Origin of the sequence: Serratia sp. PL17, from assembly GCF_017832355.1 — a bacterium.
Taxonomy (GTDB): Bacteria; Pseudomonadota; Gammaproteobacteria; order Enterobacterales; family Enterobacteriaceae; genus Serratia.
The window spans coordinates 456,857-514,527 of sequence record NZ_JAFIBY010000003.1 but is presented as its reverse complement, the minus strand read 5'-3'; the positions used below and the strand labels follow the sequence as shown (position 1 = coordinate 514,527).

Annotated in this window: 51 protein-coding genes (2 of these 51 running past the window's edge); 23 read left to right on the top strand and 28 right to left on the bottom strand. The window is 53.2% G+C overall.

Going from position 1 to position 57,671, the window contains the following annotated elements; translation table 11 throughout:
* The 5 genes from JOE25_RS14000 to JOE25_RS13980 all read right to left on the bottom strand — a co-directional run.
* Nucleotides 1-714, bottom strand: partial view of an extracellular solute-binding protein gene (locus JOE25_RS14000; protein ID WP_209636089.1) — the 5' portion only. The gene continues 1,095 nt to the left of window position 1, outside the view; the window shows 714 of its 1,809 coding nt (coding positions 1-714); the start codon lies at nucleotides 712-714; its stop codon lies off the left edge, out of view.
* 90 nt (nucleotides 715-804) lie between these two features.
* Nucleotides 805-2,391, bottom strand: a complete 1,587-nt coding sequence (locus JOE25_RS13995) for a cyclic di-GMP phosphodiesterase (RefSeq protein ID WP_209636088.1) — start codon at nucleotides 2,389-2,391, stop codon at nucleotides 805-807.
* 365 nt (nucleotides 2,392-2,756) lie between these two features.
* Nucleotides 2,757-3,332, bottom strand: coding sequence for a bifunctional murein DD-endopeptidase/murein LD-carboxypeptidase (gene mepS / locus JOE25_RS13990; protein ID WP_037426774.1), 576 nt, complete (start codon nucleotides 3,330-3,332; stop codon nucleotides 2,757-2,759).
* A 409-nt stretch (nucleotides 3,333-3,741) separates the two neighbouring features.
* Nucleotides 3,742-4,452 carry a phosphatase PAP2 family protein gene (locus JOE25_RS13985; protein WP_209636087.1) on the bottom strand — a complete coding sequence of 237 codons (711 nt, stop codon included), beginning with the start codon at nucleotides 4,450-4,452 and terminating at the stop codon, nucleotides 3,742-3,744.
* A 52-nt stretch (nucleotides 4,453-4,504) separates the two neighbouring features.
* Nucleotides 4,505-5,479 carry a GTP-binding protein gene (locus tag JOE25_RS13980; RefSeq protein WP_209636086.1) on the bottom strand — a complete coding sequence of 325 codons (975 nt, stop codon included), beginning with the start codon at nucleotides 5,477-5,479 and terminating at the stop codon, nucleotides 4,505-4,507.
* A 318-nt stretch (nucleotides 5,480-5,797) separates the two neighbouring features.
* On the opposite strand from JOE25_RS13980, the gene JOE25_RS13975 reads away from it, so the two are divergent.
* Entirely contained in the window at nucleotides 5,798-6,106 is a 309-nt protein-coding gene (locus JOE25_RS13975; protein WP_209636085.1) for a type 1 fimbrial protein, read from the top strand.
* Between the two features lie 100 nt (nucleotides 6,107-6,206).
* On the opposite strand, the gene JOE25_RS13970 is transcribed toward JOE25_RS13975, so the two are convergent.
* Entirely contained in the window at nucleotides 6,207-7,688 is a 1,482-nt protein-coding gene (locus tag JOE25_RS13970; RefSeq protein ID WP_209636084.1) for a fructuronate reductase, read from the bottom strand.
* Nucleotides 7,689-8,027: 339 nt separating this feature from the next.
* Here JOE25_RS13970 and uxuA point away from each other — a divergent pair, with 339 nt between their 5' ends.
* Nucleotides 8,028-9,218 carry a mannonate dehydratase gene (gene uxuA, locus JOE25_RS13965; protein ID WP_209636082.1) on the top strand — a complete coding sequence of 397 codons (1,191 nt, stop codon included), beginning with the start codon at nucleotides 8,028-8,030 and terminating at the stop codon, nucleotides 9,216-9,218.
* Between the two features lie 94 nt (nucleotides 9,219-9,312).
* Here the strand turns inward: uxuA and yeiP are convergent, their stop codons facing one another.
* Both yeiP and mtr read right to left on the bottom strand, forming a co-directional pair.
* Entirely contained in the window at nucleotides 9,313-9,885 is a 573-nt protein-coding gene (gene yeiP, locus JOE25_RS13960; protein ID WP_209636080.1) for an elongation factor P-like protein YeiP, read from the bottom strand.
* A 128-nt stretch (nucleotides 9,886-10,013) separates the two neighbouring features.
* The gene (gene mtr, locus JOE25_RS13955) at nucleotides 10,014-11,258 is read right to left on the bottom strand and encodes a tryptophan permease (protein ID WP_209636078.1); all 1,245 of its coding nucleotides are present in this window, start codon (nucleotides 11,256-11,258) and stop codon (nucleotides 10,014-10,016) included.
* A gap of 287 nt (nucleotides 11,259-11,545) precedes the next feature.
* Between mtr and JOE25_RS13950 the strand changes: the two genes are divergently transcribed.
* A complete protein-coding gene (locus JOE25_RS13950) occupies nucleotides 11,546-11,800 on the top strand; it encodes a YkgJ family cysteine cluster protein (protein ID WP_012145951.1) in 255 nt (84 codons plus the stop codon).
* Nucleotides 11,801-11,807: 7 nt separating this feature from the next.
* Here the strand turns inward: JOE25_RS13950 and JOE25_RS13945 are convergent, their stop codons facing one another.
* From JOE25_RS13945 to JOE25_RS13930, 4 genes are all read right to left on the bottom strand, one after another.
* A complete protein-coding gene (locus JOE25_RS13945; protein WP_209636076.1) occupies nucleotides 11,808-12,986 on the bottom strand; it encodes a sugar efflux transporter in 1,179 nt (392 codons plus the stop codon).
* Nucleotides 12,987-13,149: 163 nt separating this feature from the next.
* Nucleotides 13,150-15,630 (bottom strand): trimethylamine-N-oxide reductase TorA, encoded by a 2,481-nt coding sequence (gene torA, locus JOE25_RS13940; RefSeq protein ID WP_209636074.1) that lies wholly within the window; start codon nucleotides 15,628-15,630, stop codon nucleotides 13,150-13,152.
* Nucleotides 15,631-15,642: 12 nt separating this feature from the next.
* Nucleotides 15,643-16,803: a NapC/NirT family cytochrome c gene (locus tag JOE25_RS13935; RefSeq protein ID WP_209636071.1), complete on the bottom strand. Its 1,161-nt coding sequence runs from the start codon at nucleotides 16,801-16,803 to the stop codon at nucleotides 15,643-15,645.
* Between the two features lie 257 nt (nucleotides 16,804-17,060).
* The gene (locus JOE25_RS13930; protein WP_209636069.1) at nucleotides 17,061-17,483 is read right to left on the bottom strand and encodes an NUDIX domain-containing protein; all 423 of its coding nucleotides are present in this window, start codon (nucleotides 17,481-17,483) and stop codon (nucleotides 17,061-17,063) included.
* Nucleotides 17,484-17,730: 247 nt separating this feature from the next.
* Here JOE25_RS13930 and fruB point away from each other — a divergent pair, with 247 nt between their 5' ends.
* From fruB to fruA, 3 genes are read left to right on the top strand one after another with little or no spacing between them, the layout of a single operon-like run.
* Entirely contained in the window at nucleotides 17,731-18,864 is a 1,134-nt protein-coding gene (gene fruB / locus JOE25_RS13925) for a fused PTS fructose transporter subunit IIA/HPr protein (protein WP_209636067.1), read from the top strand.
* Nucleotides 18,861-19,802: a 1-phosphofructokinase gene (fruK, locus tag JOE25_RS13920; RefSeq protein ID WP_099063729.1), complete on the top strand. Its 942-nt coding sequence runs from the start codon at nucleotides 18,861-18,863 to the stop codon at nucleotides 19,800-19,802. The genes fruB and fruK overlap by 4 nt, the downstream gene beginning before the upstream one ends.
* 11 nt (nucleotides 19,803-19,813) lie before the next feature.
* Complete coding sequence (gene fruA, locus JOE25_RS13915) at nucleotides 19,814-21,505, top strand: PTS fructose transporter subunit IIBC (protein WP_209636064.1); 1,692 nt, start codon at nucleotides 19,814-19,816, stop codon at nucleotides 21,503-21,505.
* Between the two features lie 56 nt (nucleotides 21,506-21,561).
* Here the strand turns inward: fruA and nfo are convergent, their stop codons facing one another.
* Both nfo and JOE25_RS13905 read right to left on the bottom strand, forming a co-directional pair.
* The gene (nfo, locus tag JOE25_RS13910) at nucleotides 21,562-22,401 is read right to left on the bottom strand and encodes a deoxyribonuclease IV (RefSeq protein ID WP_209636062.1); all 840 of its coding nucleotides are present in this window, start codon (nucleotides 22,399-22,401) and stop codon (nucleotides 21,562-21,564) included.
* Nucleotides 22,402-22,503: 102 nt separating this feature from the next.
* Nucleotides 22,504-23,592, bottom strand: a complete 1,089-nt coding sequence (locus tag JOE25_RS13905) for a YeiH family protein (protein WP_209636060.1) — start codon at nucleotides 23,590-23,592, stop codon at nucleotides 22,504-22,506.
* A 249-nt stretch (nucleotides 23,593-23,841) separates the two neighbouring features.
* Between JOE25_RS13905 and yieE the strand changes: the two genes are divergently transcribed.
* Nucleotides 23,842-24,714, top strand: coding sequence for a DNA-binding transcriptional regulator YeiE (gene yieE / locus JOE25_RS13900; protein ID WP_209636058.1), 873 nt, complete (start codon nucleotides 23,842-23,844; stop codon nucleotides 24,712-24,714).
* Between the two features lie 200 nt (nucleotides 24,715-24,914).
* Entirely contained in the window at nucleotides 24,915-26,393 is a 1,479-nt protein-coding gene (locus JOE25_RS13895) for an amino acid permease (RefSeq protein WP_037425538.1), read from the top strand.
* Between the two features lie 95 nt (nucleotides 26,394-26,488).
* Here JOE25_RS13895 and JOE25_RS13890 read toward each other — a convergent pair whose 3' ends face one another.
* Nucleotides 26,489-27,586, bottom strand: coding sequence for a diguanylate cyclase (locus JOE25_RS13890; RefSeq protein ID WP_209636056.1), 1,098 nt, complete (start codon nucleotides 27,584-27,586; stop codon nucleotides 26,489-26,491).
* A gap of 356 nt (nucleotides 27,587-27,942) precedes the next feature.
* Between JOE25_RS13890 and JOE25_RS13885 the strand changes: the two genes are divergently transcribed.
* Nucleotides 27,943-29,025, top strand: coding sequence for an iron ABC transporter permease (locus JOE25_RS13885; RefSeq protein WP_209636052.1), 1,083 nt, complete (start codon nucleotides 27,943-27,945; stop codon nucleotides 29,023-29,025).
* The gene (locus JOE25_RS13880) at nucleotides 29,022-29,810 is read left to right on the top strand and encodes an ABC transporter ATP-binding protein (RefSeq protein WP_209636050.1); all 789 of its coding nucleotides are present in this window, start codon (nucleotides 29,022-29,024) and stop codon (nucleotides 29,808-29,810) included. The genes JOE25_RS13885 and JOE25_RS13880 overlap by 4 nt, the downstream gene beginning before the upstream one ends.
* 745 nt (nucleotides 29,811-30,555) lie before the next feature.
* On the opposite strand, the gene JOE25_RS13875 is transcribed toward JOE25_RS13880, so the two are convergent.
* From JOE25_RS13875 to puuR, 5 genes are all read right to left on the bottom strand, one after another.
* Nucleotides 30,556-31,503 (bottom strand): siderophore ABC transporter substrate-binding protein, encoded by a 948-nt coding sequence (locus JOE25_RS13875; RefSeq protein WP_209636048.1) that lies wholly within the window; start codon nucleotides 31,501-31,503, stop codon nucleotides 30,556-30,558.
* Between the two features lie 64 nt (nucleotides 31,504-31,567).
* Nucleotides 31,568-33,562: a ligand-gated channel protein gene (locus JOE25_RS13870; protein ID WP_209636046.1), complete on the bottom strand. Its 1,995-nt coding sequence runs from the start codon at nucleotides 33,560-33,562 to the stop codon at nucleotides 31,568-31,570.
* Nucleotides 33,563-33,817: 255 nt separating this feature from the next.
* Nucleotides 33,818-34,813 carry an ABC transporter permease gene (locus JOE25_RS13865; RefSeq protein WP_209636044.1) on the bottom strand — a complete coding sequence of 332 codons (996 nt, stop codon included), beginning with the start codon at nucleotides 34,811-34,813 and terminating at the stop codon, nucleotides 33,818-33,820.
* Entirely contained in the window at nucleotides 34,810-36,321 is a 1,512-nt protein-coding gene (locus tag JOE25_RS13860; RefSeq protein WP_209636042.1) for a sugar ABC transporter ATP-binding protein, read from the bottom strand. The genes JOE25_RS13865 and JOE25_RS13860 overlap by 4 nt, the downstream gene beginning before the upstream one ends.
* 206 nt (nucleotides 36,322-36,527) lie before the next feature.
* The gene (gene puuR / locus JOE25_RS13855; RefSeq protein ID WP_209636040.1) at nucleotides 36,528-37,085 is read right to left on the bottom strand and encodes an HTH-type transcriptional regulator PuuR; all 558 of its coding nucleotides are present in this window, start codon (nucleotides 37,083-37,085) and stop codon (nucleotides 36,528-36,530) included.
* Nucleotides 37,086-37,479: 394 nt separating this feature from the next.
* Between puuR and JOE25_RS13850 the strand changes: the two genes are divergently transcribed.
* From JOE25_RS13850 to JOE25_RS13845, 3 genes are all read left to right on the top strand, one after another.
* On the top strand, nucleotides 37,480-38,898 hold the full coding sequence (locus JOE25_RS13850; protein ID WP_209636038.1) for a glutamine synthetase family protein: 1,419 nt from the start codon (nucleotides 37,480-37,482) through the stop codon (nucleotides 38,896-38,898).
* Between the two features lie 326 nt (nucleotides 38,899-39,224).
* On the top strand, nucleotides 39,225-39,443 hold the full coding sequence (locus JOE25_RS26730; RefSeq protein ID WP_314587530.1) for a hypothetical protein: 219 nt from the start codon (nucleotides 39,225-39,227) through the stop codon (nucleotides 39,441-39,443).
* Nucleotides 39,433-40,800 carry an APC family permease gene (locus JOE25_RS13845; protein WP_209636036.1) on the top strand — a complete coding sequence of 456 codons (1,368 nt, stop codon included), beginning with the start codon at nucleotides 39,433-39,435 and terminating at the stop codon, nucleotides 40,798-40,800. Before JOE25_RS26730 ends, JOE25_RS13845 begins: the two co-directional genes overlap by 11 nt.
* 128 nt (nucleotides 40,801-40,928) lie before the next feature.
* Here JOE25_RS13845 and sbcB read toward each other — a convergent pair whose 3' ends face one another.
* From sbcB to JOE25_RS13830, 3 genes are all read right to left on the bottom strand, one after another.
* Nucleotides 40,929-42,356, bottom strand: coding sequence for an exodeoxyribonuclease I (sbcB, locus tag JOE25_RS13840; RefSeq protein ID WP_209636034.1), 1,428 nt, complete (start codon nucleotides 42,354-42,356; stop codon nucleotides 40,929-40,931).
* A 91-nt stretch (nucleotides 42,357-42,447) separates the two neighbouring features.
* The gene (locus JOE25_RS13835; protein WP_209636032.1) at nucleotides 42,448-42,636 is read right to left on the bottom strand and encodes a DNA polymerase III subunit theta; all 189 of its coding nucleotides are present in this window, start codon (nucleotides 42,634-42,636) and stop codon (nucleotides 42,448-42,450) included.
* A gap of 75 nt (nucleotides 42,637-42,711) precedes the next feature.
* The gene (locus JOE25_RS13830) at nucleotides 42,712-42,921 is read right to left on the bottom strand and encodes a hypothetical protein (RefSeq protein ID WP_209636030.1); all 210 of its coding nucleotides are present in this window, start codon (nucleotides 42,919-42,921) and stop codon (nucleotides 42,712-42,714) included.
* 257 nt (nucleotides 42,922-43,178) lie between these two features.
* On the opposite strand from JOE25_RS13830, the gene JOE25_RS13825 reads away from it, so the two are divergent.
* Nucleotides 43,179-44,288, top strand: a complete 1,110-nt coding sequence (locus JOE25_RS13825; RefSeq protein WP_130381403.1) for an SDR family oxidoreductase — start codon at nucleotides 43,179-43,181, stop codon at nucleotides 44,286-44,288.
* Between the two features lie 42 nt (nucleotides 44,289-44,330).
* Here JOE25_RS13825 and JOE25_RS13820 read toward each other — a convergent pair whose 3' ends face one another.
* Nucleotides 44,331-45,077: a helix-turn-helix transcriptional regulator gene (locus JOE25_RS13820; RefSeq protein ID WP_209636028.1), complete on the bottom strand. Its 747-nt coding sequence runs from the start codon at nucleotides 45,075-45,077 to the stop codon at nucleotides 44,331-44,333.
* 215 nt (nucleotides 45,078-45,292) lie between these two features.
* Between JOE25_RS13820 and JOE25_RS13815 the strand changes: the two genes are divergently transcribed.
* The 3 genes from JOE25_RS13815 to tmaR all read left to right on the top strand — a co-directional run bounded on the left by JOE25_RS13815 (nucleotide 45,293) and on the right by tmaR (nucleotide 47,706).
* Complete coding sequence (locus JOE25_RS13815) at nucleotides 45,293-46,060, top strand: N-acetylmuramoyl-L-alanine amidase (protein ID WP_209636026.1); 768 nt, start codon at nucleotides 45,293-45,295, stop codon at nucleotides 46,058-46,060.
* A gap of 99 nt (nucleotides 46,061-46,159) precedes the next feature.
* The gene (locus JOE25_RS13810) at nucleotides 46,160-47,227 is read left to right on the top strand and encodes an FUSC family protein (protein ID WP_209636024.1); all 1,068 of its coding nucleotides are present in this window, start codon (nucleotides 46,160-46,162) and stop codon (nucleotides 47,225-47,227) included.
* Nucleotides 47,228-47,388: 161 nt separating this feature from the next.
* Entirely contained in the window at nucleotides 47,389-47,706 is a 318-nt protein-coding gene (gene tmaR / locus JOE25_RS13805; RefSeq protein WP_209636023.1) for a PTS system regulator TmaR, read from the top strand.
* Nucleotides 47,707-47,768: 62 nt separating this feature from the next.
* On the opposite strand, the gene JOE25_RS13800 is transcribed toward tmaR, so the two are convergent.
* Together JOE25_RS13800 and JOE25_RS13795 are read right to left on the bottom strand one after the other, a co-directional pair.
* Nucleotides 47,769-48,557, bottom strand: a complete 789-nt coding sequence (locus tag JOE25_RS13800) for an ABC transporter substrate-binding protein (protein WP_209636021.1) — start codon at nucleotides 48,555-48,557, stop codon at nucleotides 47,769-47,771.
* Between the two features lie 36 nt (nucleotides 48,558-48,593).
* Nucleotides 48,594-49,763: a M20 aminoacylase family protein gene (locus tag JOE25_RS13795; RefSeq protein WP_209636018.1), complete on the bottom strand. Its 1,170-nt coding sequence runs from the start codon at nucleotides 49,761-49,763 to the stop codon at nucleotides 48,594-48,596.
* 140 nt (nucleotides 49,764-49,903) lie between these two features.
* Between JOE25_RS13795 and JOE25_RS13790 the strand changes: the two genes are divergently transcribed.
* Entirely contained in the window at nucleotides 49,904-50,857 is a 954-nt protein-coding gene (locus tag JOE25_RS13790; RefSeq protein WP_209636016.1) for a LysR substrate-binding domain-containing protein, read from the top strand.
* A gap of 110 nt (nucleotides 50,858-50,967) precedes the next feature.
* Here JOE25_RS13790 and JOE25_RS13785 read toward each other — a convergent pair whose 3' ends face one another.
* Nucleotides 50,968-51,942, bottom strand: coding sequence for an AraC family transcriptional regulator (locus tag JOE25_RS13785; RefSeq protein WP_209636014.1), 975 nt, complete (start codon nucleotides 51,940-51,942; stop codon nucleotides 50,968-50,970).
* A 133-nt stretch (nucleotides 51,943-52,075) separates the two neighbouring features.
* On the opposite strand from JOE25_RS13785, the gene JOE25_RS13780 reads away from it, so the two are divergent.
* The 4 genes from JOE25_RS13780 to JOE25_RS13765 all read left to right on the top strand — a co-directional run bounded on the left by JOE25_RS13780 (nucleotide 52,076) and on the right by JOE25_RS13765 (nucleotide 55,378).
* Complete coding sequence (locus tag JOE25_RS13780; RefSeq protein ID WP_245209873.1) at nucleotides 52,076-52,822, top strand: SDR family NAD(P)-dependent oxidoreductase; 747 nt, start codon at nucleotides 52,076-52,078, stop codon at nucleotides 52,820-52,822.
* Between the two features lie 246 nt (nucleotides 52,823-53,068).
* Nucleotides 53,069-53,773, top strand: a complete 705-nt coding sequence (locus tag JOE25_RS13775; protein WP_209636012.1) for a GNAT family protein — start codon at nucleotides 53,069-53,071, stop codon at nucleotides 53,771-53,773.
* A gap of 348 nt (nucleotides 53,774-54,121) precedes the next feature.
* Nucleotides 54,122-54,940, top strand: coding sequence for an AraC family transcriptional regulator (locus JOE25_RS13770; RefSeq protein ID WP_209636010.1), 819 nt, complete (start codon nucleotides 54,122-54,124; stop codon nucleotides 54,938-54,940).
* Between the two features lie 75 nt (nucleotides 54,941-55,015).
* The gene (locus JOE25_RS13765) at nucleotides 55,016-55,378 is read left to right on the top strand and encodes a cupin domain-containing protein (RefSeq protein WP_209636008.1); all 363 of its coding nucleotides are present in this window, start codon (nucleotides 55,016-55,018) and stop codon (nucleotides 55,376-55,378) included.
* Between the two features lie 322 nt (nucleotides 55,379-55,700).
* Here JOE25_RS13765 and JOE25_RS13760 read toward each other — a convergent pair whose 3' ends face one another.
* Nucleotides 55,701-56,399: an RluA family pseudouridine synthase gene (locus JOE25_RS13760; protein ID WP_209636006.1), complete on the bottom strand. Its 699-nt coding sequence runs from the start codon at nucleotides 56,397-56,399 to the stop codon at nucleotides 55,701-55,703.
* 580 nt (nucleotides 56,400-56,979) lie between these two features.
* On the opposite strand from JOE25_RS13760, the gene JOE25_RS13755 reads away from it, so the two are divergent.
* Nucleotides 56,980-57,671 carry the 5' portion of a restriction endonuclease gene (locus tag JOE25_RS13755; RefSeq protein WP_209636003.1) on the top strand. The gene runs 199 nt beyond the window's last position, so the window shows 692 of its 891 coding nt (coding positions 1-692); it begins with the start codon at nucleotides 56,980-56,982; its stop codon lies beyond the right edge, outside the window.

Genomic DNA, 57,671 nt, shown 5'->3' with positions numbered 1-57,671 from the left:
CAGATTGGCGGCCCAGTAATCGCGCACGCGTTGGTAGGTAATGTATTGGCCAAGCCGATAGCTGGCGATCTTATAGGGGCCGCTGCTGAGTGGCGGCGTGTTCAGCGGTTCATTCAGCTTATGATCTTTCCAAAAGCTTTGCGGCAAAATGGGGAGGCTGAACAGCCCGAGCAGTTTGTCTTTATCCGGCTGAGGGAATTCTATACGCACTGTCAGACGTGAGATCGCCTTGACCGTAATGCCTTTATACAGCACGCGAAATTGCGGTACGCCTTCGGTCATAAACTTATTAAACGTGAAAGCCACGTCGGCGGCGGTAATGGGGCTGCCGTCGTGGAAACGGGCGCGGGCATTAATATCCAGCTCTACCCAGCGCATATCCGCAGGGAAGCGAGCAGATTCGGCAATCAGCGGATAGTAACTGCCGATTTCATCGTCTGAGGTGGTGAACAGCGTGTCATACAGCGCGTCGGTCCGTTCGCCGGGAACGCCGCGTGGGGCATAGCGGTTAAAATTATCGTAGGTCCCGATGGCTGCCAGGCGCACATCGCCTCCCTTCGGTGCCGCCGGGTTGACGTAGTCATAATGGCTGAAGTCAGTGGCGTATTTCGGCTCACCGAGCTGGGCGAAAGCATAGCTTTCATTGAGGGGTTCAGCCTGCAGGCCAAGGCTCAGTGCCGAGAGCACCAGGGCAGCAAAAACGCGTATGGACATCTTAACGGTAAGCTCCTGCTGTAAAGTCAGTTAAACCTGCGGCCGGCAGGCCATTTTTTGCCACGCAGCAGGGTAAATACATGAGAGAACTCACGCCTTGAGTGCCTGATAGTCAAATACGGGATGGGCATTGCAATACGCCATGAAGTTATCGATGCTCAAGGGTTTGCTGTAATAATACCCCTGCATAAAGTTAACGTCGTGCTCCTGCAGGAAGTACACTTGTTCGGCTGTTTCAACCCCTTCCGCCACGGTTTGCATCTTCAATTTTTTGGCCAGTGAAATGACCGCGTCCAGAACGGGTGCCGTGACGGTATCCCGACCGATCGAGTTAACGAAGCCGCGATCGATTTTCAGGTAATCCATGCTAAATCGCTCCAGATAAATCAGTGCACTGTGGCCGGTACCAAAATCATCAATAGCGATTTCAATCCCCTGCTGGTGCAGCCAGTCGAACTCTGTCAACGCACTGTCTTCTTCCACCATACCGCGCTCGGTAATTTCAAAGACCAGCGTAAAATAGTTGCACGGTAATTGGGCCAGCAGTTCATACACATCGTGATGGAAAGAGGGCGCACTGAGATGTGAAGGGGAGATGTTCAACCCGAGTTTTGCCCCCTGCGGCAAAGCCGTTGCCAGTTTAGGGGCGTCTTCGGCAATCAGGCGGAACAGGTGGCGTGTCAGTGGCACTATCAGCCCTTCGCTTTCGGCATAGGGGATAAATAAATCTGGCGGTATACGCCCTTCGATGGGGTGTTGCCAGCGGATCAACGCTTCCAGGCCACCAATGGCGCCGGTTTTGGTATGAAAGACCGGTTGATACTCGATAAAGAACTCGTTGTACTTGATGCCACGCATCAGGGCGCGTTCTGGACTTTGGCGCAACAACAGCATGTAGTAGCACAGCACACCGATCATCACCGACAGGATCAGGCTACCCAGAAGGGTTAGCCTGATATCGTTGGGCGTCAGCTTTTGGTTATAAAACAGAATGGTCATCGGCGTGCCGGCGATGGATATACGGTCGGCCTGCTCGTTGGGCAGTTGGTTAACCGGCATCAGGTTTGGGCTAAAACTGGTGAGGGCGCGATCGCCGAGAATAATGGCAATGCTTGTCGCCCGATCGGCGGTGGGGCTGAACATTTGTTGGGGCATTAGCCCAATATCCAGCGTAGCCAGTATACCGGTATCTTCCTTGCCCGGTTGGCGTAACCACACGGCGACGGCGGGTTTTCCCGGCACTAATGGCGTACCCTGCTGTAGTTTGAGGTCCAGCGGCTGTTGTTGGTTTATTTCCGGATAGATGCTTTTCAGCGCCAGCGTCATGTTGCCGGTAGCGGAAGAACAGTAGGCAATGCCGTTTTTTACCAGCATAAAAGTACGTACGCCGGAATGGAAAGCTGCTTGGTAGGTAATATCCGGTTGGCTGGTTGCACAGGATTGTTCGGTTAACGGCAACAATTGCTGCATGATTTCCGTTAACTCATTAAAGATTTTGAGAGTGAATTCTTGCGTGCGTTGTTCCACCACACGTTGATATTGCGTACGCTGGTGGCTAATCAAAGAAAGCGTAATAGCCATAAACAGGATAAAAAACACCAGGGCTACAATGCCGCTTTTAGCCAGGCTACGTCTTCTGTGCGAGACATGGCGTGCAAATGCCCTTTTCAAGCCCATAAACCTGCCCCCTGAGCACGGCGTATCAAACTGTTTTTGTTATAAAGTGACTGCGTAATATATCCCAATGCTGGTCTTGCAGTCATTATTCATCGCACATCTCGCGAATGACAATCGGCCGATATGGCCCACTAACGCATTATTGGCATTATCTCCATTTGACGATAATAGGTGAGTTTTTCATCTGAGGTGCAGTTTCCCGAAAATAATATCGCGAAATAAATAAGGGGAGGGCAGCAGAAAGCCAATCGAATCGATCGCTGATAGCGCAATGATGTCTCGAGGTTAGGCGGGGCAAAAAAAACGCTGCCCGAAGGCAGCGTTCTATCGCTCGTTTGGTATTCAGGACAATCAGGTTGGTACCGTCAACTGCGGGTAAGCACTCGGCGGCCTTCACGATAACGTTTATCCCAGTAGTTATCGCTCAGTTTTGAAATCATCACGCCGTTACTGGTCGAGGCATGAACAAATTGATCGTTACCTAAATAGATGCCGACATGGCGTCCGGTAGAGCCGGCGCGGAACAGCACCAGATCGCCAGGACGCAGTTTGGTACGCAAGATCTTCTTGCCAACGTCTTCCTGTTCATAGGTTGAACGCGGTAAATCCATACCAAACTGTTCACGGAAGGTGCGTTGTACAAACGCTGAGCAATCGATGCCGCGCTTGGTTTCACCACCTAAACGGTAGCGAACGCCTTTCCAGTCTGCATACTGGTCCATAATTTTTGACTTAACGTCAACGTTACGGACCATTGCTTCGAATTCATCCTGAGAGGCTTGCAGTAAAAGACCATCTTTGTCATTAACTGCACGCATCTCAGTTTGTGCGTTATTCAAGTTCGAAGTGTGAGTCGTGCTACACGCGGAGAGCATTACCGCTGCGGCAATTGCAGGTACTACCCGCAAAAAATATCTCAGAAACGGTTGAGATTTGACCATTGTTGTTGTTTTCCCTTGAAGTCCTTAACGACGAAAGTCGCTACCTGAAAAATGCCAAACGGAACGAGACTAGTCTGCTGCTGTTTACTCGACAATCGCTTACCGTTCAAAACGTGCTGGAACGCACATTTTTAATCGATTTGACGCTGAGTTGAGTTAAACCAGGCACAAACGCATCCGAGATTACCGTAACGAATTGGGGATTGCGAGCCTTTTTCCGCCCTTTTTTATATGAATTTGTGATGTAACATAATGTAAATCTTCATATAAAAAACGCTAATCGTTCGTTGTGCTGGTTTTGCGTCAATTCAGGCGGCGAAAGCGTTAACGCGATGATGTGCAAATAAGCAGAAAACGGTGAGGGAATCATCAGGAGGCCGGTCGGCCTCCTGCGGGGTATCACGATTTGTTATGGCTGCGATGGGCGGTGCTTGCCAGGCAGCATATCGTTCAGGCGCTGAATCAATACATCACTGAACGGAGTCATCAGACACCAGCTGGCACCAACCAACACGACAGACAGTGAACCAACGGCGATATCCGTAAACCAGTGGGCGCCAATCATCACGCGTGGTAATGAAAATACCAGGGTGATCAACAGCGCGACGATAAATGCCCGGCAATTAAAGTAGCGCAGCATGAAGCATGAAAAAATCATCAGCATCATACCGTGATCGCCAGGGAAACTGTCACTGGAAGCGTCTTTGGTAGGAATGCCGGTCAGTTCACTGACGCGGTTGATATTCTCAAAGCTCAGCGACGGGCTAGGGTGCTTGACCGGCAGCAAATGCCCAAGCTGGTTCAACACCACGGCAGTCAACAGCATAACAACGCCGGTGATCAATAAACGGCGACGGCCTGCGGCATTTTGCTGCAGGTAAAAAAACAGATACAGCAACCCCATTGCGAGCAGTGACATTACGTCAAATGCACGGTTATTGGTAATGGCCACCAAATGCAAAAAGTTGGAGTCAGTGGCTAAATGACGATTGAAAAAGAAGAAAATGGAAGAGTCCACAGTAAACCAAACACCGTGGTTAGCCGGCAGGAACCAGGACAGAAACAGCGCAATGCCCAGTAAATTGAAAAAGATGATGAAGGGTAAATTGCGGCGAGTCATGGCATAACCTGTTGTAAGTCTATAAATAAAAAGGGTGCTAACGGTAAAGATCTCAACTTAAACGAATAGTAAACAGCTTGGCTTGTAATGTGTTCCAGTCGGCGTTCTCGTTGTGAATGAGTTCAATTCGGCTGTCCAGTGGTGCCACTGGGCGTGTTTCGATACTGAGATCTTGTCCCTGACGGTTGATCAATAATGTGCCTTCAGCAATGCGTACCACACCTTTGGCGCGTTCAACGGGGGCCAGGCGTATCCACTCCATAATGCCAACGGTATCGAATACGGTGTCGGCATCAAAGATCCAGCCGCAGCTGGTAAATCCCTGCCCCTGATTGAGTGCTCTGCGCCAGCGTGACGTTTCCGGCAACCGCAGTGCGGCCAGGCCTTGCGTTTTGGCATGGCTATGATGATGTTGTGCATCCGGTAATTCTGTGCGATTTGTGCGAGGCTGGTCGAGCAAGGTAACATCTGCTTGTCCCTGTACGATCGGATAAAGCGGGCGTTGCCGGGGATCCTGCGCCGCCCATTGTTGCAAGGCCAGCAGATCCTCGGGGTGATAAGTATCGCTTTTGCTCGCCAGAATAATGTCTGCGGCTGCCAGTTGATCGCGGAAGTTTTCATTTTCGCGGTAGCGCGGTTCACTGAGCTGACGTGCGTCCAGCAGACAGAGGGTGGCTTGCAGTTCAATCCAGCCGGCATAACTGTCTTGTGTCAGCAATGACAGAATCTGTTTCGGATGACCGAGGCCGGTCGGTTCGATCAGTAACCGGTCAGGTTTGCTTTGTTGCAGGAGCATGTTGAGTCCAACCTGCATTGGCAGCCCGTTAACGCAACACATGCACCCCCCCGGGATCTCCTTCAACACTGCGCCGCTGTCTGCCAGCAATGCGCCGTCGATACCGATTTCACCGAATTCATTTACCAGCACGGCCCAGCGTTCGTGTTCCGGTTTGTTTGCCAATAAATGACGTATGGTGGTGGTTTTACCACTGCCGAGGAAACCGGTGATCAGGTTAGTTTTGGTCATGTATTATTCCTGATGTTAATAATTTCGACTGATCAATAAATAAGCCACCTGTTTGGCTTGAGTACAAGAGGCTGCCCAGCTTGCTTCAGGTCACAAATTTAGCAGGTTAGAATGCGATATTTAACTGGCCAAATCGACGATAATTTGTCGGAAAATTCTTAGCAAAAACCATGTATTAGCCATGGATACTGATTGTTAGTAGCTTGTTTTTTCTTTGTTAATTGCCCGATTACCCGCCAAATAATTACCCTGACCTTGCGATTATTCTTAAGAAGATCCTCTATGTTTAAATTGGCTTAACAAAAAAATGAGGTTGCCATGAATGTCTTTCGGTTATTTTTGATCGTAGGAATATTGTTTTCATGGACGGCAGCAAGTCATGCAGGAACCACTGGCGGGGTTATTCGTTTTGTCGGTTCTATTGTGGAAAGCCCCTGCGCGGTGAATGTCACCGATTCAACGGCCAATACGCAATGTTACCGCAATGGGCAGTACTATCAAGGTCAACAGGCCCTGTCAAAATTTGATGATACACGCAAAGAGCTTCCACTGAATTTAGGCACAACCGAAATGCGGTGGGTGGATCAACAGAAAAAACTTGCAGTAATGACGGTAGTTTATCGTTAAGTCGTTCGGCCATGCCGGATGAACCGTCCGGCATGGCCATTTTCTCTGTACGTTAAAAAACGATTCCCAACCTTTATTGCACCATTGCCGGCCAGCGATATTACGCCAGCTGCGTCGACACCCAGTTTTTTACCGTTTCCCGTGCGCCACGATCGCGCAGTGACAGATAAGCGCGAGTCACCGCCGCGACAAAATCCTCATTACCTGGCAATTGTTCACCAAAAATACTTTTTAGCCCCAACAAGGCGATCACGCGTTGTTCATCGTCCGGCGTTGCGGCGACGACCTGCTGGAGCGTTGCCGACAGCGGATCGCGGATATCTATCGGTTGGCCGGCATCATCGACACCACCGACATAGCGCATCCAGGCTGCCACGCCTAACGCCAGACCTGCGTAGCTGCTGCCATGCTGCAGATGCCAGCGCACAGAGTCCAACATACGTTGCGGCAGTTTTTGCGTACCGTCCATGGCGATTTGCCAGGTACGATGCTGCAAGGCGGGGTTGCTGTAACGTTCAATTAACTGTGTCGCGTAGGCTGCCAGATCGATACCGCTGACGCTGAGGGTTGGCGCCTGTTCTGCCAGCATCAGGTGATGTGCGGCATGGCGATAAGCCTCATCGCCCATGCAGTCGTTTATATATTGATAGCCTCCCAGATAACCGAGATAGGCCAAAAAGGAGTGGCTGCCATTGAGCATGCGCAGCTTCATTTGTTCGAACGGCAATACGTCGTTCACCAACTGTGCGCCAGCCAGTTCCCACGCGGGGCGTCCCGCGACAAAATTGTCTTCCACCACCCATTGAATAAAAGGTTCACAGGCGATGGCACATTCATCGCGTACCCCGCCGAGTGCATCAGCCACTTCATTCAGCGTCTCTGGCGTAGCGGCTGGAACAATGCGGTCGACCATGGTGCTGGGGAAGCTGGCGTGTTGGGTAATCCAGTCGGCCAGAGCGCCGTCGCGCACTTGTGCTAATCCGACTATTGCATTGCGTAGTACATGGCCGTTTTCTGGAATATTGTCGCAAGAAAGCAGGGTAAAGGCGGGCAGACCACGTTCACGACGCAGGCGTAGCGCCTCTACCAAAATGCCAGGAACCGTTGTGGGCTGCTCGGGATGGGCGAGATCGGCGAGGATCGCTTGATGCTGAAGATCCAACTGCCCAGTGCCTGGTTCAATGCAGTAGCCTTTCTCGGTAATCGTCATCGAGACAATCGCCACCTGAGGCTCCGCCAGTTTTTCCAGGACGGCGCCTATGCCTTCCAGCTTGCGGTGAACGCTTTCATGCACAGCGCCGATGACGATTGCCTGATCGCCAGCCGCACCTTTCTCCAGCACGCTATACAGATGATCTTGCTGACGCAGCGTCTGGAATAACGCATCGCCGCCAAACAGACTGATCTCGCAGATCCCCCAATCGCCCCCCTGACGATTCAATACCCGATCGGTCAGCAGTGCCTGATGGGCGCGGTGAAAGGCACCAAACCCAATATGCACCATGCGGCTTTGTAATGCGCTGCGTGCGTAGTGCGGTTGCTGGACGGCATCGGGAAGCGGTGAGTTGGCGATCGTCTTCATGCAAAACTCCAAAGCTGAGTAAAAGATGCTGGCAGGTAACTTCTTAAAAGTTATCAGACCAGTTTTTTTTGCGCTAAGGGGCGTTTTTTTCACCCTTCCGCACGCGGGTTATCTGACGCAGTGTAAGGCTGTCAGCGTATCAATAACATGTATCAGTCGAGAATAAGCCAGATTCGTGAAGTGGATCAACCAATCGTCGTTTCGCTTTTGACAGACAGATGTGAAAGAGTAAGGTGAAAGATAACCGATATCTATTTCAATTTGGTATAACAAGATTGTCGACACTGTGCGATCTTTATCCCTTCTGCAAGATTGGGCGATTTTTTATAAGGATAAATAATGGAACAAACATGGCGTTGGTATGGGCCGAACGATCCTGTCTCTCTTGATGATGTCCGTCAGGCTGGCGCTACTGGTGTCGTCACTGCATTGCACCATATTCCGAATGGCGAGGTGTGGCCGATCGAGGAGATCAAGGCACGTCAGGCACTGCTGGCGGAAAAGGGGTTGGTGTGGTCTGTGGTGGAAAGCATTCCGGTGCATGAAGAGATCAAAACCCACAGCGGCAATTACCCGCAACATATCGCCCATTATCAGCAATCGCTGCGTAACCTGGCGGCCTGCGGCATCGATACCGTTTGCTACAACTTTATGCCGATCCTCGACTGGACACGCACAGATCTGGAATATGTGTTGCCTGACGGCTCGAAAGCGCTGCGTTTCGATCAAATCGCCTTCGCGGCTTTTGAACTGCACATTCTGCAACGCTCAGGCGCAGATCAGGATTATACGGCGGAAGAGCAGGCGCAGGCCGCCGAGCGCTTTGCCGCCATGAGCGCTGCGGAGATTGCCACATTGACCGGCAATATCATCGCCGGGCTGCCGGGGGCAGAAGAGGGCTATACGCTCGATCAGTTCCGCGCTCGTCTGGCGGAGTACGATGGGATCGACAAAGCGCAACTGCGCGAAAATATGGCGGTGTTTCTGCGTGCAATCGTTCCGGTGGCGGAAGAGGTCGGGGTCCGGCTGGCGGTGCATCCAGACGATCCGCCGCGGCCAATCCTTGGTCTACCGCGCATTGTCTCGACCATTGACGATATGCAGTGGTTCAAGCAGACCGTCGACAGCCTTTATAACGGCTTTACTATGTGTACTGGTTCCTATGGTGTGCGTGCGGACAATGATTTGGTGCGGATGATTAAGACCTTCGGCGATCGTATCCACTTCACTCACCTGCGCGCCACTTGTCGTGAGGAAAACCCGAAAAGCTTCCATGAAGGCGCGCATCTGCAAGGCGATGTCGACATGGTGGCGGTGATTGAGGCGATTCTGAGCGAAGAACAGCGGCGTCATAAGGCAGGCGATCGGCGACCAATCCCGATGCGTCCCGATCATGGGCATCAGATGCTGGATGATTTAAAGAAAAAAACCAATCCGGGTTACTCGGCGATTGGCCGTTTGAAGGGGCTTGCGGAACTGCGCGGTGTCGAACTGGCGCTCAAACGCCGCTTCTTCCCTGAGTTGCCGTAACGGGGAAAAGCTGCGCCGAAACCCGGAATAAGCGTTATCGGCGCGGCCAATTTTCGCCCGAGCACTGCCCGGACGGAAAGTGGCAAGCAATAGCTTATTCAGCCCGGCTCATGTAGCGACGTTCAGCAATATGAATGCGGATTTTGTCACCGGCGCTGAGGTACTCTGGCACCTGAATGGTCAGACCGGTCGCCATGGTGGCCGGTTTGTTTCGGGCACTGGCGGATGCGCCTTTGATGCCTGGAGCTGTCTCCACAATTTCCATATCCACGGTTTGTGGCAGTTCCAACGCTAACACTTGACCGTCCAACGTCAGTACCTGCATGCCTGGCAGACCGGCTTCAGGAATAAACAGCAGCTCGTCTTCGATCTGGTCTTTCTTGAAGATATACGGGGTGTAATCCTCGTCATCCATGAAGACGTACTCTTCGCCATCGATATAAGAGAAGTTCACCTTACGGCGGGACAGGCTAATGGTATCCAGGATATCGTCGCCCTTGAAACGTTCTTCAACCTTCAACCCGGTACGGACATCCGAGAAGCGCATTTTGTATAAAGTGCTGGCACCTCGTGCACTTGGGCTTTGGACATCAATGTCTCTCACCAGCAGCAGTTTGCCGTTGTAATTGATCGCCATGCCGCGCTTAATTTCGTTAGCCTTTGCCATATAAAATAACCTGCAATGAAGAGTATTTGGGAAGTTGCGACACGTTACTCGCGCTGTTGATTTCAGGCAAGTAGATCGAGCAAAAACAGTGAGAGAAAGGGGGATGGCGGGCGCCATCCCCTGTGGAGTTACTTGAATACCGGCAGCAGACCCAGCAATGCCAATATGTGCGCGACAGCGTTGATCAGCCCGAACAAAATGATGAACAGGATCATGCCATGACCGCCGGGTGCGCGATATTGCGCATCAGCAAAGCGGCGGCGGCTGGCGTGCGCCATCATTGCTGGCACGATGACCGCCCAAACGGTGGCAGCCAGCCCGGCGAAACCGATGGCGTACAGGAAGCCATTCGGGAACAACAGCGCGGCAATGGTCGGCGGCGCAAAGGTGACGAGCGCGGTTTTAGTGCGTCCAGCGGTGTCGTCGCTGAATTTGAAAAAGTCCGCCAGATAGTCAAACAGGCCCAGTGACACCCCGAGGAACGAACTGGCCAGCGCCATATAAGAGAAGGCACTCAGTAGCTGGCCGACGGTCTGGCTGCTGGACACGTTGCCCATTTGTTTGAGCAGGCTGCCGATGTTGCCGCCTTCGGCAATCACCTGTCGGAAGGCGTCACGAGCGATATTGCCCTGAATCACATACTGCCACAGGATATAGATCGCCAGTGCCAACAGCGTGCCGTACACCAAGCTGCGCACCACGGCACCGCTGTCTTTATGATAATACTTCACCAATCCCGGCACATTGCCGTGATAGCCGAACGAGGTCAGCAGATAAGGCAGCGCCGCCAGGGCATATGGCAAATAGCTGGCCTGGTCATCTCCACGGTTGAACAGCACCGCCGGTTGTACATGAGTGAACATATCGCCGACCGACATCACAAAGGTGATCACCATACCGCCGATCAAAATGGTGCTCAGGCGATCTACCGCACGCGTGGAAAGCCAAACAATAAAGGCCACTATGATGGCAAACACCAGTCCTGCCGTGGTTTGCCCGACGCCAATGATACCTTCCAGCGTGTGAGCGATGATTGAACCGCCGGCAGAAATATAGGCGTAGGTCAGGATATACAGGACAAAGGCAATGGAAAGGCCGTTAATGGCGTTCCAGCTTTTGCCCAGCAGGTCTTTAACAATGGTATTGAAGCTGGCGCCGCTTGGGTAATGCAGGGCGGCCTCAAGGATCATCAGGCCGGAAATCAGCATACAGGCCCAGGTATAAATCAGCAGCGCGACAGAGCCGCTAAACCACACGCCAGAAGTCACAATAGGGATGGAGAACATGCCGGCGCCGACGGCGGTGCCTGCAATGATCATCGCGCCGCCAAGGACTGAAGGGCGGGAAAGCTTCTGGATGGTGTCCGCGGACATTATTGATTGCTCCTGAATGGCTGAGTTGGCCGTGAGTTCTTTTGTACTAGCTTAATGGTACATGTGTGGCTGACGCATGTAAAGCCGTGAATGTGCTTGTTTCATGCATTAATTTGCCTTAATGGGGCTGTTTAGGGCGTATTTGGGGCCTGGATGAGGGCAGTCAATTAACGGCTAAAAGAGGGGGGTGTAAAGATTGATGGGCAAACCCGGATTATGCTGGCGGGCAATGCGCGCTACTGATATTGTCGCGCTTCAATTCCGCCAGCCCACCGGGAGACTCGCTGATGGACTGCCGTGCCGACTGTGGCGCCTGTTGTATTGCGCCTTCAATATCCAGCCCGATCCCCGGCATGCCCAACGGCAAGCCCGCGAATACCCGCTGCATTCATCTGAGTGAGCAGCTACGTTGTGGTTTGTTTCACTCGCCATTGCGGCCAAAAGTCTGTGGCAGCCTGCAGGCAAGCCGTGAAATGTGTCATGACCACCGCGATCAGGCGCTCATCTATTTGGCTAAGCTGGAAGCGGATACGGCACCTTGAATCCGCGTTATGCGTCTTTGAGCTTCCACAAACACAGTACTGCACCGATCACCATCGCCAGCGCGGAGTAAAATACCGCGTGGTAACTCCAGATTTCTGCCACTACACCGGCAATTGAACCGGCAAAGATCCAGCCCACTCGGGTCGTGTTGGTAAATAAGGTGGTGGCCGCACCGGCCTGTCCGGGCATCAGATCCTGAAAATAGAGCATGCCAATCCCTGCCAGCACGCCGATAAAGGCAGCATTAAGCAGTTGCAGGGCGATCAGCTGCCAGGTGCCGGTGATAAACAACAGGCCAAGGTAAAACAGCAGGCCTGCCACCACAGCACAACGCATCAGGAAGCGCTTGCCGAAGCGTTTCGCCACCATACCGGCGACCAGCATGGTGGGTATCTCCAGCCCGGCTGCGGTGCCCATTAATATCCCCGCCAATCTTTCCGGCAGTTGCAGTTCATGCACCATATACAGCGGCATATTGATCAGATACATGCTGTTGGCGGTCCACATAAAGGTGCAGGCCATAAACAACAGCAGCGTATCACGACGGTTCTGGCGCGGAGCTTCCAGCGTGGTGCTGGCGGGCACCGGCGTTTTGCGCATCGATGGCAGCATTGTCCACACCAGCGCGCCACACAGAATAAATGCAGCCGCGGCAGCCAGATACATCACCTTAAAACCGAATCCCAATGCCAATGCAAAGGCGATAGGGGGACCGATGACCCAGGCCAGGGAAACCTGTGCACGCAGGATCGAGCTGAACATCACGGCTTCGCGACCGGTACGGTCGGCATGCTCGCGTGCCAGGGCAAACATCTGGGGGTTTGCGGTGGAACCGAAGCTGGTCAGCATCACGCCGACGGCCAGCAAAAGAGAGTAATTACGACTCCAGGCGAACAGCACACAGCCCAGTGCACCCAACATGCAGCACAGAAAAATCAGTGTTTTGCGATCGCCTTTTTGATCCGAGCGTCGGGCAAGAAATTGACTGACCAGAATGCCGATGACGGCGCTGCCGGTAAAGAATAACCCGACCATGGAAGGGCGCACTTTCACTTCTGTCGCCAGAAATAGGCTCAGCGTCGGGGTCTGCAGCGCACCGGCAATCCCAGTGAGGAAGGCCACCACTAAAAATGCCAGTGAAGTGAGGTCGGGGGAGCGTCGTGTTACCGCAGTTGAACTAGGCATAGAGGTCAGCAAATAGCCATAATTGAGGGAGTCGCGCGCATAATACGCCCGTTTAAATTAATCAGAAACCGGTTTCATTCTGCTTAATGGTAAAAAATTCTTACCCGCATAAGTCGAGAAAAAGGGCGATGTCACCATCGCCCGGGTATTCGGATATACCGCGTTATGCGCCGATTGGCACGTCGTGCGCGGTGTTTTTCAGCACCTCACCCTGGTACTTCTCTATCTGCAACTGAGCCATCTGCCCGCAGTTACCCTGGGCCAGGCTGGAGGAGCCAATGTCAAAGGTCAGGCAGTTGACGTTGCCGTTCTTACACAGCGACCCCGGTTGTGACGGATCCGCCGGATCGAACCAGGCCCCTTCGCTGATACGCACCACGCCAGGGCGTACGTCCTCACTGACCACGGCACCAACCAGGATCTGGCCACGATCGTTAAAGGCACGTACCAAGTCACCGTTAGCGATACCGCGTGATTGGGCATCCTGTGGATGGATCACAATCGCTTCACGATCTGCGACCGCATACTTTTTACGCAGCGGCGTATTGTCGAGCTGTGAGTGCAGGCGGTTGATCGGGTGTGCGGTGTTCAGTGACAGCGGATATTTAACCGCTTCCGGTCCGCGATACCACTCATGCGGTGGCATCCAGGTTGGGATGCCGGGGCAATCCTGGTATTTCATTTTGGCAATGGCGTCGGAGTAAATCTCGATTTTACCGGACGGCGTACCCAATGGATTGAGCAACGGGTTTTCGCGATAGTCGGCGAAACGCACCCATTGCGTGTTGGCTTCAGGCACCGGGAAGCGCACATAGTTATTGGATGCCCAGAACATGTCGAACGGTGGCAGGGCCACCCGGGCGGCGCGCGCCTGCGTTTTCATGTCATCGTACATGCCTTTCAACCACTGGGTTTCATCTTTGCCTTCGGTAAAGGCATCTTGCACTCCCAGTTTGGCCGCCATGGCTGCGAAGATATCAAAGTCGCTGCGCGACTCATGCTGTGGTTGTACACACTGATGCATTGGGAATACATACAGCTGCGAGTAATCCCCCCCCATTTCCAGATCGTTGCGTTCATAGCTGGTGGTGGCTGGCAGTACGATATCGGCGTGTTTGGCCGTGGCGGTCCAATAGGGTTCGTTCACCACGATGGTGTCCGGCCGTTGCCACGCCTTGACCAGATTATTGGTGTCCTGATGCTGGTGGAAGGTATTCCCCCCGGCCACATACACCATTTTCACCTCAGGGTAGGTGACCTGCGCGCCGTTGAAGTTAATGGTCTTGCCTGGATTGCTCAGGCATTCGGCGATGCGTGCCACCGGGATCGGGGCCGGCGAGTTCTTCGGCGCGTTACCGGCAGAAATACCGGAAATGATGCCGCCTTTCGCCGTCGGGCTCCCGCCGGAAGAGTAATGATAACTGAAGCCAAAACCGCCGCCCGGCAAGCCGATTTGGCCGAGCATCGCCGCGACGGTGACCAAGAGCCAGTGCTGTTGTTCGCCATGATGCTGGCGTTGAATACCCCAACCGCCCATGATCATGGTGCGATTTTTTGCCATGTCGCGGGCCAGTTGGCGTAACACGTCGGCATCGACACCGCACACATCGGCAGCCCATTCGGCGGTTTTTGGCGTGCCATCGGTTTCGCCCAGCAGATAGGCCTGGAACTTGTCGAAGCCGGCAGTATAGGTTTTCAGGAAGTCAGGGTTATGCAGGTTTTCGGTCAACAGCGTGTGAGCGATGCCGATCAGCATAGCGCCGTCCGTATAAGGGCGCGGGGCGATCCACTGCGCATCGACGAATTTGGCGCTGTCGTTGTGCACCGGATCGATACTGATCACCCGGGTGCCTTTCTTCTTCAGTGCCTCAAAGCCCGTCTGCCCGTAGTGGTCCGGCACGTTCCAACTGTTTTTCAACGTGATCATTGGGTTACAGCCCCATAGAACCACCAGTTGGCTGTTTTCTATCACGTTAGGCCAGGCGGTCTGCTGTTCGTAAACCTCCATAGAGCCCACCACGTGTGACATGATCACCTGGGCTGCACCGGTGGAGTAGTCGCCGGCATAACCGAGGAAACCGCCGGTCAGGTTCATCAGGCGTTGCAGCAGTGTGCGGCTGTTATGCAGCATGCCGACGCTCTTCCAGCCATAAGACCCGGCATAGATTGATTGTGGGCCGTGGTCTTTCTGTAGACGGGTAATCTCACCGCACACCAGTTCAATGGCTTTGTCCCAACTGACGCGCACCCATTCGTCGCGACCGCGTAACTCGGTATGGCTACCGGGGCCCCCTTCCAGCCAGCTTTTACGCACCATCGGGTATTTGATGCGGTTTTCAGCATGGACTTGATAAGGTGCCATGGTGATCAGTTCGTTCGGATAAGGATCGTCTTTAACCGGCTGCACGCCGACCATTTTGCCGTCCTGTACTATGGCTTCAAAAGCGCCCCAGTGTGCGCCCGTCAGAATGCCTTTTTGTGCCTGGCGCAGTACCACAAACTGTGGCAGCGCCTGGCTAATAGCCTGCGCCAATGCGGATTTGGGCCACAAGCCTGCCAGCAAAGGTGCTGCGGCCAGCGCAGTGGCACCGGTCAGGAAGCGGCGGCGGCTCATTTTTAACGCTTGTTGTTGATATTTGCTCATTTCGCTTCTCCCTTAAAGCTTGGCTGGTGCGGCGGGTTGCATGTCACTGGCATGTTTCTGCACGTATTGTGTCAGAACGCGCAGTTGTTCCTGCGTCAGCGAGGTGCGTGGAGCCATACCTTTAATTACGCCGATCCACTGGTTGGCGTTGAAGCGATCGAGTGCGGTCAGGCCGTGGCAACCGGTACAGTTGGCAGACATCATATCCGCCGTGTAGCGCCAGATTTTTTGCTGATCGTCGATCAGTTGTTTACGCGGCAACCATACCTGGAGAGAAACTTGATGCCACACTAGGCCCGTTTCACTGTCGGTCATGGTGCTCCCGGTTTTCAGCAGTTTGCGTGCGTCTTCACCCAGCAGCACGCTGAGAATACGCTTGCCCTGTGCCGCGTAGAACACTTCGCTGACACCGTCTTGCTGCCAGCCGGTGACGTTGGCCAGCACTTTGTCACCTTCCTGTTTCATCACCTGAACCTCGGTGGATGGCATCAAGTTACCGGCGTTGTGGCTGTCGTCAGGCTTCAGGAAGAAGGGCTCAGTGGCAATGGTGTACAGCGTGGTCGCGGTTGGTGAGGTTTCAGCGGCCGCTTTTGCCAGTTCGGCTGCACCAGCCTGAGCTGCGCCACTCATATCCGGCAGGATATGTGCCACACCTTTGTGACAATCGATACAGGTTTCGCCCTGCTTGATGGCCACTGGATGCTGAATGCGTGCTTCAGGTCGCTGAGCAGTGATGTCCATAGCATCAAAGCTGTGGCACGAGCGGCAAGTGGCGGAGTCGTTTTCTTTCAGCGTTTTCCATACCGACTGAGCCATGGCCAGCTTATGTGCCTCATATTTTTCTGGTGTATTAATGGTACCCACCATCTCGCCATAAATATCTTTTACCGCGCGGATTTTGGTCCACAGGTAATCGAGCGGCTCATGCGGAACGTGGCAGTCGGCACATTCGGCACGGATGCCTTTGGTATTCTGGAAGTGGACGCTGCCCTGATATTCAGCCAGCGGCTGTTGCATGGTGTGACAGGAAACGCAGAAGGCCGTGTCGCTGGTTTTGTGGAATACCGTCGCGGTGCCCGCTAATAATGCTGCCCCGAGGATAATTCCGAGGAGCAAAATCCACAGCCATCCCCAGCGGTGCTTTTTTATCAAGCCAGTGAGTTTATTGGTCATATTGAACCCGCTTATAATTATGAAATACCAAGGAAAACCTTGCCAAAAAAGTGTCGACCGAACGCCGACATGCTTGGGGAAGTATAGGTATTATTAGCAAAGACATCTAATACTATAGGGTTATTTTTAGAGGAAAAACGGCCATTCGAGGGATTTTACAGCGTTATATTCTGAGTTATATAACGCATTTTTTATGTGGTTTTATCATGCCATGAGAAAGATCACGGACAGAGAGGAAAAACTCTGAATGGAAACGGCTATTCTGTTGGCAGATAAGCCTGGCCGGTCAGCCACAGGTGAATGGCATTGCGGCTGGCTTCAAAATGCGGCTCCGGCAAGGCATTCGGAGAACACCAGCGCCATTCGGCACATTTATCCGGTTCTTTGCGTTCGGGTGTGCCGCCGGGATGCTGTGTCTGCAAGCACACGGATACCGTATGTTTTCCTTCGGCGCGCCAGGTTTGCAGATTATTGCTGATACCGATAAAACGAGGTGGGGCGATCATCAACCCGGTTTCTTCGGCGATTTCACGCTGTGCGCACTGTTCAAAGGTTTCACCCTCATCCAGGTGCCCACCGGGAATAGACCAGAAAGGCGCGTGCTGACCGCAGCGTTTTCCCAGTAGTACTTCCCCTTGCGCGTTTACGATGATCACACCGACTCCTGCAACTACAGACATGTATAGCTCCGTCAGCAAAATTTCAGCACAGTATGTCATTTTAGCGCCGCGACAGGTAACCCTTCGGGAAAAGTGTGCGTAAGGTCAAAAATCTATGACATCAAAATGGAGAAAACTTGCTTTCATCCAAGGCTGATTACACACTCCTTGAAACGTTTCAGCGTTATTGTCACGATGATTCGGTGCCGATAACGCTCCTTTTTCCCAATGAAGCTGAAACGATTCAATTCAGCAGGAGAGGAGCATCATGTTCCAGTTGTCACAGCAAGATATTCACCTGGGCGCAACCGCCGGTAGCAAGCAGGAAGCCATCCAGCAAGTGGCTTCAGCACTGACTGAGGCAGGCTGCGTCAGCGCCGCCTATGTGGACGGCATGTTGCAGCGCGAGCTGCAAACCTCCACTTACCTGGGTAATGGCATTGCCATCCCGCACGGTACCACCGATACCCGCGATCTGGTGTTGAACACCGGTGTACAGGTATTCCAGTTTCCGCAGGGCATCGAATGGGGAGAGGGCCAAACCGCATTTGTGGTGATCGGCATTGCTGCCCGTTCTGATGAGCACCTGGCGCTCCTGCGCCAACTGACCCATGTCCTTAGCGATGACAGCGTAGCCGAACAACTGGCGAAAACCACGTCAACGGAAGAGCTGCGCAGTTTGTTGATGGGTGAAAAGCTGACGGCGGAGTTCAAGTTTGACGCGTCTCTGATTGCGCTCGATGTGGCCGCCGACAGCCTGATGACGCTGCAGGCGTTGAATGCAGGCCGCCTGCAGAAGATCGGCGTGGTTAACGCGCAGTTTGTTAGCGACGTCATCACCCGCAAGCCGCTGAATCTGGGGCAGGGCATTTGGTTAAGCGACAGCACCGAAGGCAATTTGGCCAGTGCAGCGACCCTCAGCCGTCCGGCTCAAGCCTTTGACGAAGACGGCGAGAAGGTGGCGCTGTTGCTGACGCTGTCCGTGGCCGATCAGCAGCCGCTGGCCGTGTTGAATTATTTGAGCGATTTGCTCTTGGCAAACAAAGCTGAACGCTTGCTGAACGCTGATGCCGTCACCGTGTTGGCCTTGTTGACCAGTGAGGTAGAAGAAGAAAGCACCATGCTGAGCGCTGAGTACGTGATCCGTAACGAACACGGTTTACATGCACGCCCGGGTACAGCGCTGGTCAACGTGATCAAGCAGTTCAGCAGTGAAATTACCGTCACTAATCTCGATGGCAGTGGCAAACCGGCCAATGGTCGCAGCCTGATGAAGGTTGTGGCGTTGGGCGTGAAGAAAGGACATCACCTGCGCTTTACCGCCAAAGGTGAAGATGCTGAAGCGGCGCTGAAGGCGATCGGAGAAGCGATTAACGAAGGACTGGGCGAGGGCGCAGCATGAGCAGAAGAGTAGCAACAATTACCCTAAATCCGGCTTACGATCTGGTGGGTTTCTGCCCAGAGATTGAGCGCGGTGAAGTTAACCTGGTCAAAACCGCAGGTCTTCACGCCGCCGGGAAGGGGATCAATGTTGCCAAGGTGCTGAAGGACCTGGGTATTGATGTCACTGTGGGCGGTTTCCTGGGGAAAGATAACCAGGACGGTTTCCAATTACTGTTCAGCGATTTGGGCATTGCCAATCGTTTCCAGGTGGTTCCGGGGCGCACTCGCATTAACGTCAAACTGACGGAAAAAGACGGTGAAGTGACGGATTTCAACTTCTCTGGTTTTGAAGTGACGGGGCAGGATTGGGAACGTTTCGTGACCGACTCCCTGAGCTGGCTGGGCCAGTTTGACATGGTGGCGGTGAGTGGCAGCTTACCGGCCGGGGTTGATCCCGATGCCTTTACCGACTGGATGGTCCGCCTGCGTGCACAGTGCCCGTGCATTATCTTCGATAGCAGCCGTGAAGCACTGGTGGCTGGATTGAAAGCGGCACCCTGGTTGGTGAAGCCAAACCGTCGTGAACTGGAAATCTGGGCCGGTCGGCCCTTGCCGCAATTGGCCGATGTGGTTGAGGCCGCACATGCATTGCGCGATCAAGGCATTGCCCACGTAGTGATTTCTCTCGGTGCCGAAGGTGCGCTGTGGGTTAACGCTTCCGGCGCCTGGATTGCCAAGCCACCCGCTTGCGAAGTCGTCAGCACCGTGGGGGCAGGTGATTCTATGGTTGGCGGCCTGATTTATGGCCTGCTGATGCGTGAGTCCAGTGAGCATACTTTGCGCTTGGCCACCGCTGTGGCTGCGCTGGCAGTCAGCCAGAGCAACGTCGGCGTGACCGATCGTCCACAGTTGGCCGCAATGATGGCGCGTGTCGATCTGAAACCTTTTAATCAATAGCTGGAGGCAGAATGAAAACACTGCTGATGATAGACAGTTCGCTGGGACAGGCACGTGGTCACCTGGCGAAACGTATGCTCGGTGCTGCGGCGGCGAAAGCCGGTCTGACACGGGTTGAATCGCTGGCCGAGGCTGAGCTGGTGGTGGTGGCAGGGCAAACTGCACCTGCTGATGCCGCACTGAACGGCAAACGGGTTTATGTGGGTGATGTTGAACACGCTGTCCGTGAGCCTGACGCCTTTCTGGCGCAGGCCATCGCCGACGCGAAAGCCTACCAGGCACCTGTCGCCGCGCCGCTTGAGCCTGTAAAAGGGGCGGGGCCAAAACGTATCGTGGCAATTACCGCGTGTCCAACGGGGGTCGCCCACACCTTTATGGCTGCTGAAGCCATTGAGAGTGAAGCTAAAAAACGCGGTTGGTGGGTAAAGGTAGAAACCCGCGGATCCGTGGGTGCCGGTAATGCCATTACGCCAGAAGAAGTCGCTGCGGCCGATCTGGTCATTGTCGCGGCAGACATCGAGGTGGATCTGGACAAGTTTGCCGGTAAGCCGATGTACCGCACGTCTACCGGTCTGGCACTGAAGAAAACGGCGCAAGAGCTGGATAAGGCCGTCGCCGACGCGGAGATTTTCCAACCGCAGAAAAGCGGGGCACCAGCCGCTGCGGGCAAGAAGAAAGAGAGTGCCGGGCCATATCGCCACCTGTTGACGGGCGTGTCCTACATGCTGCCAATGGTGGTAGCCGGTGGTCTGTGTATTGCGCTGTCGTTTGTGTTCGGTATCAAGGCGTTTGAAGTCAAAGGTACGTTGGCCGCAGCGTTGATGCAGATTGGCGGCGGTTCAGCCTTTGCGTTGATGGTGCCGGTACTGGCCGGTTTCATTGCTTTCTCTATTGCTGACCGTCCGGGTCTGACGCCGGGTCTTATTGGCGGTATGCTGGCGGTAAGCACGGGTGCCGGTTTCCTCGGCGGTATTATTGCCGGTTTCATGGCGGGCTATGTTGCCAAATTTATCAGCACCAAACTGCGTCTACCGCAGAGTATGGAGGCGCTGAAACCGATATTGATCATTCCGTTGGTTGCCAGCCTGATCGTCGGTTTGATCATGATTTTCGTCGTCGGTACGCCGGTCGCGAAAATCATGGAAGGTCTGACTCACTGGTTACAGTCATTGGGTACCGCTAACGCGGTGCTGCTGGGCGCGATCCTCGGCGCGATGATGTGTACCGACATGGGCGGTCCGGTCAACAAAGCGGCCTACGCGTTCGGCGTGGCACTGCTGAGCTCCTCAGTGTATGCCCCAATGGCAGCCATTATGGCGGCGGGCATGGTCCCCCCGCTGGCGATGGGCCTGGCGACACTGTTGGCGCGTCGCAAGTTCGAGAAGTCTGAGCAGGAAGGCGGTAAAGCGGCGCTGGTACTGGGCCTGTGCTTTATCTCCGAAGGCGCAATTCCGTTTGCGGCCCGTGATCCAATGCGTGTGTTGCCATGCTGCATCGCCGGTGGCGCACTGACCGGGGCCTTGTCCATGGCGTTCGGCGCCAAGTTGATGGCACCGCACGGCGGGCTGTTTGTCCTGCTGATCCCAGGTGCTATCACACCGGTACTGTTGTATCTGGTGGCGATTATCGCCGGTACGCTGTTGGCGGGGGTATCGTACGCGGTGTTGAAACGGGCTGACGTTCCGGCGGCGACGGTCGCTTAACGTTGATGCAGGCAATAAAAAACCGGAGCCCAGGCTCCGGTTTTTTTATGTGGTCATCACTGCTGCGCTTTCAGCCAGGCGATCTCTTCCGCCCAGATATCCGGGTTCACCGTTTCCAGAATCAACGGGATATTGTCGAAACGTGGGTCACGCATGATATAGCTGAACACCGTTTTACCGATGTTGCCTTCACCCAGACTGTGGTGCCGGTCAACACGGCTGCCGAACTCGCTCTTGGCGTCATTCAGGTGCATGCCGCGCAGATACTGGTACCCGACGATGTCGCCGAGCGCTTTAAACGTCTGTTCGCAGGTCTCTTCGGTACGCAGATCGTACCCAGCAGCAAAGGCATGGCAGGTATCAATACAGACACCGACGCGGCTTTTGTCTTCCACGCCGTCGATGATCGCCGCTAAATGTTCAAACTTGAAACCCAGATTACTGCCCTGACCGGCGGTATTTTCGATTACCGCCGTCACGCCGGTTGTTTTATCCAACACCAGGTTGATGGATTCGGCGATACGCGCCAGACATTTGTCTTCATCAATCTGTAGCAGGTGGCTACCTGGGTGGAAGTTCAACAGCGTCAGCCCCAGTTGCTCACAGCGCTGCATTTCATCAAGGAAGGCCTCGCGGGATTTTTCCAAGGCTTCGGTTACCGGGTGGCCGAGGTTAATCAGATAACTGTCGTGCGGCAGGATTTGTCCTGGACCGTAACCGTATTGCGCGCAGGCACTTTTAAACTTATCGATCACGTCTGCAGGCAGTGGAGCGGCTTTCCATTGACGTTGGTTTTTCGTGAACAGGGCGAATGCGGTCGCCTCTAATTCGTGCGCGCGGATAACCGCCTGATCCACGCCGCCTGACGCGCTGACATGTGCACCGACAAACTTCATTTTCATTCTCCTGTGTAATCGGCGTCATTATGGCATTGATAGCGGTAGGATTGAATGGCGGGAAAAGCGATGGCCCGCAATGGCGGGCCATTGAGAAGAGAATCAGAGGAAATGTTGCACCAGCAGGTTTATTGCGCCGCCGCCGACCATCAGCCAGACGAACAGCAGGGTAGCCAGCAGGATCGGTTTGACCCCAGCCTGGCGCACCGCACTGATGTGGGTGGTCAGGCCCAGTGCCGCCATCGCCATCGCCAGCATCCAGGTGTCGGCGGTAATCAGGTGTTTAACCAGCGTCGCTGGGATCAGGTTGAACGAGTTCAGCCCGGCGACGGCGATAAACAGTACCGCGAACCAAGGAATGGTGATGGCAGATTTTTCCGCTTTGTGCCCGGTGCTGCCCGTACTGCGACTACGGCTGATATACCCAGAGAGCAGGACCAGGAAGGGGGCCAGCATCATCACGCGGATCATTTTTGAGATCACTGCGGCATTTTCAGCATCCGGTCCGATAGCATGCCCAGCGGCAACGACCTGCGCCACTTCGTGGATGGTCGAACCGGTGAAGATACCGAAAGTTTCCTGGTTAAAGGAGAACCACTGGAAATGCTCATTCAGGTTGTACATCCATGGGTAGATGAAGATTGCCAGTGTGCCGAACACCACCACGGTGCTCACGGCCACCGCCACTTTGTTTGAGTCTGCCTTCAGTACCGGCTCTGTGGCCATGACGGCGGCTGCACCGCAGATACTGCTGCCGGCCCCGATCAACATGGCGGTTTGGCTGTCAATGCCGAAGACCTTTTTACCCAACCAGCAGGCGAGCAGAAATGTTGTGCTCAGGGTCAGCGCATCGATGATGATGCCGGTGGTACCTACGTCGGCTATCTGCTGGAAGGTAAGACGAAAACCGTAAAGGATAATGCCGAGCCGCAGCAAACGTTGTTTGGCCAACTGAACGCCGCCATGGCAGCTCGGTTGTAACCAGGGATACACCGTATTGCCCACCACAATGCCAAGTAAAATCGCCAGTGTCAGCGCACCCAGTCCCAATCCGGCCACCCACGGAATATCACCGACCCAGACCGCCAACGCGGTGATGGCACCCGTCAACAGGAGTCCTGGCACTAAGTGAGATAAACCGAACAGAGGAAATTGCCGCGATGGAAAAGTATGTGTGGTATTGGTCGCCATAAGTCAGCCCTTTTAATCAAATTCTTGAGCACAGACTACGTTCTTGCCCCATAAAAGAGAAATTGATTATATGTTTATAACTTATCTGAATAAGTGGTTAATCGGTATCGGCGGCTTTCATACTGATTTCTGCAAACGTGGTAACATTACTCGTATTCACCCTGAGCGCTATTGCCGGTCAGTAGCGCAGATTTTGCATTAATTTCAGTGACTTTATTCGATGTCACCTTTGATGAATACCGAGACGCTATGCATATTACCTTACGTCAATTAGAAGTCTTTACCGAAGTGCTTAAAAGCGGTTCGACCACGCAGGCTTCCGTAGTTCTGGCGTTATCACAGTCGGCGGTCAGTGCAGCGCTGGCCGATCTGGAAGGGCAGTTGGGCGTACAGTTGTTCGATCGTGTCGGCAAGCGTCTGGTCATTAATGAACATGGCCGACTGCTGTACCCGAAGGCGCTGGCGCTACTGGAACAAGCGGGAGAAATTGAACAGTTGTTCCGTCATGATGCCGGTGCGCTGCGTATCGGTGCCAGCAGCACCATCGGCAACTATATGCTGCCAGAGATGATCGCCCATTATCGGCATGATTTCCCTTCGACTCCGCTGGAGCTCAACGTTGGCAACAGCCAGGACGTGATCGGTGCAGTCGCTGACTTCCGGGTTGACCTGGGGCTGATCGAGGGGCCTTGTCATATGCCTGAATTGGTCACTCAGCCGTGGCTGGAAGACGAGCTGGTGGTGTTCGCTGCGCCGGATAGCCCGTTGGCGGGGCAACCACTGACCTTGACGATGCTGGCTGAAGCCCCCTGGATCCTGCGCGAGGGCGGTTCGGGTACGCGTGAAGTACTGCATCACCTGCTGCTGGCGCATTTACCCCACTTTCAGTTAGTGATGGAGCTGGGCAACTCGGAAGCGATAAAGCATGCGGTTCGCCACGGTATGGGGATCAGTTGCCTGTCGCGCCGGGTGATTTGCGAGCAGTTGGCAAGCGGTGTGCTGGTGGAGCTACAGGTGCCGTTGCCTCCGCTGATGCGCACGTTGTATTTGATTCACCATCGGCAAAAGCATATCTCCAGTGCTCTACAGCGTTTCCTGAGTTATTGCGCGTTTCAGCCTTGATAACGTCTCCATAAGGTGAAACAAAGCATAAAAAGCTGCTCCCTGTCACATTAATGACAGTAAGTAAGGCCATCCCGACCGTTGCTAATAATTAGCCCTGAATTATGAAGCTATCTTATATCAGTGCAATGTTACTAGTTCGCTGGCGGGTATTTGTTACAATCCGCCCTCATTTTTTTTGACCAGCAGATAGGGTAAGAATGGCTCAGCAGGATATAAAAACATCGGGGCAACAAGCACCCGGATTGCGCCGCGAGCTGAAGGCGCGGCACTTAACCATGATTGCTATTGGTGGTTCTATCGGCACGGGTCTGTTTGTCGCCTCTGGTGCGACGGTTTCTCAGGCTGGCCCTGGTGGGGCACTGCTGTCTTATGCGCTGATTGGGTTGATGGTCTACTTCTTGATGACCAGCCTGGGTGAACTTGCGGCCTTTATGCCGGTATCGGGTTCTTTCTCCACCTACGGCGCGAAATATGTCGAAGAAGGCTTTGGTTTCGCGCTGGGTTGGAACTACTGGTACAACTGGGCTGTGACCATCGCCGTTGACCTGGTGGCCTCGCAGTTGGTGATGACCTACTGGTTCCCGGACACCCCAGGCTGGATCTGGAGCGCACTGTTCCTCGGCCTGATGTTCTTGTTGAACTACATTTCAGTCAAAGGCTTCGGTGAAGCAGAATACTGGTTCTCGCTGATCAAAGTGACCACCGTCATTATCTTCATTGGTATTGGCGTGCTGATGATTTTCGGCATCCTTAAAGGCGGCGAACACGCAGGCTGGCAGAACTGGACCATTGGTGACGCGCCGTTTGCCGGCGGTTTCTCGGCAATGATTGGCGTGGCGATGATCGTCGGCTTCTCGTTCCAGGGGACCGAGCTTATCGGTATCGCTGCCGGTGAATCGGAAAACCCAGGTAAAAACATCCCGCGCGCGGTGCGTCAGGTGTTCTGGCGTATCCTGTTGTTCTATATCTTTGCCATTCTGATTATCAGCCTGATCATTCCTTATACCGATCCGAGCCTGCTGCGTAACGATGTAAAAGACATCAGCGTCAGTCCATTTACGCTGGTCTTCCAGCACGCCGGTTTGCTGTCGGCTGCGGCGGTGATGAATGCGGTTATTCTGACTGCGGTACTGTCCGCCGGTAACTCTGGGATGTACGCATCCACCCGTATGCTGTTTACCCTGGCATCAGAAGGTAAAGCGCCGCGTATTTTTGCCAAACTGTCGAAGGGTGGGGTGCCACGCAACGCGTTGTACGCCACTACCGTGGTCGCGGGCCTGTGTTTCTTGAGCTCAATGTTCGGTAATCAGTCAGTTTATCTGTGGCTACTGAATACCTCGGGCATGACCGGCTTTATCGCCTGGTTGGGGATTGCCATCAGTCATTACCGTTTCCGTCGTGGCTACATGATTCAGGGGCGTGATCTGAACGACCTGCCATACCGTTCCGGTTTCTTCCCGCTGGGGCCGATTTTTGCCTTCGTCCTGTGTTTGATCATTACGTTGGGGCAGAACTACCAGGCATTCCTGCAAGACCGAATTGACTGGTACGGTGTGACAGCCACCTATATCGGTATTCCACTGTTCCTGATTATCTGGTTCGGTTATAAGCTGACGCGCGGCACCCGTGTCGTGAAGTACAGCGAAATGGAATTCCCGAAAATGGACGTGAAGTAACCTCGGGTTATGCCCCGGGATTTCAGGCTGCGGTCGAAAAGTTCGGCTGCAGCTTGAAAGACAACGCGCATATCACGTGGCGGGATACCGCCGCGTTATTCCTTCCCATTGATTGTCAGCGCGTGTTGCGCTGCGGCCATCAGATTCTCAACCTTCTGATAATCCTGCGTTAACGCCAGCACGCCGGTGTTCAGTTGCAGCGACACCTCACCAAAAGCCCCAAAATCGTAGGGCGCCTGCAGTGGCGGGACAATACGCGCCAGAAACTCCCCTTCAGAACCGTAAGGTAGGCCGTGTACCAGGATCAGGAATTGGCCTCCGGTATAGCGACAAACAAAATCGCTGGGACGAACCAGCATTTTCAAGCGCTCGCCAATGGTGCGTAATACGTCGTCGCCGATGAGAACGCCGTGGCTCTGATAGAGTGCGGCCAGCGGGGTAAATTCGATAATAAACAGGTGGGAAAGCGGATGCATCGTTGCTGAAGGTCGACAAACCTCCTGCATGACGGCTTCACCGCCTGCGCGGTTGAGGAAGCCGGTTAAACGATCCTGGTGGGCCGCTTTGTGTTTTTCGGCTGTCAGTGTGACATGTTGAGTGACCTGGCGATGGTAAAACGCGATCAGCCCATGGGCTAACAGGAGCCAAAGCGGGATGATGTCTGCCAGTAAAAACAGATTCTGTACGCGCGATAGCGGCGCGACCGCGAGATAGGGCAGCGTCAGCAGCATGATTTCCAGCAAGGCAAAGCGTGGTGCGGCGGCATGGCGCTGCATCAGCCAGAAAGCCAGCCCGGTAATCAACAGGCCGGCGAACAGGATAAGCACCATGCGGCCTGACAACATGACCAACAGCGCGGTTGCGCCTACCAATGCGCACCACAACAGCACTGTCACAAGCATGGCATTGGGCCAGCGTGGCGGATTGACGCGCGTCAGCCACCAACGGCCGCCGGTCAGCAGTAAGAGTGAGGCCAAGAGCGCGGCACCGAGTGCACTATGGGTCAACCAGATGTACCCCAGCAGCAGCACCACCACACCGGCGGCATTGAGCCAGGGTGTTGCGGGAGAAGGCAGCAACCTAAGCCGCATTTGGCGTTGAAATTGGGCATCATCCGTATGCTGTGGGCTTTGTACCAGCCAGTGCAGCAGAGCGGGCCTTTTAGGCGTTAACGTGGGGAGTCGACTTCTCATTGCAGCCTCATTAATCAGGACCTCGCCAATAAGCCTTAAAGAGCGAGCTTGGCGCGATTGGCACGCCGTTTGGCGGTCAGGCTTCGGATTCTATGTGGTTTCGTTGCGATTTGTCACAGCCAGGCGGGGTGGGGCCTCACTTTCGGAATTGTTAACCCTGCGTGCTTTCACGGGGTTATCGGGGGGATTGGGTGAATAGCGTTATAAAATAAAGTGTTACATCTTTATATGACAGCTAATAGCTATTGATATGATTGATAAGTATTATCGTTTGCTTTATTGTTATCGGCTGCTTATCAGGTTCAAGCGGCCGTTTGCAGCCGCGATGGTCATTGTCGTAACAGGTATCCGAAATAATGAGCGTATCCACCGATCCTATCCCTGGGACCAAGGGGCAACCCAGCGTCAATGTGATGGGGCGTTATCACCATATTCTCCGTCACCGTTTATTGATGATGGGGGTGCTGGCACTGGCGATTTTGGGTTCGCTGCTGCTGGACTTTACCATGGGGCCTTCCGGGCTTTCACTGTCCTCCTTGTGGCAAACGCTGATTGACCCTGCGGCGGCAGATGCCGGTACGCGGGTGATCGTCTGGGATATCCGTTTGCCTTATGCATTGATGGCCGTGGTGGTCGGGTTTGCGCTTGGCTTGGCTGGCGCAGAAATGCAAACCATCTTGAACAATCCGCTTGCCAGCCCGTTTACCCTTGGCGTTTCGTCCGCTGCGGCGTTCGGTGCGGCTCTGGCTATCGTGTTGGGCATTGGCGTACCTGGCATACCGGACCAATGGTTTATCTCCGCCAACGCGTTTATTTTTGCCCTGTTTGCGGCACTGATGCTCGATGGCATTACGCGCTGGACACGTGTTGCGACGTCTGGCGTGGTGCTGTTTGGCATTGCGTTGGTGTTCACCTTTAATGCACTGGTTTCCATGATGCAATTTATTGCCAGCGAAGATACGTTGCAGGGGCTGGTGTTCTGGACCATGGGCAGCCTGGCGCGTGCTTCATGGGACAAGTTGGGTATTCTGCTTGGTGTATTTGCCGTGTTGTTGCCGTTATCGATGATGAGCTCGTGGAAGTTGACCGCACTGCGTTTGGGTGAGGATCGGGCGGTAAGTTTCGGTATCGACGTGCGCCGGCTGCGCCTGACCACGTTGTTGCGTATCAGTATTCTTTCTGCATTAGCGGTTGCCTTTGTTGGCCCGATTGGCTTTATCGGCCTGGTGGCACCGCATATCGCGCGCATGATTTTCGGTGAAGATCACCGTTTCTATCTGCCGGCCAGTGCGCTGATTGGCGCGCTGGTGCTGTCGATGGCCTCTGTGGCGTCTAAAAACCTGATCCCGGGCATTATCATTCCGGTCGGTATCGTCACCTCGCTGGTGGGCGTGCCGTTCTTCCTGAGTATTATTCTGCGTCACCGGGGTAATGTATGAATCAGGGATTGCGTATTGAGCACTTCTCCGCTGGTTACCCGAAGCGTCAGGTGATCACCGATCTGGCGGTTCCCATGCTGCCTCGTGGCCAAATTACCGTGCTGCTGGGGCCAAACGGCAGCGGAAAATCGACGCTGCTGCGTTCACTGGCCGGGTTGAACCCAGCACAGGGGCAACTGTGGCTGGACGACATCGATCTGATGCAGATCCCTTTTGCCCGCCGGGCAGAAAAGGTCGTGTATTTGCCGCAATCACTGCCCGCTGGGGTGCATTTGCACGTGCTGGAGTCAATCATCGTGGCGCAACGTGCCTCGGGTGGCCGCAGCAACGCCGGCAGTGAGGCGGAAGTCATGGCGCTGCTTGAGCAGCTTGGCATTGCCCATTTGGCATTGAGTTATCTCGATCAGCTTTCGGGCGGTCAGAAGCAGTTGGTTGGATTGGCACAGTCGTTGATCCGTCAGCCGTCCTTATTGCTGCTGGATGAGCCGCTGAGCGCACTCGATCTTAACTACCAGTTCCACGTGATGGATTTGGTACGTAAAGAAACCCGTAAACGCAATATCATCACGGTGGTGGTGGTGCATGACATCAACATAGCCTTGCGCCATGGTGATCATGTATTGATGTTACAAGACGGCGAATTGATTGCTGACGGTGCGCCAGAAGAGGTGATCACGCCACAGAGTTTGGCGCGTGTCTATGGTGTTCGCGGGCGCATTGAGCGTTGTTCGCAGGGGACACCCCAGGTGTTGATCGACGGATTGGTGAGCCAGCCCGCGATATAAGCCCAAAAGGCCCGGCATCGTCGGAATACCGATCGGTTAAGATGTTCTTTAGCGAGTTCAACGTTATTTTCGGTCGATAAGCGCGCGAAGCACCATGAGGCTCATGCGCCTCGACCGAGCAAGGGGCCGTAAGCGCGGCCCCTTGCAACCTGCGCTCTTGCCCACTCAGACGGTTGGCTGCGCCAACGGCTCTCACTTCATCACACCGCATCACGGCCGGCTACGACAGGCGTCCCTGCCTGTCTCGCCTGAAACCGCCGTCCATGGCGGTTTCGCCTATGCGTTGTTCTTGCGTTCGACGTCTTCAGGGCGCCCAACCCCGTGCTCATCCCATCATGTTCACTGTCTTTCATCGCGCAACGTCACTCTGAGGGCATAGGTTGCCCAGTGGTTGTCAATGCGGGGGTTGACCTTGGTGCGCATCACCGGCTGCCGAGCAAGACGGCGTTGTCAGGGGCAATCGGCCAGGGAAGGCCGGTTGAGGCGAGACTAACAGGGACGTTTGTCGTAGCCGACCCGCCCGACAACGCAGGTGCAGCGAGGGGACCCGAAGGGCTGACGGTGTTAAGCGAAGGCGCGGGTGGAGGGGCCGCGCCTTCGGCCCCTCCAATTGCCATTCATTGTGGCTACAGAGAAAGATAAGATATTTATGGCAATTCTACTTACACTGAACCTACAGAGACCGAATAAAAAATGCCAGTCAGGCTTAGCTGACCCGTATTAGGGTATCACCGCGCCTGTTTATTTACTTCTTATTCAGCGCGTCAGCGACGCGTTCGACGATATGTTGGCTAGTGATAATGCCACCTGACAGATACACCTCAGCCGCCGGTAAATACACCACCTGGCCTTTCTTGACCGCAACGGTGTTTTTCAGTGCCGTGCCGGTGAGTATCTTCTGTGGCGCAACGGCGTTCGGACGGCCGGTTGCCGCGTCACGGTCGATGATAAATAACCAGTCTGGATTCAACTTAGCGACCTGCTCGGGTGTCAGTTTGTTGCCACGCACATCGGGATTTTCGCTTTGTAATGCTGATTTGAACCCAAGGGCATCATAGGTGAAGCTGAAGCGGCTTTTAGGCGCATAAGCGCTGATCTTCCCGCCGGAGAACAGTACCACCAGACCACGCCCGGCTTTGGCTACCTGCGGCTTGATTGCTGCTATTTCGGCGTCCAGTTTGTCGACGGCGGCTTGCGCTTGCTGCTGTTTATCGAACAATTCACCCAATTGCAGTGTGCGTTGCTTCAGGCTACCCAGTTGATCTTGTGGATCAACCGCCATATTTAACGTCGGCGCGATGCCACTGAGTTCGGCATACGCCTTGGAAGAGCGACCGGCAATCAGGATCAGGTCCGGTTTGGCCGCACGTAGCGTAGCCATGTCTGGTTCAAACAGCGTACCGGCGTTGAGGTATTTGGCATCTTGGTACTGCTTTAGGCTGTCCGGCAGCATGGTGCGGTTGCCCGGTAGTGCCAGTGGTTCGACACCCAGCAGCTGCAGTGTTTCCAGCGACGCATAGTCCAGAACGACCACGCGCTGAGGGTGCTTTTTCACGTCGGTGGTACCGTTAAGGTGTTGAAAACTGACCGTCGCCGGGGCATCGGGGGCTGCGGTGCGGGTTTTGTTGGTACAGCCTGCCAACGCCATGCAGGCCAGCAAGGCGATAACCAGAGGGGAACGACGTAAAGTCATTGTGGCTTCCTTGGGTAGAGGTGACAAAAAGGGCGCGCAGTGTGAGTGCGCGCCCTGTGTGGCATTAGAAGTTGTAGGTCATGCCGACGGTGTAACGGCGGCCATCGAGCGTGGTGCCGTAGTTATCATAATCGACAGTCTTGTCGAGGATGTTGTACACCCCACCGGTGACCATCAGGTTTTTATTCGCCTGGTAGCTGAGGCCGGCGTCAACAAAGGTGTAAGACGGTGTGCTTTTAGCCATCGACGAACGGCTCATATAGTCTGAAGTCTTGCTGCGGAAGTTAACGCGGGACCACAGGCTGACGTCGTGAGTGGCCTGCCAGTCCAATACGCTGTTAATCATATGCTTCGGCATCTGGTTTAGCGGTTTGCCCTGGAAATCCCCACTCTTCTGTTCAGAGGTTGTGTAGGTATAGTTGGTGGTCAACTGCCAGTCTTTGGTGATTTCCCACCCGAAAGTGGTTTCCACACCGCGCATATTGGCTTTATCGACGTTAGTACGGTCGCTGATAAAGTAATACGGCGTGTTGCCGATCATACACTGTGCGTCGCCATCACCGCTGTCGCAGCGACGGACTTCGGTGATTTTATCTTTGAAGTCGGTGTTAAACAGGGTGATGCTGGCGTTCAGGCCCTGCAGGTTATCCCACATGATACCGATTTCTTCGCTCAGGCTCTTTTCTGGCTTCAGATCCGGGTTACCGATAATGATTGATGTGCGGCCACCGCCGGTGATTTGCCCCCAACCGGCGGAGGATTGACGCAAATCCGGTGAGCGATAGCCGGCGGAAACGCCGCCTTTCAAGGTAAACTGTTCAGTCAGGTGCCAGACGCCGTACATGCGTGGCGTCCAGTGATTGCCGTAGTTCTGGTCCTGATCCATACGGATGCCGCTGGTCAGGCTGAAGTCGTTGGTCATCGCCCATTCGTCTTCGGCAAACAGCGCCCAGCTCCAGCGCGTCAGTTTGTTCAACTTATCTGCCGCTTCCATCTGGTTGCCACCGTCACTCAATTTTTCGTAACGGTACTGACCGCCGATGTTCAACATGTGAGCGCCCAGTTCGAACTGGTTTTGGGTGTTGAAGATGGTGTTATACATCTTCATATTACGGCCTGGGTTATTGGTTTCTTCGCGTTGAATGTAGCTGGTGGTATTGCCGAAGTCATAATAGCCGTTGTGGGTTACAGCGTAGTTGGTTCGGGTGTAAAGGCTGTCACTGGCGCGGTTAGGCGTACATTTCTTATTGCGGCAGTTTTCGGTCGCCATGGATTTACCAGGCGTACTGTTACGATCTTGCAAAGAGCGGCCAATTTCAAAATCAAAATCGTTCTGTTCGTTTGGCGTCAGGCTGAATACCGCGGTACCGCTGCGCATGCGCTGTTCATTGAAGCCATTGACGATTTTATCCTCGGCGCGGCGTGACAGCAGACCATTGACCCGCAGCCCCAGCAAACCGTCAATCAGCGGGCCGGAGGCATAGGCATTGGTCTGGAACAAATCGCCGGAATTGCTGTTTTCCTGGAAGGTGGAATCGCCGTGCAGTGAACCTTTCCAGCCCTGAGTATTGGAGGTTTTGCGGGTGATCACGTTGATCACGCCACCCATCGCATCAGAGCCATACAGTGAAGACATAGGTCCGCGTACCACTTCAATGCGTTCAATGGCTTCCATTGGCGGTAGCCAGCCCTGTTCGATGCCAGCGTTATCGCTGTTGGGACGGGTGCCACGGGTGTCAACACGTTTGCCGTCGACCAGGATCAGGGTGTACTTGGGGGCCATGCCGCGGATACTGATATCGCTGCTGCTGGCGCCGCCGACCACCACCACGCCCGGCACGTCTTTCAACGCGTCGGTAATATCACGGTAGGCTTTGTCTTCAATTTGTTGACGTGGGATCACAGAAATAGACGCGGGGGAGTCCTGGATTTTCTGTTGGAAACCGGAAGCGGTCACCACCATGGTGTCCTGAGCGTCTTGTTGCGCAGCGAAAGCGCTGGCGCTGGTGATTGTGGCAATAATCAGTGCAGTAAGCTGGTTATAACGTGGCTTTTCCATGAGGCAAACCTTTCCTGGTCTGATGTAAAGCGACAAAGTGTCGTTTTAACGGTTTGAATAATAAGTAGAAACGTGCCCCGTCGTTGCGAGGATCGTCGTTCCGTCAGTATTTCGTCAGGCCATTGTAAGGATTTTATACAGAATGTAAACGCAAATGATAATTCGTATCATTTGTATGTTTGCGAGGGAAGGGAAACATTAACCGTATGAATTAAAGGGAAAACCGGCGCAGCAAGGTATGCGCCGGTGGAGCCATCAGCGTTTCTGGATATAGGTAATCGCTAACGCCAGGGCCAATACCAGACCTTTGATAATGTCCATGGCATAGTAGGGCACGGAAAGCATCACCAGGCCGTTTTGCAACACGCCGAGGATCACTGCCCCTACCAATGTGCCGAGCGCGTTGGGTTTGCCGGAGCCTGCCAGCGAGAAACCAATATAGGCAGCGGCAACCGCATCCATCAGATAACCGCCGCCGGCGTTCACCTGTGAAGATCCGATACGTGACGCCAACAATATGCCGCCAAGCGAGGCCAGCAGGGCTGAAATGACGTAGGCAGCAACCCTGTAACGCACGGTGCGAATGCCAGAAAGACGCGCGGCCTCCGGATTACCGCCGATAGCGTACATGCGACGGCCATGCTTGGTCAGCGACAGAAAAAGCTGTACCACGATGGTCACCGCCAGCATGATCAACACGATCACCGGTACCTGGCCCAGGGAGGAGAAAATGTCCGGGATCAGGCCTTCAGCCATATCACCGTTCGGCAGCAGCATGTTTTGGGTGATTGACCCGCCGTAGCTGTAGGTCATGGCCACGCCCTGGATCACGAACAGGCTGGCTAGCGTCGCCAGCATGTCGGGAATTTTCAATACGACGATCAGGAAGGCGTTGAACAGGCCAACCAGCGTACAAATCAGTAGTGTCAGCACAATCGCCCCGGTCGTGCCGAAGCCGTACCAGACGAACAGTGAAACCACCAGGGCATTCGCGAGTGAAGCGGTGGAGCCGACGGAAAGGTCGAAGCCACCCACCGAAAGCGAGATGGACACGCCGATAGCGATCACCGTAACGATGGCGATCGAGCGCAGAATGTTGATGATGTTGTTCGGATCGAGGAAGTTGTCCGACGCCAGCCCAAACAGGGCGATCAACGCAACAACGGTGAGTAACATCCCCCATTTGTAGAGAAACTCAAACAGCTGATGGCGCCAGGGTTGCGCATTCTGCAGGGATAATTCTTTACTCACGCTGGGGTTCCTCCGGTGGAATACAGTAATAAGGTTTCTTCATCAATATCGGCGGCATTCAGTTCCGCCACGACTCGCCCATCCCATAGCACGCAGATGCGATCGCATAGGCCGACCAGCTCCGAGAATTCACCGGAGGCATAGATAATGCCTTTCCCCTCGCGTGCCAGGCTGTCGATCAGGGTGAAAAGCTCTTGTTTGGCCTTGATATCCACGCCCTTGGTCGGCTCATCAAATATCAGCACGCTGGCATCACCGCGTAGCCATTTGCCAATGGCCACTTTTTGTTGGTTGCCGCCGGACAGCCTTGCCAGCCGTTGTTGAGGGCCAGAAGCACGAATGTTCAGGCGTTGCATGATATCCCGCGCCCAGCGCAGTTCCTGACGGCGACTGAACAGACTCCAGCGTGAGAAGCTGTCGTCGGCGCTGACGCTCAGGTTCATCGGGATAGCCTCATCGATAAAAATGCCTTCTTTACGCCGCTCTTCCGGCACCAGTGCCAGCCCTTGTTCAACGCTGAGGTGCGGAGCGCGCGGAGCCCAGGATTTGCCCAGCAGTTCTCCGCGCTCAAGGCGGGATGGGGAGGCCCCAAACAGTGCTTTGCACAGCTCCGTTTTACCTGCGCCGGCTAACCCAGCGATACCGAGGATTTCCCCTTGATGCAGTTGCAGCGTGATGTCGCGCAGTTTATGGCGATCGTGCAGGTTTTCTACCTGCAATAACGGGCGAGATCCGTGCGGTGGGCGACGTGGCGGGAAGATATCGTCCAACCGGTGACCGAGCATTTTCTCAACAATCTGCTCGCCACTCAGGCCTTGCATGGCATCGTCACTGACATGGCGGCCATCACGCAGCACCGTTAAGCGATCGCAGATTTCACTCAGTTCGTGAATGCGGTGTGAAATAAAGACGATGCCAATGCCCTCTGACTGGAGGCGGCGCACAACGCGGAACAGGCGTTCGCTCTCGGCGCGATCGAGCGGGGCGGTGGGTTCATCCAGCACCAGGAAACGGCAACGGTGTGACAGTGCGCGTGCCAGCAGCACTTGCTGTTTTTCCGCCAGCGTACAGTCGGCCAAACGCTGGCGCAGGTTGATGTTCACATCCAACTGGGCCAGTAACTGCGCTGCCTGCCGGTACAGCTGTGGCCAATTGAGCAGATGGCCCGGTTCATTAAGCCAATCGAGCATGATGTTTTCCGCCACTGACAGCGTGGGGATCAGTGCCACATCCACTTCTTGCTGCACCACGTGGATCCCATATTGGCGTGCCTGCAGTGGCGAATGAATATCCACTTTTTGGCCGTCGATAAAGATCTCTCCACGGTAATGATCATGTGCACCGGACAGGATCGCCATCAGTGTGGATTTCCCCGCACCGTTAGCCCCGACCAACGCATGGGTAGAACCGCCCAGTAAGGTAAAGTCGACGTTTTGCAGCGCGTTGAATCCGGCAAAGGCGATCGAGATATTGCGCATCTCGAGGCGTGAGGGCGTAGTGGTTGGCATAGTGATTAAAGACGTTTAGGTGTTTAGATGGCTAAAGATAGTCTTTTGTAACACAGATTGCGCTTCTCGCAACAAACTAAATGGCATAACTGAGACGAAAATGATTTTTCGTCGAGAGGGGGGCCCGTTCAGCGCAAGAGACATCACTGAACGGGACGCGATACAAACGAGATCACGGGCAACGCAACGCCCTTACCCGGCTTTTATCAGAACGTCGTCGGCGTATGTGCGCTGACGATACGACAGACGCGTGCAGAGGTATTGCTGAAACTGTGGGGAATACCGGTGTTGATGGCATAACTCTGCCCAGCGGTCAGGCAGTGGGTTTGGCCATTAATGGTGAGCATGATTTCACCTTCCAGCAGCGTGCCGATCTCCTCACCCTGATGCTTTATCTTCTCACCGGTGGTGGTGCCCGGCTGATAGGTTTCCAGCATCATCGCCAAATTGCGCGTTGGGTTGCCGTTGTGCACCAGCTTCATTGACACGCCTTGGCTACCTATCTCGATCAAATCTTCGGCGTCGATCACCACTTTGGGTTCATTAGCGGCTTCAGGTTCGGCAAAGAACGCGGACAACGACAAACCATAGACCTTCAGCAGTTTTTGCAGTGTGCTGATAGCCGGGCTGACTTTGTCCTGTTCGATGGTGCTGATTGCGCTGTGGGTTAACCCGGACAGTTCGGCGACTCGGCGCTGCGACAAACCCAATTGCAGACGGATCTGTGACAGGCGCTTACCTGGCGCCAAGCTGACTTTGCTCATAGCGGTACTTCCTTCTGGTAGGAACGACAGGCAGAAATGAATATCGGAGTCAGGTGCCTGTCTGAGTGATATCGGCATAGCATGATATCGGTAGTTGCGACGGAATTGGAAAATATATTGCCCATGATCCCCCCTGTTTCGGCGGACGAAATTCTGCACATAAAAAGGCAGTTAACGCCTTTTCGGTCAATATTTTATCAATTTAGCAGTCGGTGGCGAATAATCAAACAGCATTGTAACATTTGCAAACCATTTGTGTTAAAGCTATGTTTCATATTATGGATGTTATTTTGAGCGCCGGTTCTGGCGCAGTCTACAGAGAAATCAGACCATGTGTTGAACCTATCGGCAGGCGGGCGCCACAGCGTCCTCAGATCATAATGGCGGGTGATGTATGCAAACCAATATCGCAGCAGTTGAAAATTTTGCACAGCACAATGAAGAGAGGCGAAGTAGCGCGTTCCAACGTGAAGTTGCTCACTATTTGGAACGCCACCCCTCAACGCAGTATATCGATATCCTACTCACTGATCTGAATGGTTCCTTCCGCGGTAAACGCATTCCCGTCTCCGGACTGAAAAAATTGGAAAAAGGCAGTTACTTCCCCGCCTCGGTATTCGCTATGGATATTCTGGGCAATGTGGTGGAAGAGGCTGGCCTGGGCCAAGAGTTGGGGGAGCCGGACCGTGTCTGCATGCCGGTGCTTGGTTCGTTGACGCCGTCAGCGGCGGACCCGGATAATATCGGTCAGGTATTGCTGACCATGCTGGATGAAGATGGTACTCCCTTTGACGTTGAACCCCGCAATGTTCTGAACCGAGTGTGGCAGGCGTTGCGCCAGCGAGGCATGTTCCCGGTGGTAGCGGTAGAGTTGGAGTTCTATCTCATTGATCGACAGCGAGATTCTGAAGGCTACCTTCAACCTCCTTGCGCACCTGGTACCCAGGAGCGCAACGTGCAAAGCCAGGTATACTCGCTGGATAACCTGAATCATTTTGCTGAAGTGCTGAACGACATCGATAGCCTGGCTCAGATGCAGGGGCTACCGGCGGACGGCGCGGTGGCAGAGGCGTCGCCTGGCCAGTTTGAGGTCAACCTAAAGCATACCGATAACGTGCTGCTGGCTTGTGATCATGCGCTCGGGCTAAAACGCCTGGTACGGATGGTGGCGGAAAATCACCATCTGCACGCGACCTTTATGGCCAAACCTTATGAAGAATACGCCGGTAGCGGCATGCATGTGCATATCAGCATGCTCGACGGTAACGGTAACAACCTGTTCGCCCAAGCAGACGGCGAAGACTCTGCGTTACTGCACCGTGCGCTGGCGGGTATGATCACCTTAATGCCGGCTTCAATGGCACTGTTAGCCCCCAATGTTAATGCTTTCCGTCGTTTCCAGCCGGGCATGTATGTCCCCACACAAGCCTCCTGGGGGCACAACAATCGCACCGTTGCGCTGCGTATTCCCTGCGGTGAGCCCGAGAACCATCGGGTGGAATACCGTGTCGCAGGCGCGGATGCCAATCCCTATCTGGTGGTTGCGGCGATCCTCTCCGGGATTTTGTATGGGTTGGACAATGCGCTGCCGTTGCCTGAACCCGTGACCGGTAATGGGCTCGAGCAAGAAGGGTTGCCGTTCCCCATCCGCCAAAGCGATGCGCTATACGAATTTGAGCATCAGCAAGCGCTGACGCAGTACCTGGGAGAACGTTTTGCGCATGTTTATCATGCCTGCAAGATGGATGAATTGATGCAGTTTGAGCGCTTAGTGACGGAAACAGAGATCGACTGGATGTTGAAAAATGCCTGAGGGGGCGTAAACTAAGCGGCAATAACGGAGTAAGCGACGGTGAGGATTGCGGATTAATTCAACCGTAAGGGCGGTTTTCCGAACAATCGCGAAAAGAATTTGCTTAAGATGCCTTCCTGATCTTGTCATCAGGAGGGTTTCTGGTGCAAAATATCTCTAATGCAGATAGCCGACGTTTTAACGCGTCGGTTATTTTTTTTGCATTTGTGTTTTACAAACTGTGCGTTTCATACACCAAGCGAGGCCGGACACCGATCCGGATAGATAAATAGTTTCGTGCGCGATCAAACAAAACTTTATGGTCGTGACTCATGAGGATAAGAAAGATGGGGCAATTTTTCACTTTAGCACCGGTGCCCACCGGTTTCCGCTGTGGTCGCAGCGATTATGGAGCAGCCAAGGCAGCCTTGACTCGTTATCCAGCTTCCAATCCCCTTCTTTTTGAATTCAGTCGCACGTTGCGAAGTTTCCCCGCAACCTTAAGTCTTGGCGTGTCTACGCTCCGCAAGGCAGAAGGTAAGGGGGGGCTGCGCAATGTCCGATAACATCTCCAGCACCATTCCGGCGCCACGCGCACAGCTGCGTAAAACCCTGACTTTAGTCCCGGTAGTGATGATGGGGCTGGCTTACCTGCAGCCAATGACCATCTTCGATACCTTTGGCATCGTATCCGGCCTGACCGATGGTCACGTCGCCACTGCGTACGCCTTTGCTCTGCTGGCGGTGCTGTTTACCGCATTGAGCTACGGCAAACTGGTACGAAAATTCCCGTCCGCCGGTTCTGCCTATACCTACGCCCAGAAGGCCATTAGCCCGCACGTTGGCTTTATGGTGGGCTGGTCATCGCTGCTGGACTACCTGTTCATGCCGATGATCAACATCCTGTTGGCCAAAATTTACCTGGAAGCTATCTTCCCGGGCGTGCCTTCGTGGATCTTCGTGGCGGCGCTGGTCGCGCTGATGACGCTCTTTAACCTGCGCGGCATTAAGCTGGTGGCAAACCTGAACTCCATTATCGTGGTGGTGCAGGTGGCTATCATGATCGTGTTCCTGTTCCTGGTGGTTAACGGCCTTTCGCATGGCGAAGGGGCAGGTACGCTGGTTAGCAGCCGCCCATTCTGGTCTGAGAATGCGCATGTAGTGCCGATGATTACCGGTGCGACTATTTTGTGCTTCTCGTTCCTCGGTTTTGACGGCATCAGCTCGCTGTCCGAAGAAACCAAAGATGCAGAGAACGTGATCCCGAAAGCGATCTTCCTGACGGCGCTGATCGGCGGCATCATCTTTATCGTGGTGTCCTACTTCGTGCAGTTGTACTTCCCGGACATCTCGCGCTTTAAAGATCCTGATGCGTCCCAACCGGAAATCATGCTGTACGTCGCCGGTAAGTTCTTCCAGTCGGTGATCCTGGTGTTCTCTTGCGTGACCGTACTGGCTTCAGGTATGGCGTCGCACGCCGGTGTTTCGCGTCTGATGTACGTGATGGGCCGTGACGGTGTATTCCCAGAGCGTTTCTTTGGTTATGTGCACCCGAAATGGCGTACCCCGGCATTGAACGTGCTGCTGGTCGGTGTGATTGCCTTGTCTGCGGTGTCGTTCGATCTGGTTACGGCGACGGCATTGATTAACTTCGGTGCGCTGGTAGCGTTCACCTTTGTGAACCTGTCGGTAATCTCGCAGTTTTATATTCGCGACAAGATGAACCGTACCGTTAAAGATACCTTCAACTATCTGATTTTGCCGGTATTGGGGGCGTTAACTGTTGGCGCACTGTGGATCAACCTGGAAGCCAGTTCGATGACGCTGGGCCTGGTTTGGGCCGCGATTGGTCTGATTTATCTGGCCTTCGTCACCCGCAGCTTCCGTCTGCCGGTTCCACAGGCTAGCGAAGACGTTGCATAAGCCTTAACAGGTCGGGGCCGAACAGGTTCGGCCCGCGATTTAATGCTTTGATGATGTCATTGGGCGCAGCATACAGCGCCTCTGCCATTAAGTCGTAGGGCGCTTTTAGCGCCCTACGTTTTTTTCTGTTAGCCTACCAATTCTTTACCGTACTCAAACAGCGCTTTCAGCAGCGCGGTCTTTTCTTTATCGCCTTCGTACAAGTTATACAACGACTCGAGTTGCAGTACGTAACTCTGTACCCGTTCAGCGCTCAGAACTTCCTGACGATGCTGTAACCAGCGGCGTTGCTCGCTGTCATCCAGCGTGTTGGGGTAGTTGCGGGCCCGGAAACGGAACAGCAGTTCCTTCATGCGGTCATCGTTGAAGGTCAGATCCAGTGCCGGCAAGTTTTGCGGTTTGGTTTGCTGGATAATCTTCATTGCTGCTTTATCAGCATCGCTGAAGAAACCGTCGTACAGCCGGGCGTCGACGTCATCAGAGCCTTTAAAAGGTTCGGCTTCAGCGAATAACGCCACCACTTTTTCGCGCACCTGCGGGTGCTGGCGCAGCAGCTGCAGATTTTGCAGGCAGGCTTGGCGATCGATCCCCAAGCGTTCCGCGTTTTCCGGCAATAGGGTCTTGGCGGGTGCCAGTACCGGGCATTTGTTGATATGGACCAGCTTGATTGGCACCGGTGATTGGTCAGGTGCCAGCTCGTCTCTGCGGGTATACAGCCGTTCGCGCAATTCGTCGGCGCTCAGCGTGAGCAGTGGCGTCATATCACCGGCTAAATCACACATGATGACCGCATTTTTGTTATCAGGGTGCCAGGCCAGCGGCGATACCCAACTGGTATTGCCACGTGCAGCGCCGAACATACCGGAAACGTGCACCAACGGCGTCATTTCTGCGATATCGATCAGGGCATTGAGCTTATGCTTGTTGCGGTGTTGCAGCAGGAAGTCAAACAGCCGGGGTTGCGCTTGTTTGACCAACTTGGCCATGGCGATGGTCGCGTAAACATCCGACATGGCGTCATGAGCGTGTTCGTGTTCGACGCCGTTGGCGCGAGTCAGGTGTTCCAAACGGAAACTCGGGAATCCATCTTCGTTTTCCGGCCAGACGATACCGTCCGGGCGCAGCGCATAGCAGGCACGCATCACGTCGAGCAGATCCCAGCGGGAATTGCCGTTTTGCCAGCTGTAAGCGTAGGGATCGTAAAAGCTGCGGTAGAAGATATTACGGCTCACTTCATCATCGAAGCGGATATTGTTGTAACCCAGAATGCAGGTGCCAGGCACACTGAATGCCTGATGGATCTGGCGTGCGAACTCGGCTTCGTTGACACCTTTAGCCAGTGCCAATTGCGGCGTGATACCGGTGATCATCACCGCTTCAGGATCGGGCAAGTAGTCGTCGGCCGGGGTGCAATAGATGACCAGTGGCTCTTCGATGATATTGAAATCCATATCGGTACGCACACCGGCAAACTGCGCCGGGCGGTCCATGGATGGGCTTTTACCGAAGGTCTCGTAGTCGTGAATATAGAATGTGGCCGGTGCCTTGCTGCTCAAAATCGCATCTCTCACGTGGCGTTGGGAATATCTTCCTATTGTAACGGCGAGACGTACGAGTCGTTAGCGTTAATCACTGAAATGCGCGGTATTACGCACTGCGGTAGTAGCTTAGGCGCAAATGAAAGTAGGAACGTAAATAATCAGGCACCTGTTTTTCGGCATGGGCGGCATTGGTGGCAATGCCATAACGTTCGTTATAAATGACGCTGAGCGCGAGCAAGTCGGCTTCAATTTTCTCACGTTCTGCTTGCGGCAAGCGATCCAGCTTTCGACCCATATTATTCTCCCTATGAACCAAGGGGCATCATAAGATCGTTAGGCGTGCTTGTCCCTACCCATTCAGGGGGGCATATCAGGATGTTGGCGTTCGCGCCTGGAGGCTATGGTTCGCTGTTGCAGTGCCATGATAATGCTGAGAGTATCGCGTTGTGAAATCCTGCTGACTTTGCAGGCTTGTGCGCTCGTAGGCTTCATGGACCGAGAAAATACCGCCGATCACCGCCAGCCAGAAGACACTGCACAGGACCAGGATGCCCAACCAAACTTTTTGGTTATAGCTCATAAATACTCCTGATGAAAAAATGTAATAATACTCACCAGTAAATTAAATCAGAGCCTGTATCAATGGCCCGTCAACGGCCACATTTATTATGGTTTCTTTTTTATTAATGTGTTACCAAATGCCTCACTGATGTTTCAAAATATTCCTTAAGATAATATTAAGAAAAGATAAACAGCTGCCACTGAGTTCCATTTAATATTTGTTTAATTATCTCCGCATACAATCAGCATCATTCAATGCCAATGTGGGTGCATATTATGAAAACTCTGCTGTTGACCGGCGCTACTGGCTTTCTCGGTGGTGCAGTGCTCGAAAAATTACTGAATGAAAATCAGGAAATTAACTATCTTCTGTTAGTGCGAGCTGAAAATGCGCAGCAGGGGCTGGAACGTATTCGGATTAATATGGAGAAGTTTAATATTGAATCCGATTTATTCTCCAAAATCACGATAGAAAATATATTGTTGGGTGATTTAAGTGAGCCTGCTAATTTTTTAGCGGACACACGTATTAACAATGTAACGCACGTTATCAATTGTGCCGCGGTTGCTTCATTCGGCAATAACCCGCTTATTTGGAAGGTTAATGTTGAAGGTACACTGGCCTTTGCCGAAAGAATGGCGCAGGTACCGGGATTGAAACGTTTTCTGCATGTGGGTACCGCAATGTCGTGTGCCCCGGAACCGGGCTCGCTGGTGGCAGAAAGTGGCGAGTTTGAAGAAACGGCTGAGCATCTGGTGGAATACACCCGCTCTAAATCCACGATTGAACAGTTAATGCGTCAACACTGCCCGCAATTGCCGCTGGTGATTGCACGTCCTTCTATCGTTGTTGGGCACACGCGTTTAGGGTGCCAGCCATCCAGCAGTATTTTCTGGGTGTTCAGCATGGCGCTAATGTTGCGTAAATTCATGTGTTCACTGCAGGACAATATCGACGTTATCCCGGTCGATTACTGCGCTGATGCGATGGTGATGTTGCTGAACAGCGAAACGCTGGATAATGACGTTTATCATATTTCTGCCGGTGAAGAGAGCAGCGTCAGCTTCGCGGATATTGATCGCGCCATTGCTGCCGCGTTGGAAAAACCGCCGCTTGGCGACCATTACGCGCAGGTCAGTTACGAAGCCCTGCTGAAAATGCGCAAGCAACTGAAAGATATCTTCGGGCCGTGCAACGAAAGACTGATGCTGAAGGCGATGCGTTTGTATGGATCTTTCGCCATGCTTAACGTGCGTTTCAGCAACGACAAAATTCTCAAGCTGGGCATGCCTAAACCGCCGCGCTTTACCGACTACATCGCCCGTTGCGTGCAGTCTACCCGCGGTTTGTCTATCCAGCAGCAGATGGTCGTGGATTTCAAATAACAGGAGGGTGCCGCCAAGCGGCACCCGATTGTGTCCCGGCCATTACCAGGACGAAGACGACCAGAAAACGCGGCCCAATACCACCAGTTGGTCTTTACGCTGCGGATAACTCAGATGTTCGTCCTGGTATTCTTCCCGGTTCAGGGAGCGAATAGTGACACCGCCGTCAGGCTGTTCTATCAACACTTTTACCCGCAGCAAATTACCGTGGCGAATCGCGTAGGTTTTGCCTTCGCGGATGCGTGTGTCATCGGTATTGATACCCACCACGTCGCCGTCTTGCAGGCGTGGTTCCATGCTGGAGCCGGAAATGCGGATGATACGTGCCGCATTGACCGCCACCCCCATCTTGTGCAGATAGTAGCGACGAAAAATCAGTGAAAACTCTTCACGATCAACGATTTCATAACAGCCATCGCCGGCAGAAAAATTAATGTCCAGCAGGGGAATTTCCACAAACTCTTCCTTGTCCTGTTCGGTATCTTCCCACACTACCGGCTTCAGGCGGGCAGGTTGGAAATCCGATTCTGCCGCCACGTTATCGAACGGGCGCACCAGCTGTTTTTCATGGAAAACGTCGAACCAGCCTTTGGGCAGATCCAGCTTGGCCTCAATCCGCCTGGCGAGGTTATCGCCAAGGTTGCGGGAGGATTTTTCACCGGTAATCTGGCTGAGCGTTGGCGAGGAGGATTCAACCAGCACGGCAAAATCGTTCTGGTTGATGCCCTGTCGGGCGTAGCTGGCCATCAGCTCGCGCAAATTATTGCGTCTTATTTCTTTGGTTTCCATCCTTGGATGATCGCATTCTTTAGCAAAAAGGTAAATATCGTTTTTGCTAAATTTATCTTGCTTTAAATTTAGCAATTAGCTAAACATTAAGGGGTGGACAAGAGCCACGAAGGCATTGTAGGGTCACTGCATGCAGCGACCGCGTGACGCGGGACGAATATCTTTGTTCCCTACGGTGAAAGAGGCACGCGAGTTTAACTAACAAGGAATCTACGATGTTCAGTATTGATTACAATAGCTACCGTTCGGTAGCCAGCTTTGGCCACCGGGTACGCTTTTTGGTGCTGCATTACACGGCGCAGAATTTTGCCGATTCCGTGCAGTCACTGACAGGTAAATCGGTCAGCGCCCATTACCTGGTGCCGGATCCGGAAGATCAAACCTATCAGGCGGCCGGTTTCAGCGGTGTACGCATTTTTAACTTGGTCGATGAAGATGAACGAGCCTGGCATGCCGGTGCAAGCCAATGGGGTAATCGTTCTAATCTCAACGATACGGCGATTGGCATTGAGATCGTCAATCTGGCGAGTGGCGATGGTGAAGACATTACTTTCCCACCGTTTAATCCGCAGCAAATTGCGGCGGTGACTCAACTGGCGCAAAACATCCTGCAGCGCTATCCGGACATCACCCCCGTTAACGTGGTGGCGCATTCCGATATCGCGCCGGGCCGAAAGAGCGATCCAGGTCCGCAGTTCCCGTGGCATCAGCTGTATCAGGCCGGGGTGGGCGCCTGGTATGACGACGCGGTGAAACAGCGACATCAGCATGCATATCAATGCCATGGTCTGCCTGCACAGTCTGATGTGTTGGCGCTGTTCGCCAAATATGGCTACGACACCTCGGCAGCGGTTGACGCTGAAGGTTATCGCCAACTGGTGCGTGCCTTCCAGCTGCATTTCCGTCAACGGCAGTATGATGGGGTGATGGATGTAGAAACCGCCGCCATTTTGCAGGCGTTGGTGGATAAATATGCCGCTTAAGGACTGACTGCGGGTGAGGGACGCCTTATCCGCCTTTTCTCCGCTGCTCTTCCTCCGCTAAACTAATGGACTTTCTCGCCATTCATAACGGGATGCATTGTGCGCCTCGACAGAAAAATATCGTCGTTTGAACGTTTGACTTATCGTCATTACCGCATTGTGCACGGTGTGCGCATTGGGCTGGCGTTTATCCTGACCTTCTTGCTGATTCGCTTGCTAGACGTCCCTGAAGGGACCTGGCCGCTCATTACCTTGGTGGTGGTGATGGGGCCGATTTCGTTCTGGGGGAATGTATTGCAACGCGCGTTGCAGCGTATCGCCGGTACGGTGTTTGGCGCGGCCTCGGGCCTGATTGCCCTGTATCTTGAGCTCTACTCGCTACCGCTGATGCTAGCGTGGTGCGGAGTAGTGATGTTCTTCTGCGGTTATCTGACGCTCGGTAAGCGTCCCTATATGGCACTGTTAGTGGGGATTACACTGGCGGTGGTGTGTGGCGCGGGGGCAGGTGACATGCATACTGCGCTGTGGCGTAGTGGGGACGTTATTTTTGGCTCGTTGCTGGCGCTGTTGTTCACCAGCATTTATCCACAGCGTGCCTACATTCTGTGGCGTATGCAGATGGCGGATTGCTTGCAAAGCGCGAGTAAAATCTACGGTGCTTATCTGTCGCCGAACATGATCGAACGGCCGCGACTGGAACCCCAGTTGAAAGATCTCTTGAATCAGGTCGTCAAATTGCGCGGCCTGATTGTTCCCAGCAGTAAAGAAACCCATATCCCTCTGGCGGTATTTGAAGCGGTACAAACGCTGAGCCGCAATCTGGTCTGTACTCTGGAACTGCTGGCCGACGCGTATTGGGCCTCGCGTGAAACCCATTTTATTATGCTGAATGCGAAAACGCTGCGCAGCGCACAATTGCTGACGCTGCGGTCGCTTGAATCATTGGCAGACATGATGCATAACGGCCCGCAAACGCAACAATCCGTAATGGCAGGGCAACTGAGCGACATCGCCGCCGAACTGAAAACCCTGATGCAGGAGGCGAGCGTCAGTCAACACGGCGAGGCACCTATTTACGGTTATGTTTGGCTGAGCATGGAACTGACGCAGCAGTTGGAAGAACTGGGCGACCTGCTCAAGGTCTGTACTGCTACCGGGCGCGAATAGGGGGTCAGATCATGAAGCGGGCGCTTCTGGTTTTTGTCCCGGCAGCAAAGTGAGTAAGATAGGGCGATGAGTGTTGTGCCTGACCGCCACAAACCTGTATCTTGGTATCATTGTGGCCGTAAGCAAACGAATCTGTGTATTACTAAAGCAAGGGTATGAAGATGGATAATGCAAATAAGCCGAGTTTCCAGGACGTTCTGGAGTTTGTGCGTATGTTCCGCCGTAAAAATAAGCTGCAACGCGAAATTATCGACAACGAAAAGAAAGTTCGTGATAACCAAAAGCGTGTGCTGCTGCTCGACAACCTGAGTGAGTACATCAAACCAGGCATGAGCATTGAAGATGTTCAGGGCATCATTAGCAACATGCGCAGCGACTATGAAGATCGCGTTGATGACTACATCATCAAAAATGCCGATCTGTCTAAAGAACGCCGTGAGCTGTCCAAAAAGCTGAAGGCTATGGGCGAAGTGAAGTAACCCTTTTTATCGGGCCAGGCATTTGCCTGGCCCTTTTATTTTTTGTTTCCCGCCAATCGCCGTTATTGCGCTGTACCGTATACGTCAAAATCAAAGTATTTATCGTTCACTTTCTTGTAGGTGCCGTTGGCAATGATCGCTTTGAGCGCGGCATTGAACGCATTGAGCAACGCGGTATCTTCTTTACGCAACCCAATGCCGTCGCCGATACCGAAATACTTGCTGTCATTAAGCTCGGCACCGGTAAAGGCAAAATCCTTTCCGGCAGGCGTATGGAAAAACTCACTGGCGCTGACGCTGGCTAACAGCGACGCATCCAGGCGCCCGTTGACCAAATCTTCATTGGCCTCCTGTTGGCTCTGGTAGGACACCACGTTAACCCCGGCTGGCCGCCATAGAGCGTTGGCATAAGTTTCCTGACTGGAGCCCTGTTGCACGCCAATGGATTTACCTTTTAGCGAAGCCGCGGTAGGTTGCAGATCGCTCCCTTTACGGGCCACTAACCGTGCTGGGGCATTGGACACTTTATCCGAGAAGGCAATTTGTGCCTGGCGCTGTGGCGTAATGGTCATTGACGAGGCGATGGCATCGAACTTTTTCGCCTGTAATCCGGGGATCATCCCATCCCAACTGCTTTCGACCCAAACGCATTTGGCCTGCATTTGCTCGCACATTGCCTGTGCAATGTCGACACCGAATCCGGTCAGAGCACCCTGCGGCGTCTTGTATTCCAACGGCGGATAGGTTGGGTCGACGCCCAGCTTAATGACTTTGCCGCTGAACTCCCCACCAATGGCCGCGAAACTCAACGCCAGCGGCAGCAATAAAATCAGGCTACTTTTTGTTTTCATTTCATTTTCCTCAGTGTTGTGGCGTTCAAAAGGGCATTAAGCCAAAAAGCGTTCAACCAACTTGACCCAGTACGTCGCGCCGATCGGCAAGCACGCGTCGTTGAAATCGTAACTGGCGTTATGCAGTGAATTGCCGGACGTACTTTCACCGTTGCCAATCGAGATGTAGCTGCCGGGGCATTGCTCCAGCATAAAGGCGAAGTCTTCGCTGGCAGTAAATGGCCGCAGCGAGGGGATCAACTGCTGTTCACCCGCCCAGTCCAGTGCCACTTCACGCGCCAGATCGGTTTCCGCTGCGTGGTTCACCAGCACTGGGTAACCCTGCTGATAGTCAATCTCCGCACGGGCACCAAAGCTGGCAGCTTGCGCTTCAACCAGCGCGATAATGCGGTTTTCTAGGCGTTGACGTACCCCGGCATTCAGTGCGCGCACGCTCAGCGTCATGGTGGCGGTAGCGGGGATCACATTGCTGGCAAGCCCTGCCTGGATCGCGCCTACGGTGATAATCGCCGTTTCCTGTGGGTCTATATTGCGGGACACGATGGTTTGCAGGCTCATCACAATGGCAGCGCAGACCACAACCGGATCGACCGTGTGTTGTGGGACCGCACCATGGCCACCGTGGCCGTGCAGGATGATATTGACCGTATCGGCCGAGCACATGAAAGGACCACTGGCAAAACCGAGTAGACCCGCCGGAAAGCCGGGTACGTTATGCATGGCAAACACCGCGTCGCAAGGGAAGCGCTCAAACAGGCCATCTTCCATCATCACTCTGGCTCCGCCACCGCCTTCTTCTGCCGGTTGAAAAATCAGGTGCAGAGTACCGGTAAAGTCAGAATGCTGTGCCAGATAGCGCGCTGCCGCCAACAACATCGTTGTGTGGCCATCATGACCGCAGGCGTGCATCACGCCGCTGTGGGTGCTGGTATAGGGCAACCCGCTGGTTTCCTCAATGGGCAGCGCGTCCATATCGGCACGCAAACCGAGAGTTTTCCCTGTGCCACGTTGAAGGGTGGCGACAACCCCGGTTTGTCCTATGTTGCGTGTGACTTGATAGCCCCATTCGGCCAGCAATTTTGCGACCAAATCACTCGTCGCGAACTCGTTGAATCCCAATTCAGGGTGCGCATGAATATGGTGGCGGATAGCGACCATTTCATGCTGAACGGCGGCTATTTCAGGTAAAATAAGCAAGTTTTCCATTGTGGCATCCCGATTGAATGTTCAATCCCCGACGCGAAGGGACGCCGGAAACCAGGTTATTCCGAGACTAGCAAACAACCTTTTGGCCGGGGAGCCGTCGTTCAGTTATGCTGACAACAACAGGTTGTCATGGAGGCGTAATGAAACTGCATCAGTTACAGGCTTTGGTTGCCAGTGCCGACGGTGGCAGCATTCGCGCCGCAGCGCGGCAATTGGGCCTTTCACAGGCCGCAGTGACACGGGCCTTACGCGAGTTGGAACAGCAAGAGGCGCTGCCTTTGCTGATCCGCACGCCCGCCGGGTTGGGTTTCACGCCTTATGGGAAGACGCTGTTGGCGCATGCCCGCTTGGTGTTGAACCAACTGGAACAGGCCAGCAATGAGATGGCGGGCCTGCGCGGGCTGGCGCAAGAGCAGGTGAAAGTGGCGATCACGCCATGGCTGATGTTGACGGTGTTGCCAACGGCAGTAGTGGCCTTTCGTAAAAAGATGCCGAAGGTGAAACTGGAGCTGTTTGAAAGCCTGATGGCCAACGCGCAATCTCAACTGCGAGAGGGCACGATGGATTTTGCCATCACGCCGCTGCCGGCATCGATGGCACCGCAGGAGTTTCATTGCGAGCCGCTGCTGGATTATGAAACGGCGGTGATGGTGCGGCATGGGCATCCGTTAAGCCAAAGTACCTCGATCCATCAGTTGCTGGATCAAGACTGGGTGCTGAACTATACCCCAGACAATTATGGCGATCTCATCCACCATCTGTTCAGCCGACACGGTGCCCAGCTCGATCCTAACCGCATCATTCATGCGCATTCACTTGGCATGTTGCAGGCAATGGTAGAGTCGGCGGATATGTGTACCTGGAGCCCGGCTCCGTTGCTTGGGTTACCGCAATTTGCCGGACGCCTGCAACCGCTGGCGCTACGGGAGGGTTGCGATCTGGCGCGGTTGAACATCGTTACCCGGCGCAATAGCATTCTCAGCACCGCTGCCCATGCCCTGATTGATAACCTGGTGCGCGCCCTGCGTCAGCACGCCCGCTCCGCACGGCAGGAAGACCGGCTGATTTATGATCGGGTACGGCTGTTGATCTAGCTGGGTCAGCACGTTGGGATTGATGCGGTAGGGCCGATCGTTAACGGACACTTTTAGTGTTGGGTTCTTTTGAAAACGTCGTTTGTACCACGGGTTTATAACCAATAAAGCTACTCCGTTTGCTGTGACGCAGACGCCTGCTCATTCTCGCATGCCCGAAATGCCCGGGGGGTATGGCCGCTCCATTTTTTAAATGCCTTGCTGAAAGCCACGTCAGATTCATATCCATACTGCCCGGCCAGTTGACTAAGGCGGATCTGTGAATGCCGTAGCTGCTCTGCAGCCAGATACATTCGCCATTCTGTCAGGTAGTGCATGGGGGTCTGGCCTATCAGCATCTTAAATCTTTCAGCAAAGCGTGAGCGAGACATGCCAATCGCATGGCCGAGCCCCTCGATACTCCAGGATTCACCGGGGCTCTGGTGCATCAGCGCGAGGGATTTTGCTATCTGTGGATCGGTCAAGCCATTGAGCCACCCAGCGTTGAAGTGGTGACGCTGGGAAAGAGCGTGGCGGATTGCCTGCACAAATAAAATATCGGCCAGACGAACGGCAATCGTGCTCATACCGGGGAGCTCTGAATCTAATTCTTCGCTCAACAGCGTCAATGAAGGAGGGAGCCAGGGATTGTCCTCCGCGCTGAGATGAAGATAATCCGGCAGCGCAGTAACCAGCGGGTTACGCAGGGATTCGCCAAAGTTAAATATGCCGGTTACCAGTTTTGTTTGGCCTTCTCCGGGCTGGCCGGCTGCAATACGGGTTGCATGGAAACGGGCATTTGAACCAGCACGGGTATGCCCGTGGCTTGCCAGCAATTGCGTAAACTCTACCGTCCTGGCATCTGGTTTGCTCAATAGGTCATGTCGATGCCCTGCGGGGATCATCACCATGTCTCCTTCCCTGAGGTGAATAAGTTGTTGTTCCCCAGGCAAACGCAACCAGGCGTCCCCCGACAATAGCAGGTGAAATGGAGCGCCATGCGGATGCGGCGCTTTGGCTACCCCCCAATGACCATTAAGCGTCAACTGGCAGAATATTGAGCTCTTGAGCTTTAACTGTTCCAACAGGTAATCGAGTGTATTCATGGTGTTAATTCCTGGACGATATGTCTGATATTTTGGATTTTTAGTGATAAATAATCCAGTCATTGTTTCTATAATCTGACTCGCACAGTTTCACGGGCACCAGCTATTCACTCAAAACACAGCGAGATTCAACATGATGAAATTAAGCGGGAATACCATTCTGGTCACGGGGGGTGGCAGCGGCATAGGGCGAGGTCTGGCTGAAGCGCTCTTTCGCTCTGATAATTCAGTGATTATCGCCGGGCGACGCGAGTCAGCGCTAAAACGGGTGTGCGAGGCAAACCCGGGTATGCAATACCAGGTAATGGATATCAGTGAGGTGGACAACCTGGCTGAGGTGACTCAACATTTGGTGACCCGTTTCCCTGAACTGAATGTTCTTATTAATAATGCCGGTGTGCAGTTTGCCGAGGATCTCACCCACCTGGAACCGTTAACGATGCTGTCATCAATCGCCACGAACATGACGGGGCCGATGATACTGACCAGCACACTATTGCCCCATCTACTGACACAGTCAGAAAGTGCTGTCATAAACGTCACGTCTGATTTGGCATTTATGCCCTATACACGGGTGCCGTCATACTGTGCCGCCAAGGCCGGACTTCATTCTTGGACTGAATCTTTACGCTTCCAGTTGCGTGAATCTCGTATTCACGTCATTGAAATTACTCCGCCGATGGTACAAACCGATCTGCACGGCAGTAAAGACAGCCAGATAGCAATGCCTCTGGATGACTTCATCGAGGAGGTCATGGTTTTGCTTCAGTCCGACAGTCAGTCAAAAGAAATCAACGTTGAACGCAGTAAATTGTTCCGCTTCGCTGAACGAAACGGGAAATACGATGAGATTTTTCTGGCGTTGAATAGTCACCAGTAAAGCTCCGCGCCTAAGCACATTCCGTGCAGCGATACCGCGCGGAATTTATCTGACGCAAAGCATACGGCACCCGCATCCCCGATTTATCGTGGTGATCGGCTTGGTGACGGAAGCGGACGTACAAACATCCGTGAAAATATCGTAGTATCCTAAGCCATGGAAGGCTTGGCTTCTGTCAGCTATTGCAACGTCGACCCTTGCTTCACTATCTTCTTATACGCTTTCAGACACCGCGGGTAACTCATTTTGAATATCAATAAGTATGGTCAACCTGTAGGTTTCCCGCTGCCAGACTGGCAGCCTCTTGCCTTTCCTCCACGGACTCAGCTAAGTGGCCGTCACTGTAACCTTTTACCTCTGGAAACCCGTCATGGCGAGGCACTGTTTCAGGCATATTCGCTGACCGAAGATGACAGGGACTGGACCTGGCTTGGCGCCGAAAAGCCCGCGAGTCTGGAAGAAATGATGTTATGGATTACCGGCAAAGTTAACGATTTCAGCCTGGTTTCATGGGTCGTGGCAGATATAAAAAACAACCGCCCGGTGGGTGTGGTCTGCTACAGCAACGTTGATCCCGTAAACGGAGCGATTGAGATCGGACATGTTACCTGGTCGCCGTTGATGCAAAAAACCAGCATGGGAACGGAGGCTCTCTTTCTGCTGATGAAAAATGCCTTTACCTTGGGCTACCGGCGGATTGCATGGCGTTGCGACTCACTCAATCAGGCATCAAGGAACGCAGCCGAAAGAGTCGGGTTTACGTTTGAAGGGCGTTTTCGTCAGGCCATGACACGTAAGCAGCGCAATCGTGACACTGACTGGCTTTCCGTCATTGACACAGATTGGCCGAATATTGAAAGAGCGCTTGAGGGCTGGCTGTCGCTGGAAAATTTCAACCAGAACGGCGCACAAAAGCGCAGGCTGGAAACCTTCTTTCTGGATAGCCGATAACAGTGAGGAGCCGGATCGGCATACCTGGTCTGGACAAATCTGGCTGCTCAAAAACGTTGTGTTCGCCTGCATATGCGTCAGGAGGCCTGTTTTACAACGTTTATCGCGTTTATAACGGAAGAGGGTGAAAAGAAAGACGAGGATACCTTTGTCTACGCACTTCTCAAAAAAAGAGTGGGAGTCAAAGGTGTCGCTGTATGCCTGCCGCTTGCTCGCCGCTGGCCTCGATTATCGTTATCGGTGATGTGGGCCAAAAGAAAGTGAACATGCATGAGTAACCCTGCGGCTTAATGAAATTCAAAAGATTTTTGTCCGCTATCTTTCATCGTTCAGAATGGGGTTTCAGAAATGGACAGAGAAAAACTCAAAAAAGACTGGGTGAAAATCGCGCCGCCTTCTGCCAAAGTTGAACGCATCGAAGCATATTTTAGCGGCCACGGCTATGAACCTCATCGCCATGACACCTATGCTATTGGCAGGACATTATCAGGCGTACAAAGTTTTAATTATCGCGGCAGTAAACGACATAGCTTACCCGGTAATATTATGGTTTTACATCCGGACGAAATTCACGATGGCGAAGCAGGAACGCTGGATGGGTTCCAATATCGGATGATTTATCTCGACCCATCATTAATTCAGAACATACTGGGTGGGAGACCTTTGCCTTTCATTGCCGGTGGGGTTACTGCTGATCCACGTCTTTTTTCTGCTATCGCATCGTTGTTAACAGCGGTAGAGGATTCTTTTGACATGCTTGAAGAGGATGATGCCCTCTATGATTTGGCCCAAACATTGGCCATTGTCAGCGGGCAGGGTTATCACAGGCGGACATTTGACTATAAGGCAGCAGAAATTGCGCGCCAATATATACACTCTGCATTTAGTGAAAATATAACGCTGGATACGTTATCGAAAGTCAGCGGCAGAGATCGCTGGAGTTTAAGCCGAGATTTTCGAGTGCTTTTCGGCACCAGTCCTTATCGATATGTCACCATGCGCCGCCTGGAATACTGCAGACGCCTTATGGTAACGAGCCTATCTCTTGCAGAGGTCGCTGTGGAATCCGGATTTTCAGATCAAAGTCATATGACGCGGCAATTTATCAAAACATTCGGAATTTCACCGGGGCGGTGGCTGAAAATCATCAATAAAGGCAGCGGTTAAGTTGCACAATCATTCAAGACTGCTCAAATCCACATGATCTACAGTGTTCTCTCCTTGACCATATGGAGAGTAAAAATGCATTCCCCTATTAATCTGGAAAATAAATTTTCTCTGTTCGATGAACACTGGAAACCGAAAGTCATTACGGAGATGAATGACTACCAATTTAAAATCGTCAAAATAAAAGGGGATTTCGTCTGGCACTCGCATACCGATACTGATGAGGCATTTATCGTTATCGATGGTGTTTTGCGCATCGACTTTCGGGATGAGCATGTGCTGGTTAAGTCAGGGGAGATATATGTGGTTTCTAAAGGTGTCGAGCATAAAACCTCTGCCGAGTCGGAAGTTAAACTTATGATGATAGAACCGCGAGGCGTATTGAATACGGGACATGAGGGGGGCGAACGCACCGCGGAGAACGACGTTTGGATTTAATGAATTAATGTGGCTGTATTATTGCGATGCCTGTAAAACCAGAGGTTAAATTCTGGTTTTATATTTTTGGTTTTCTTGAGAATATATTTTAATTCGATAAATAATGATTCCTTACTGAATTATTCAATAGGAATCTACTTTGGTTGAGTCATTGAGCGTCCACTGTATGATTTTAGGTGCGCTGATGACGGGCCCAGAATAGTTGCCGATAGCCGAGGACCAAAAGCTGACACAACGCCAGGGGCATCGATCCTCAGGATGCCGGTCAACCTCAACGAGCACCTGTAATCACGAGAAGTGAGCAGGTTCCAGCGACAGTTTTTCAGAACGGGCTGGCATGACGGGCTCTGATCCACTCTTCGCCAATAGGATGTACAAAATGCAGTTCACTGGCATGTAGCATCAGCCGCGGAGCCTGTTCGGTTCCTGGCAGCAGGCGGCCGCCATACAGGTCGCAGCCCAAAATAGGGTGGCCAAGTTGCTGACAGTGAATGCGGAGCTGATGCGTGCGCCCGGTTTCCGGGGTGAGCTGTACCCGCGTTAATGGCAATAACGTCCCGTCTTCCAGCGTATGTTCAACGCGTTCAACGACCTGATAATGGGAACGGGCGGGCTTACCGCGGATTGGGCAAATCGACATTAGCGGAAACAGTGCCGGGTCTTTGGCAATGGCTGCGTCTATCACCCCGTGGTTATCGTCAAGATGTCCGCAAAGCAGTGCGCTATACACTTTGGTTACGGCGCGCTGGCTGAACTGTTGGCACAGGGCGGCATTGATCGTTTTATTGAGGGCGATCACCATCAGCCCGGATGTACCGAAATCTAATCGATGGACGAGGGTGCAACCGGGGAAGATCTGTACCAGCCGGTGATGCACCGAATCCAGATTTTGCGGGTTTTTCCCCGACAGGCTAAGCAACCCGGCAGGCTTATTGATAAGCGCCAGGTGCTCGTCCTGATAGAGAATCTCTATCTTGTCGTGGCAGGGTGGGGCAATAAAGGTATCGATAATTGTAGACATCAGGCTGCCCGGATGGAGTGTGGGGGCGGATAATAACCAATTTTAAGCCGGCTGACGAATGGTGGCCGCTTTTCGCCATCAATCGAAAATGACGCAAAGCAAAACGCCCGCTTAAGTTTCCTTAAGCGGGCTTCTCTAATTTGGCTCCTCTGACGGGGATCGCCTTTGCCAGTAATTGGCCAATAAATAAGCTAAACCTGAATTCTCTTTCTGTTAGACGACCAGAATGACCACCAATCGAAGCTGGTTATATAAAACTGATTTGAGCTGTCTCGTGCATGTGGTGATCGTAACTATGATCATATCTAGAAGGGCAGTCTGCTCTGTGTCAGGAGCGGTCGTTGTTAACGAAAAGAGATTCTGGAGGCTGCGGCCAGTATAGATGCAGCCTTCATGGAACATGAGGGTTGTAACTATGAGATGTACGAATTATTTTCCGACAGTGTCAGACATTACTCCGAAGGAGCTGAAACTTAACTGGTGGATGGGTACCGTTATGGTTATCATAATTAGTAGAGCATATATCAATGAAGTACAATAGACATTCTATTAGAATGATTTCATTGGGAAGGTGATAAAAATGATCAAAACATGGAGTGATTTAGAAAGTTACACTCAGTACGTTTACTCGACCTTACTTAATCCACGAGATAATGGAGTAGAAGTCAGTCGTAACGTTATACTCAAAGGATTAAAAGGTGAATATCAAATCGATGTATTTTACCAGTTTGAAAATGCAGGTGTCATACATCGTGTAGCGATAGAGTGTAAATATCATAATCGCCCTCTTGATCGTGATACCATTATGCCATTTTGCAATAAAATTACTGATATTGGGAACATTATCGGGGTTATAGTCAGTAAGTCTGGTTACCAGAGTGGCGCAAAAGAATACGCAGAAAAGCACGGCATTACTTTACTAACAGTTGAAGATTTACCAAAGTTTAACATATTGGTTGCTGATTATTTTATAAATTCAGCTTTGCCTACAAAAGATTGGATTGGTGAGCCTTTTTGGATTTTGATGGAAAGAGAGGAAGATAATGTTTCAGGCTCATACTATAAGTTCGCACAAAAGCATAACGGAAGGGATATAATACCCTTGTTCTTTTCAAAGCGTGAAGCAATCGACTTTTTGAATGAATCCGAACAGGCAACGGATTTTGCAATACGTGGTGTTCCGCAACATTATTTGAAACGTTTTATTGGAATGACAGAACGCTTAAATCCTTTATTTTCCTTGATGCTTCCTGCTTTGACGGAAGAGCAAGC

Bases quoted from the DNA above. Each gene is read 5' to 3' on its own strand.
- JOE25_RS13995 (WP_209636088.1), bottom strand. From the start codon at position 2,391: ATGGGCTTGAAAAGGGCATTTGCACGCCATGTCTCGCACAGAAGACGT.
- mepS (WP_037426774.1), bottom strand. From the start codon at position 3,332: ATGGTCAAATCTCAACCGTTTCTGAGATATTTTTTGCGGGTAGTACCT.
- JOE25_RS13985 (WP_209636087.1), bottom strand. From the start codon at position 4,452: ATGACTCGCCGCAATTTACCCTTCATCATCTTTTTCAATTTACTGGGC.
- JOE25_RS13980 (WP_209636086.1), bottom strand. From the start codon at position 5,479: ATGACCAAAACTAACCTGATCACCGGTTTCCTCGGCAGTGGTAAAACC.
- JOE25_RS13975 (WP_209636085.1), top strand. From the start codon at position 5,798: ATGAATGTCTTTCGGTTATTTTTGATCGTAGGAATATTGTTTTCATGG.
- JOE25_RS13970 (WP_209636084.1), bottom strand. From the start codon at position 7,688: ATGAAGACGATCGCCAACTCACCGCTTCCCGATGCCGTCCAGCAACCG.
- uxuA (WP_209636082.1), top strand. From the start codon at position 8,028: ATGGAACAAACATGGCGTTGGTATGGGCCGAACGATCCTGTCTCTCTT.
- yeiP (WP_209636080.1), bottom strand. From the start codon at position 9,885: ATGGCAAAGGCTAACGAAATTAAGCGCGGCATGGCGATCAATTACAAC.
- mtr (WP_209636078.1), bottom strand. From the start codon at position 11,258: ATGTCCGCGGACACCATCCAGAAGCTTTCCCGCCCTTCAGTCCTTGGC.
- JOE25_RS13950 (WP_012145951.1), top strand. From the start codon at position 11,546: ATGGACTGCCGTGCCGACTGTGGCGCCTGTTGTATTGCGCCTTCAATA.
- JOE25_RS13945 (WP_209636076.1), bottom strand. From the start codon at position 12,986: ATGCCTAGTTCAACTGCGGTAACACGACGCTCCCCCGACCTCACTTCA.
- torA (WP_209636074.1), bottom strand. From the start codon at position 15,630: ATGAGCAAATATCAACAACAAGCGTTAAAAATGAGCCGCCGCCGCTTC.
- JOE25_RS13935 (WP_209636071.1), bottom strand. From the start codon at position 16,803: ATGACCAATAAACTCACTGGCTTGATAAAAAAGCACCGCTGGGGATGG.
- JOE25_RS13930 (WP_209636069.1), bottom strand. From the start codon at position 17,483: ATGTCTGTAGTTGCAGGAGTCGGTGTGATCATCGTAAACGCGCAAGGG.
- fruB (WP_209636067.1), top strand. From the start codon at position 17,731: ATGTTCCAGTTGTCACAGCAAGATATTCACCTGGGCGCAACCGCCGGT.
- fruK (WP_099063729.1), top strand. From the start codon at position 18,861: ATGAGCAGAAGAGTAGCAACAATTACCCTAAATCCGGCTTACGATCTG.
- fruA (WP_209636064.1), top strand. From the start codon at position 19,814: ATGAAAACACTGCTGATGATAGACAGTTCGCTGGGACAGGCACGTGGT.
- nfo (WP_209636062.1), bottom strand. From the start codon at position 22,401: ATGAAGTTTGTCGGTGCACATGTCAGCGCGTCAGGCGGCGTGGATCAG.
- JOE25_RS13905 (WP_209636060.1), bottom strand. From the start codon at position 23,592: ATGGCGACCAATACCACACATACTTTTCCATCGCGGCAATTTCCTCTG.
- yieE (WP_209636058.1), top strand. From the start codon at position 23,842: ATGCATATTACCTTACGTCAATTAGAAGTCTTTACCGAAGTGCTTAAA.
- JOE25_RS13895 (WP_037425538.1), top strand. From the start codon at position 24,915: ATGGCTCAGCAGGATATAAAAACATCGGGGCAACAAGCACCCGGATTG.
- JOE25_RS13890 (WP_209636056.1), bottom strand. From the start codon at position 27,586: ATGAGAAGTCGACTCCCCACGTTAACGCCTAAAAGGCCCGCTCTGCTG.
- JOE25_RS13885 (WP_209636052.1), top strand. From the start codon at position 27,943: ATGAGCGTATCCACCGATCCTATCCCTGGGACCAAGGGGCAACCCAGC.
- JOE25_RS13880 (WP_209636050.1), top strand. From the start codon at position 29,022: ATGAATCAGGGATTGCGTATTGAGCACTTCTCCGCTGGTTACCCGAAG.
- JOE25_RS13875 (WP_209636048.1), bottom strand. From the start codon at position 31,503: ATGACTTTACGTCGTTCCCCTCTGGTTATCGCCTTGCTGGCCTGCATG.
- JOE25_RS13870 (WP_209636046.1), bottom strand. From the start codon at position 33,562: ATGGAAAAGCCACGTTATAACCAGCTTACTGCACTGATTATTGCCACA.
- JOE25_RS13860 (WP_209636042.1), bottom strand. From the start codon at position 36,321: ATGCCAACCACTACGCCCTCACGCCTCGAGATGCGCAATATCTCGATC.
- puuR (WP_209636040.1), bottom strand. From the start codon at position 37,085: ATGAGCAAAGTCAGCTTGGCGCCAGGTAAGCGCCTGTCACAGATCCGT.
- JOE25_RS13850 (WP_209636038.1), top strand. From the start codon at position 37,480: ATGCAAACCAATATCGCAGCAGTTGAAAATTTTGCACAGCACAATGAA.
- JOE25_RS26730 (WP_314587530.1), top strand. From the start codon at position 39,225: ATGGGGCAATTTTTCACTTTAGCACCGGTGCCCACCGGTTTCCGCTGT.
- JOE25_RS13845 (WP_209636036.1), top strand. From the start codon at position 39,433: ATGTCCGATAACATCTCCAGCACCATTCCGGCGCCACGCGCACAGCTG.
- JOE25_RS13835 (WP_209636032.1), bottom strand. From the start codon at position 42,636: ATGGGTCGAAAGCTGGATCGCTTGCCGCAAGCAGAACGTGAGAAAATT.
- JOE25_RS13830 (WP_209636030.1), bottom strand. From the start codon at position 42,921: ATGAGCTATAACCAAAAAGTTTGGTTGGGCATCCTGGTCCTGTGCAGT.
- JOE25_RS13825 (WP_130381403.1), top strand. From the start codon at position 43,179: ATGAAAACTCTGCTGTTGACCGGCGCTACTGGCTTTCTCGGTGGTGCA.
- JOE25_RS13820 (WP_209636028.1), bottom strand. From the start codon at position 45,077: ATGGAAACCAAAGAAATAAGACGCAATAATTTGCGCGAGCTGATGGCC.
- JOE25_RS13815 (WP_209636026.1), top strand. From the start codon at position 45,293: ATGTTCAGTATTGATTACAATAGCTACCGTTCGGTAGCCAGCTTTGGC.
- tmaR (WP_209636023.1), top strand. From the start codon at position 47,389: ATGGATAATGCAAATAAGCCGAGTTTCCAGGACGTTCTGGAGTTTGTG.
- JOE25_RS13800 (WP_209636021.1), bottom strand. From the start codon at position 48,557: ATGAAAACAAAAAGTAGCCTGATTTTATTGCTGCCGCTGGCGTTGAGT.
- JOE25_RS13795 (WP_209636018.1), bottom strand. From the start codon at position 49,763: ATGGAAAACTTGCTTATTTTACCTGAAATAGCCGCCGTTCAGCATGAA.
- JOE25_RS13790 (WP_209636016.1), top strand. From the start codon at position 49,904: ATGAAACTGCATCAGTTACAGGCTTTGGTTGCCAGTGCCGACGGTGGC.
- JOE25_RS13785 (WP_209636014.1), bottom strand. From the start codon at position 51,942: ATGAATACACTCGATTACCTGTTGGAACAGTTAAAGCTCAAGAGCTCA.
- JOE25_RS13780 (WP_245209873.1), top strand. From the start codon at position 52,076: ATGATGAAATTAAGCGGGAATACCATTCTGGTCACGGGGGGTGGCAGC.
- JOE25_RS13770 (WP_209636010.1), top strand. From the start codon at position 54,122: ATGGACAGAGAAAAACTCAAAAAAGACTGGGTGAAAATCGCGCCGCCT.
- JOE25_RS13765 (WP_209636008.1), top strand. From the start codon at position 55,016: ATGCATTCCCCTATTAATCTGGAAAATAAATTTTCTCTGTTCGATGAA.
- JOE25_RS13760 (WP_209636006.1), bottom strand. From the start codon at position 56,399: ATGTCTACAATTATCGATACCTTTATTGCCCCACCCTGCCACGACAAG.